The sequence below is a fragment of the Achromobacter sp. UMC46 genome, assembly GCF_014170335.1.
GTDB lineage: Bacteria > Pseudomonadota > Gammaproteobacteria > Burkholderiales > Burkholderiaceae_B > Achromobacter.
On sequence record NZ_LZZS01000014.1, the window covers coordinates 57672 to 113688 of the forward strand.

A 56017-nucleotide genomic window follows, 5' to 3' on the forward strand; every position below is an offset into this window, starting at 1 on the left:
GCGCAGCTGGAAGGCATTGCGCAGCGCGCCCGCGCCAACGGCGTGGACGACCTGCAATACATATCCGGCGAAGACGCGATGCGCCTGGAGCCCGCGCTGCAATGCACGGCCGCGCTGGTGTCGCCGTCGACCGGCATCGTGGACAGCCACGCGCTGATGCTGTCGTTCCAGGGCGACGCCGAAAACGCCGGCGCCCAATGCGTGTTCCATACGCCGCTGGTATCCGGCCGCGTCCGCCCCGAAGGCGGGTTCGACCTGCAATTCGGCGGCGATGAAGCCATGACCCTGACCTGCAACGTACTGATCAATTCAGCGGGCTTGCAGGCGCCGGCGCTGGCCCGCCGCATCGACGGCGTGCCGCCCGCCAGCATCCCCACCGATTACCTGTGCAAGGGCAGCTATTTCACGCTGTCCGGCCGCGCCCCGTTCTCGCGCCTGATCTACCCCGTGCCGCAACACGCCGGCCTGGGCGTGCACCTGACGCTGGACATGGGCGGCCAGGCCAAATTCGGCCCCGACACCGAATGGGTCGGCACGGAAGACTACACCCTGGACCCGGCCCGCGCCGAGGTGTTCTACGAAGCGGTGCGCAGCTACTGGCCCGCGTTGCCCGACGACGCCCTGGCCCCCGGCTACACCGGCATCCGCCCCAAGATCTCGGGCCCGCACGAACCCGCGGCCGACTTCGTCATCGCCGGCCCCGCCGTGCATGGCGTGCCCGGCCTGGTCAACCTGTTCGGCATCGAATCCCCCGGGCTGACCTCCAGCCTGGCCCTGGCGGAAGAAACTCTGGCGCGCCTGGCCGCCTGATTCCGCCCTCATCCCCTTTCCTTACCTCGGCCTCATTCCGCACCATGCAGCACAACGACTACATTCTGACCCTGTCCTGCCCCGACCGCACCGGCATCGTCTACCGCGTCAGCGGCCTGTTGTTCGAATTGGGTTGCAACATCCTGGATTCGCAGCAGTTCGGCGATGAGGAAACGGGCCAGTTCTTCCTGCGCGTGCACTTCGACCTGCCCGCCGCCGTGGCCGCCGACGACCTGCGCGCCCGCCTGGACGCCATGTCCGGCGAATACGGCATGGACCTGAAGCTGCACGACGCGCGCCGCAAGGAGCGCCTGCTGATCATGGTCAGCAAGCAGGGCCATTGCCTGAATGACCTGCTGTTCCGCGTGCATAGCGGGCATCTGCACGCCGAAGTGGCCGCGATCGTGTCGAACCACAACGACTACGCCAGCCTGGCTGCGTCCTACGGCATCCCGTTCCACCACCTGCCCGTCACCGCGGACACCAAGGCGGAACAGGAAAAGCAGGTGCTGGAAATCGTCGACCAGTCGAACACCGACCTGGTGGTGCTGGCCCGCTACATGCAGATCCTGTCGGCGGACATGTGCCGCGCGCTGAACGGCCGCGCCATCAACATCCACCACAGCTTCCTGCCCAGCTTCAAGGGCGCCCGCCCGTATCACCAGGCGCATGCGCGCGGCGTGAAGATCATCGGCGCGACCGCCCACTACGTGACGTCCGACCTGGACGAAGGCCCGATCATCGACCAGGACATCGAACGCGTGGACCACACGATGACCGCCCAGGACCTGACCCAGGTCGGCAGCGACATCGAATCCCTGGTGCTGTCGCGCGCCGTGCGCAGCCACGTCGAACACCGCATCCTGCTGAACCGCAACAAGACCGTCGTGTTCCGCTGATCCTCAGCCTGCGGCGGCGGGCGGATACTGGCGCGCCACCAGCGCCATCGCCTTCTGCTGCAGCGGCGAGCGCGCCTGCGCCGGCCAGATCACCTGGCTGACGGAACGCGCTTCGTGCGTAAAGCCGATAAAGCGCGTGCCCGCCAGGCCGCTGCGCGACAGGCAGGCCGGCACGATCGATACCCCCAGGCCTTGCGACACCAGCGACGCCACGCTCAGCCAGTGGCGCACTTCGTGCCGGATCACCGGCATGAATCCCGACGCCACGCACATCGACAGCACCGTTTCGTAATAGCTGGGCGACGCCGCTCGGGCGAAAAACACGAAATCGTCGCCCGCCAGATCCGCCAGCTGCAACGACGCGCGGTCCGCAAGCGGATGCGAGTCCGGCAGGCATACGACAAAGGGCTCGGCCATCAGGTCGCGCACGTGGACCTCGTCGGGCACCGGGTTGGCGTGGATGAAGCCCAGGTCCTGCTCGCCGTGCCGGACGGCCTCGATCTGCTCATGGGAATTCAGTTCGGTCAGCACATGCTCCACATCCGGCAGCTCGGCCCGCATGGCGTTCAGCAGCGCGGGCAGCCCGCGATACAGCATCGACCCCACGAAACCGATGCGTAGCCTGCCCCGCAGGCCCGCGTCTACCCGCTGCACCAGCGTGCGCACCTCTTCGGCCTGGCGCAGCAGGGTCAGGGCCTCGCGGTACAGCACCTGGCCAGCATCGGTCAGCTCGACATGGCGGCTGGTGCGGGCCAGCAGACGCGCCCCCACGTTGTCTTCCAGCTGGCGGATGGCGTAGCTGAGCGGCGGCTGCGAAATGTGCAGACGCGTGGCGGCGCGGCTGAAATGGCGCTCTTCGGCCACGGCGATGAAATAGCGCAACAGGCGCGGGTCCAGGTCCAAGTCTGCCTCCCGATCTATATTTTTTATGGATTGTTCTACACGAAAACGGTATTTGCATAGATTAATCGACCCGCGCAACATCGGCCATCTCCCCCTCGTTTTGCGCAGGATGCCGCCATGGATACCCCAAAGACCGCCCCGACCGCCGCCCCCGCCGTCACGCCCGTTCCGGATTCCCGCGGCCTGAACCTCTTCAACGCCGACCCCTACGCGGCCGCGCTCAGCCAGCGCTACCTGCCGCCCGCGCTGCACGCGCACCTGCTGCCCCATCTGGAGCGGCTGGGCGGACTGGCCGGCGGCGTCATGGACGAGCTGGCGTCCACGGCGGACAAGCATCCCCCTACCCTGTCCGTGCGCAGCCGCGCCGGCACCGACGAATCCCGCGTCGACAAGCACCCGGCCTATGTCGAACTGGAACGCCTGGCCTACAGCGAATTCGGCCTGGCCGCGCTGTCGCACCGCGGCGGCGTGCTGGGCTGGCCCGAGCCCATGCCGGCCGCCGCCAAGTACGCGTTGAGCCATCTGTTCGTGCAGGCGGAATTCGGCCTGTGCTGCCCGGTCAGCATGACGGACTCGCTGGCGCGCACGCTGCGCAAGTTCGGCGACCCGGCGCTGGTCGAACGCGTGCTGCCGCAGGTCACCTCCCAGGATTTCGACACGTTGCGCCAGGGCGCCATGTTCATGACCGAACAAGGCGCGGGCTCGGACGTCAGCGCCACCGAGGTCATAGCCGAGGCCCAGGGCGACGGCACCTGGCGCATCCACGGCGACAAATGGTTCTGCTCGAACCCCGACGCCGGCTTTGCGATGGTGCTGGCGCGCAGCGAACCGCAACCGGGCTTGAAGGGCGTGTCGCTCTTCCTGCTGCCGCGCGACCTGGACGACGGCAGCCACAACCACTACCGCATCCTCCGGCTGAAGGACAAGCTGGGCACGCGTTCGATGGCCAGCGGCGAAATCCGCCTGGAAGGCGCCGTCGCCTGGCTGGTGGGCGAACGCGGCCGCGGCTTCAAGCACATGGCCGACATGATCAACAACTCGCGCCTGTCCAACGGCATGCGCGCGGCCGGCCTGATGCGCCGCGCGGTCACCGAGGCCATCTACGTGTCGCAGCATCGCCGCGCCTTCGGCAAGCGCCTGATCGACATGCCGCTGATGCAGCGCCAACTGGTCAAGATGACGGTATGGGCCGAACAGGCCCGCAGCGTCATGTTCCAGACCGCCCGCGCGCTGGCCGACGCGGACCACGGCGCGGCCGATCCCGCGCTGGCCCGCATCCTGACGCCGCTGATCAAGTTCCGCGCCTGCCGCGATGCGCGCAAGGTCACGGGCGATGCGATGGAAGTGCGCGGCGGCTGCGGCTATATCGAAGAATGGACCGAACCGCGCCTGGTGCGCGACGCCCATCTGGGTTCCATCTGGGAAGGCACCAGCAACATCGTCGCGCTGGACGTGCTGCGCGCCATCAAGAAAGAACATTCACTGCCCGCGTTGCGCGCCCACGTCGACCGCCTGCTGGCCGACGGCGCGCCCTGCCCGCCCGCGCTCGCCGTGCAGCAGGCCCAGGCGCTGGACAAGACCTTCGCGCTGGCCGAACACGCCGCCCAGGGCGACCATGCCGAACTGGCCCGCCAGGCCGCATCGCTGCTGTACCACGCGGTGTCGATGGCCGCACTGCGCTGGGAAGCCACCGGTGCCGGCCTGGAAAGCCGCGCGCAACTGGCCGACCAGGTGCTGCTGCACCGCCTGGCGCCGCAAGACCCCTACGCCATTCCCCCCAACGAAAGCGCGGCCTGCCAGGCCATCCTGCAATACGCGCTGTAAACCGACGCCGGCGGCACAGCCGGCGCGTCCCCCAGGAGACCCCACCATGAAACGCCTTCTTGCCCCCCTGATGCTGGCGGCGGCCGCCACGGTTCCGTCCGCGCCCGTACTGGCCGCGGACGCCTTCCCCGCGGCCCGCCCCATCACCCTGATCGTGCCCTTCCCGCCGGGGGGCCCCACCGACGCCATGGCGCGCCGGCTGGCCGAAAAGCTGCGCGAGCCCCTGAAGCAGAACGTCATCGTCGAAAACCGTAGCGGCGCGGGCGGCAACATCGGATCGGAATACGTGGCCTCGGCCAAGCCCGACGGCTACACCCTGCTGTTCGGCACCTCCGGCCCGCTGGCCATCAATGTCAGCCTGTACAAGAAGCAGGGCTACAACCCCGAGACCAGTTTCGCGCCCATCATCCGCCTGGGCCACCTGCCCAACATCCTGGTCGTGAACCCGTCGGTGCCCGCCACCAACGCGCAGGAACTCATCGCCTACGCCAAGAAGAACCCGGACAAGCTCAGCTACGCCTCGTCCGGCAACGGCGCGTCCTCGCACCTGGCCGGCATCCTGTTCAACAAGATGGCCGGCACCCAGATCATGCACATCCCCTACAAGGGCACGGGACCGGCGCTGAACGATCTGCTGGGCGGCCAGGTGTCGATGTCGTTCACCGACATCCTGACCGCGCTGCCCTACATCAAGGCCGGCAAGCTGCGCGCCATCGGCCTGGCCAGCGCCCAGCGCTCCGAAGCCCTGCCCGACCTGCCCACCTTGTCCGAGCAGGGGCTCCAAGGGTATGACGTCAGCGTCTTCTTCGGCATCGTTGCCCCCAAAGGCACGCCCGCCGACGTGGTGAACACGCTGAATCAGGCGTTCAAGACCGCCCTGTCGGACCCCGGCATCAAGCAGACCCTGCATTCGCAGGGCATCGTCGAAGCGCAGGACCAGACGCCGCAAGGCCTGGCCGCCTTCATCACCACCGAAGTCCCCAAGTGGCGCGAACTCATCACCAGCGCCAACGTTTCCATCGACTGAAGCTGACTCTCCATGGCCCCCACCCTACCGAATGCCGGCGCGCTTGCCGGTTGCAAGGTGATCGACCTGTCCCGCGTGCTGGGCGGTCCCTATTGCACGCAGATCCTGGCCGACCACGGCGCCGACGTGCTGAAGATCGAACCGCCCGGCGGCGACGAGACCCGGGGCTGGGGCCCGCCCTTCCTGGGCGACACGGCGTCGTACTTCATCGGCGTAAACCGCAACAAGGAAGGCATGACGCTGGACTTGTCGCAAGCGGCCGGGCAAGAACTGCTGCGCCACTTGCTGGCCGACGCCGACGTGCTGGTCGAGAACTTCAAGCCCGGCACGCTGGAAAAGTGGGGCTTGGGCTTCGAGTCCCTGAGCCAGGCCTTCCCCAAGCTGATCCATTGCCGCGTCAGCGGCTTCGGATCGGATGGCCCGCTGGGCGGGTTGCCCGGCTACGACGCCTGCGCGCAAGCCATGTGCGGCCTGATGAGCGTGAACGGCGACGCGGACGGCGAAGCCACCCGCGTCGGCCTGCCGGTCGTGGACATGGTGACCGGCCTGAACGCGGCGGTGGCTGTCCTGCTGGCCTTGAACGAGCGCAGTCGCAGCGGCCTGGGCCAGTTCCTGGACATCACGTTGTACGACTGCGCGCTGTCGCTGCTGCATCCGCATGCGGCCAACTATTTCTATAGCGGCAACGTGCCCCGGCGCAGCGGCAACGCGCACCCGAACATCGCGCCCTACGAAACGCTGCCTACCGCCAGTGGCCCGATCTTCCTGGCCGTGGGCAACAACCGGCAATTCGCGCTGCTTGCGCGAACGCTGGGCGCGCCTGGCCTGGCGGCTGACCCGCGCTATGCCGCCAACGCCGACCGCCTGCAGCATCGCCAGGCCCTGCGCGACGAACTGTCCGCGTTGCTGGCGGGGCAGGATGCGGCCGCACTGGCCGACCGCCTGTTGCGCGCCGGCGTGCCGGCCGCCGCCGTGCAAACGGTGGATCAAGCGCTGGCGCATCCGCACACGCGCCACCGCGGCATGGTGCTGGAACAAGGCGAATACCAGGGCGTGGGGTCGCCGATCAAGCTGTCGCGCACGCCCGCGACGCTACGCAAGCTGCCGCCCGCGCTGGCGCCCGCCGCCACGAAGGAATAGGCGGCGCGCGATCAAAAAGGCCCGACTCATGCCGGGCCTTTTTTTTCGTCCGGATGCGCCTTTCCTCAACACTTTGATCAGGCTTTCACAGCATTCCAACAACTAAGACATTTCGTTGCACGCTTGTTGCATCGCCGGCCCACCGCTGGCCGTAGACTTTTCGGGTCGCCTCGCGTTGCCGGGCAGCGCCTCCCCAAATTCAAAGAAAGAGGAGAAGGACCATGGCCACGAATGAAACGAAAGACCACGCCCCGCTCAAGCGGGTGATGGGTCCCAAACTGTTGTTGCTGTTCATCGTCGGCGACATCCTGGGCACAGGCGTCTATGCGCTGACCGGACAGGTGGCCGCCGAAGTCGGCGGCGCGGCCTGGCTGCCTTTCCTCGTGGCGTTCGCGGTGGCCTTGCTGACCGCGCTGTCCTATCTGGAACTGGTTACCAAGTATCCGAAGGCCGCCGGCGCGGCGCTCTATGTGCACAAGGCGTTCGGCGTGCACTTCCTGACTTTCATCGTCTGCTTCACCGTCATGTGCTCGGGCCTGACGTCCGCCGCCACGGCCTCGCAAGCCTTCGCCGCCAACCTGTTCGCGGCCTTCGGCATCGAGACGGACAAGGTCTGGATCACGGCCGGCGCGCTGGGCTTCATGGTGCTGGTAATGCTGGTGAACCTGCGCGGCGCGGCCGAAAGCGTCAAGGCCAACGTGGTGCTGACCCTGATCGAACTGTCGGGCCTGCTGATGGTGATCCTGCTGGGCTTCTACGCCATCGCCGGCGGACAGGCGGATTTTTCGCGTGTGATCGCATTCGACACGCCGGAAGACAAGAGCGTGTTCCTGGCGGTGACTTCCGCCACGGCGCTGGCCTTCTTCGCGATGGTCGGCTTCGAGGACTCCGTCAACATGGCCGAAGAAACCCATGAGCCCAGCCGCATCTTCCCCAAGGTGATGCTGACGGGCCTGGGCGTCACCGCCGTGATCTACGTGCTGGTGTCCATCTGCGCGGTGGCGCTGGTGCCGGTGGGCGAACTGGCCAAGAGTTCGACGCCGCTGGTGCTGGTGGTCAAGCGCGCCGCCCCCGGCCTGCCGGTCGAATACATCATGCCCGTCATCTCGATGTTCGCCGTGGCGAATTCCGCGCTGATCAACATGATGATGGCCAGCCGCCTGCTCTACGGCATGTCGCGCCAAGGCGTGCTGCCGGCCTTCCTGGCGCACGTGCACCGCAAGAACCAGACGCCGTGGACGGCCATCCTGTTCACGACCGTGCTGGCGCTGGGGCTGATCGTGCTGGTGGCGCTGGCGGATTCGGAAGCCATCCGTGCGCTGGGCGGCACTACCGCGCTGCTGCTGCTGGGGGTGTTCGCCTTCGTCAACGTCGCCGTGCTGGTCCTGCGCCGCGACACGGTCAAGCACGAGCACTTCCGCATCAACCGCATCATCCCGTGGCTGGGCGCGGCGGCCTGCCTGTTCCTGGTCACGCCGCTGACGGGGCGCGACGTCATCCAGTATCAGGTGGCGGGCTGGCTGCTGCTGCTGGGCGTGGTGATGTGGGGCGTGACGTACCTGGCGCACCGCAAGGAGGCGCGCATGGAACTGGACCCGTCCACGCTCGATTAGCCGCAAGCGCCGCCTGGCCCGCGCCCGGCCTCATCCCCCCGCGGCCAGCCCCTCGCGCCGCGGGTCCGCGCCGCCTTGCAGGCCATTGCCGTCAATGACGATGCCGTGGATGCCGCTGGGGAATTCGGTGATGCGCACCGGGTGCCCCATGCGCTCCAGGGCGGGCGCCAGCGCTTCCAGCGCGGTGCCCTTTTCAAGCTCGGTTTCCTTGTTGCGGCTGCCCATGTTCGGCAAGGCGATGGCGGTCTGGATATCCAGCCCCCAATCCAGCACGCCCACGATCGTCTTGGCCACGTAGTTGATGATGGCGCTGCCGCCGGGCGAACCCACCAGCATGACGGGTTTGCCGTCGCGCAGCACGATGATCGGCGCCATCGCGCTGCGGGGACGCTTGCCCGGCTCGATGCGGTTGGCGACCAGGCGGCCTTCGGGGTCTTTGAACGACGACGAGAAGTCCGTCATCTCGTTGTTCAGCAAGAAGCCGCGCACGAAGATCTTGCTGCCGAACTCGCTTTCGATCGTGGTCGTCATGGACAGCGCATTGCCTTGGGCGTCCACCGCCACCAGATGGCTGGTGGACGGCAGTTCCAGCGCGTTGTCCCGGCCCAGCGACAACAACTTCCCTTCCGGGTCTCCCGGGAGCGCCACCTTCATGCTGCGGTCCGGCTGGATCAACGCGCCGCGCGCGCGCAGATAGGCGGGGTCCAGCATGGCGCGCACCGGCACGTGCACGAAGTCCGGATCCGCCACATAGAAGTCGCGGTCGGCGAATGCCAGGCGGCCGGCCTCGGAGAAATAATGCACGGACTCCACCGAGCCCGGCGCGAAGCGCGACATCGGGAATTGCTCAAGTTCGCCCAGCATCTGGAACACGGCGATGGGGCCGCTGCTGGGCGGCGCCATGCCGCACAGCTGATAGCCGCGATACGCGCCGCACACCGGGTCGCGCGTCTTGGCGCGGTAGTTGGCCAGGTCCGCCAGGCTCAGATCACCGGGCGTGGCGTGCCCGTGCACGGCGGCTACGATGTCGCGGGCGATATCGCCCTGGTAGAACGCGTCGGCGCCCTGCCGGGCCACCGCGCGCAGCGTGCCGGCGAACTCGGGGTTCTTCAGCACATGGCCCACCGGCCAGGGCGAGCCGTCGGGCGCGTAGAAATAGGCGGCGGCGGCCGCCTGCTTGGGCAGGGCCTTGTTGCCGGCCAGCAGCGCGTGCAAGCGCGGCGATACGGCGAACCCCGTTTCGGCCAGCCGAATCGCGGGCTGAAACAGGTCGGCCCACGGCAGCACGCCCGCGTTCTTGTGCGCCAGCTCCAGGCCGCGCAACAGACCCGGCACGCCCACCGACATGCCGTTGTTGACGGCCTGCGCGAACGGCAGCGGCTTGCCCTGAGCATCCAGGAAGCGGTCCGGCCGCGCAGCCGCGGGCGCCGTCTCGCGGCTGTCGAACGTCTGGATGCGGCCCGCCTTGGCCGAATACAGCACCATGAACGCGCCGCCGCCGATGCCGGAGGATTGCGGCTCCACCAGGTTCAGCACCAGCTGCGTGGCGATGGCGGCGTCGACCACGCTGCCGCCCCGGCGCAGCATCTCCTGGCCGGCCTGCGTCGCCAGCGGATTGGCCGAGACCATCATGTAGTGCGGCGCGCGCACCAGTTCGCGCGCCTGCGTACCGCTGGCGGCTTCGGGATTCCGGTCTTCGACCGCCTGCGGCGCGCGGGCCCAGGCGGCGGGCATGCCGGACAAAGCCGCCGTCATGGCGGCGGCTAGCAGGACGGCGGCGGCGTGGCGGCAAGCGCGCATGATCTGGCTCCGGAATAGCGCCGGCGTGCCGGCAGGCGTCCATCATAGTCAAGGCACCCGCCGCTGTCGCGCCGGCCGACCGGGATGCCCGGCTGGCGCCTTCCGACTTAGAATCGCGGTTCCGGAGCCTTATCCCCATCGTGCCATGCGCCTGCGCCACATCGAGATTTTCGAAGCGATCCGCCGTACCGGTTCCCTGACCGAAGCCGCCGCCACGCTGCATATCTCGCAACCCGCCGCCAGCAAGCTGCTGGCGCACGCCGAGGCCCAACTGGGCTTCAAGCTGTTCGAGCGCGTCAAGGGCCGGCTGGTCGCCACGCGCGAGGCCGATATCCTGACGCCCGAAGTTGCGCGCTTGAATCAGGACTTGAACAGCGTGCGCCGGCTGGCCGCCAGCCTGCGCGACCGGCCCCACGGCCACTTGCGCCTGGGTTGCGCGCCCGCGCTGGGCCTGGGGCTGCTGCCGGCGGTGGTGCGCGGCAGCCGCGACGCGCAACCCGGCATCACCTTCGACATCCATACCCATCACAGCGCCGAACTCGTGCAAGGCCTGCTGACACGCGAACTGGACCTTGCCGTCACCTTCGACACCAACGACTATCCCGGCCTGACGCGCATGGGGCTGGGCCATACCGAACTGGTGCACCTGAGCCGCACGCCTGCCTCCGGCCCGATCCGGTTGCCGGAACTGGCAACCCCGGCGGGCGGCACGCTGATCGTGCTGGACGCCAGCGACGCTTCGGGCGCGCTGCTGCAGATGGCGCTGGACGCGCAGGGCCTGGACCCGCAAGTCGCCATCCAGGTGCAGACGCATTACGTGGCCTGCGCGCTGGTGGACGCGGGTTGCGGCGACGCCATCGTCGACGCCATCACCGCGCAGGCGATGCTGCGGCCCGGCATGCACCTGCGCCGCCTTGAACCCGCGCTGCGCGTGCCGATCAGCATCATGGTGCGCAACCAGGACCCCTTGTCGTCCCTGCACCGCGACCTGATCGAACGCTTGCGCGCCGCCTGCGCCGAACGCATCGCCACGCTGGACGCGTCCGCCTGACAGGCAGGGGCGCCGCGCCAAAAAAAACGGACGTCCGAAGACGTCCGTTTTGCCGTGCAGACCGGGGCCGGCCCAGGGCCGCCCCGCGCCGCATCAGTCCAGCTTGATGTTCTGCTTCTTCACGACGTCTTGAGCCCAGTCGAACTGCTCTTTGATTTCTTTCGCGAACTCTTCCGGCGTGTTGCCCGACGGCGCCGAGCCTTGATCGTCCAGCGCCTTGATGACCTTCGGGTCCTTCAGGGCCACGACGGCGGCGTCACGCAGCTTGTTCACGACTTCCATCGGCGTGCCCTTGGGCGCCAGCAGGCCGTACCAGACCGGCTGGTTCAGCACCGGGAAACCGGCTTGCTTGAACGTCGGCACGCCCTTGACGGCAGCGATTTCATCGGGCCACGCGATGGCCATGGCGCGCAGCTTGCCCGCCTGGATCTGCGGCATCGACGACGGCAGGTTGTCGAACAGGATTTCGATCTGGCCGCCGACGGCATCCGCCACGGCCGGGCCCGAACCCTTGTACGGCACGTGCACGATGTCGGTGCCCGTGGCCATCTTGAACGATTCGCCCATCAAGTGCAGCACGCCGCACGTGCCCGAGCTGCCGTAGGAGTACTTGCCCGGATTCTTCTTCAGCTCTTCGACGAAGCCCTTGAAGTCCTTGGCCGGGAACTTCGGATTCACCGCGACCACGTTGGCCGTGTTGGCGAAGTTGGTGACCGGCTGGAAGTCCTTGATCGGATCGTACGGCAGGTCCTTCGGGCGGCATGCCGGGTTCACGGCCATCGTCGAGACGGTGGCGATGGACAGCGTGTAGCCGTCGGCATCCGCGCGCGCGGCTTCCGACGCGCCGATGGCGCCGCCTGCGCCGCCCTTGTTTTCCACAACCATCGGCTGGCCGAGTTCCTGGCTCATGCGCTGCGTCACCAGACGCGCGATGATGTCGGTCGAGCCGCCCGGTGCGAACGGGACGATCACGCGGATCGGCTTGCTGGGGTACTTGTCGGCGGCGTGCGCGACAGAAACGCCAAGCGTGCCGGCGGCGCCGGTTGCCAAGGCGATAGCCACGGCCAGGGAGCGAACTTTATTCATAGGTGTGTTTCCTCCAAGATTGCGAGCCCGTATGTGAACGGACCGTTGTGTGATGTGTCCGCCTGTAGGCGGACCAGCAGTTAACGGTGGGGGCGCATTGCTCGTGTGCTGCGTGTTTCGCCGCGCTGCTTTTATGGATTGCTTGTGGCACACGCGCCCGCCAGAATGACGGAGAATAGCAGCAAATGCTTACACACGCATAGCGTGCCGATCCCCGGCCTACGCCCTGAAAAAACGCCCTTGTCCATGTCGGTCGCCCTTCTGGTTTTCCCTGATTTTTTGCTGGTCGCGCTAGGTTGGGCGCTACGTCACAAACTGGGTTTTTCACGCGAGTTCTTCGCGGGCACCGAACGCCTCGTCTACTTCGTGCTGTTCCCCGCCCTGCTGTTCCAATCCATCTTGCGCACCCCCATCACGGCGGGCAACGCAGCCCTGCTGCTGCAGGCCACCGCGGCGGTCGTGGCGGCCGGCGTGGCGCTGGCCTGGCTGGCGGGCCTGGTGCTGCGGCCCTCGTCGCTGGGGCTGGCCTCGTCCGCGCAGTGCGGCTACCGCTTCAACACGTATATCGGCCTGGCGCTGTCGGCCAGCCTGGCGGGGTCGCAGGGCCAGACGGTGATGGCGCTGATCATCGGCTTTGCCGTGCCCATGGCCAACGTCGCGGCGGTCTACGGGCTGGCGCGCCACAACGGCGGCAACCTGCTGCGCGAGCTGGCGCGCAATCCGCTGGTCGTGTCCACGCTGCTGGGCCTGGCCTGCAACCTGGCGGGGCTGCACCTGCCCGGCCCGGTCGATACGGTGCTGGCGCGGCTGGGCGCAGCCGCCATCGCGCTGGGCATCCTCTGCGTGGGCGCCAGCCTGGCCTGGGAAGGCGGCAAGGGCTATGGCGCGCTGATCGCGTGGATGCTGGGCGTCAAGCTCGTAGCGCTGCCCGCCGTGGCGCTGCTGGTGGCGCACCTGCTGGGCCTGGCGCCGCTGGAAGCGCGGATGCTGCTGCTGTTCGCCGCCCTGCCCACCGCGTCCGCCGCCTACGTACTGGCGATGCGCATGGGCGGCGACGGCCGCATGGTGGCGGTGCTGATCTCGCTGGGCACGCTGTTCTCGGCCGCCACGATCCCGATGTGGCTGCTGCTTTCCGGACACGCCTGATCCGGCGACCTTCCGCGCCGATAAAAAATGGCCGCCCATCGGGCGGCCATTTTCATTTCGGCGCGGCCGCTTACGACGGCTTGTGCGCGTTGGTCATGGCGCCCGGCACCACCCATTCGGCGAACTGCGCCTCGGTCACATAGCCCAGCGCCAGCGCCGATTCCTTCAGCGACAGCCCTTCCTTATGCGCCTTCTTGGCGATCTGCGCGGCCTTGTCATAGCCGATGTGCGGATTCAGCGCCGTCACCAGCATCAGCGAACGGTCAACGAGTTCCGCGATGCGCTCGTGATTGGGTTCGATGCCGGCTGCGCAATGCGCATTGAAGCTGGCCATGCCGTCGGTCAGCAGGCGCACGGATTGCAGGAAATTGTGGATCACCAGCGGCTTGAACACGTTCAGTTCGAAGTTTCCGCTGGCCCCGCCGATGTTGATGGCCACGTCGTTGCCCAGCACTTGCGCGGCCAGCATCGTGATGGCTTCGCACTGCGTCGGGTTGACCTTGCCCGGCATGATCGAGCTGCCCGGTTCGTTCTCAGGGATGCTGATCTCGCCCAGGCCCGAACGCGGGCCGCTGGACAGCCAGCGCACGTCGTTGGCGATCTTCATCAGGCCGGCGGCCAGCGCCTTCAAGGCGCCGTGCGCGAACAGCAGCGCTTCGTGGGACGCCAAGGCCTGGAACTTGTTGGGGGCCGACACGAAGGCCGTGCCGGTGGCATGCGCCAGGTCGGCGGATACCTTGACGCTGAACTGCGGGTGCGCGTTCAGGCCGGTGCCGACCGCGGTGCCGCCGATGGCCAACTGGTGCAGGCCGGCAAGCGTGGCGCGGATCTGCTGTTCGGCCAGGTCCAGCTGCGCGACGTAGCCCGAGAGTTCCTGGCCCAGCGTCAGCGGCGTCGCGTCCTGCAAGTGGGTGCGGCCGATCTTCACGATGTCGTAGAACTCGGCGCTCTTGGCCGCGAGGGTCGCACGCAGCGCCTTCAGCGACGGCAGCAGGTGGTGCTCGACCTCGACGGCGGCAGCCACGTGCATGGCGGTCGGGAACGTGTCGTTGGACGATTGGCCGCGGTTGACGTGGTCGTTCGGGTGCACCTTGCGCGCTTCGCCGCGCACGCCGCCCAGCAGCTCCGAGGCGCGGTTGGCCAGCACCTCGTTCATGTTCATGTTGCTTTGCGTGCCCGACCCGGTCTGCCAGACGGACAGCGGGAATTCGTTGGGCCATTTGCCGGCGATGACTTCGTCGGCGGCGCGCATGATGCCGTCGGCGATCTTCGGATCCAGCTCACCCAGTTCGGCGTTGACCTTGGCGGCCGCGCGCTTCAATCGCGCCATCGCATTGACCAGGGGAACAGGCATCTTCTCGGTGGAAATCGCGAAAAAATGCAGCGAACGTTGCGTTTGGGCGCCCCAGAGGTGATCCTCGGGGACTTCGATGGGCCCAAACGTGTCTTTTTCGATGCGGGTCTTCATGGCGCTTACAACTCCGTGGCGGCGTCAGTCGCGCCCGGCGGCACCCGCCAGGCGCAACATATTGAGAATAGCAATCACTTAATAGGTTAGCAGAAACCCGCATTCCTATAATTGCTGAAATCCGTGTTCCCTCCACCGTTTTTTACCACTCGCCCAGCGCCATGTCCGCCCCTCTTTGCAGCCTGACCTTGCACCTGCCCGACGAAGCCGCCACGGAATCGCTGGCGCGGCAGCTCGCCCCCTTGGTTTCCGGGGGCAAAACCGGCCCGGCAGGCGCTTGCATCCACCTTCAAGGAGACCTCGGGGCAGGAAAAACGGCCTTCACCAGGGCATTGTTGCGGGAATGCGGCATCACAGGCCGAATCAAAAGTCCTAGCTACGCGCTGCTTGAATCCTATAAAGTTTCTAACTTATACTTCTATCATCTTGATTTTTATAGATTTAGTGATTCGCGCGAATGGTTGGACGCAGGATTCCGGGATTTACTGCGTGACGATGCGGTCGTTTTGATCGAATGGCCGGAGCGGGCGGAGGGTCTTTTGCCCCCGCCCGACCTGCTGATTTCCCTCGCTTATGCCGGCGAGGGACGCGACGCCACCCTGACCGCGAACACCGCTCGAGGACAAACATGGTTGAACGCGATTGTCCCCCCGCCCAAGACGGCGCCCTTCCCTCGGCAGGCGCCACCCGGCGCCGCCTGATCAGCGTCGCTGCCACGCTGCTCGTCCTGCCGGTGCTGCCGCGCCTGGCGCACGCTGCGACGATCCTGGCCGTCCGTACCTGGCCGGCCGACGAATACACCCGGGTCACGCTTGAGCTCGACAGCGAGCTCAAGGCCGAACAGTTCACGCTTGAAAACCCCCACCGCCTGGTGGTGGATATTGAGGGACTGACCATCAGCGCGGCCCTGAACGACCTGGTTTCCAAGGTCCGGCCCGACGACCCCTACATCCAGAGCCTGCGCGTGGCGCAGAACCGCCCGAACGTCGTGCGGCTGGTGTTCGACCTGAAGCAGCCCGTGGCGCCCCAGGTGTTCACGCTGAAACCCGTGGCGGACTACCAATACCGCCTGGTGCTGGACTTGTACCCGAAGGTCGCCCAGGACCCGCTGGTGGCGATCCTGAACAAAAGCGGCGCCGACGCGGATGATCCGCTGGCGCGCATCCTGGAAGACATCCAGCGCAATCCGGCCACCCGCGCCGATCCGCCCGAACCGCCCCGCGTGAAAGGCCAGCAGCCGGCCCCGCCGCTGCCCACGGCGCCCAAGTCGCCCCCCGCCACCGCCGGCCGCGGCAAACAGCGCATGGTCACCATCGCGCTGGATCCTGGCCACGGCGGCGAAGACCCGGGCGCCATCGGCAGCAGCGGACTGCGCGAAAAAGACGTGGTGCTGCGCATCGCCCGGCGCCTGAAAGCGCTGATCGACAGCCAGCCCTACATGCGCGCCTACCTGACGCGCGACGACGACTACTTCGTGCCGCTGCATGTGCGCGTGCAGAAGGCGCGCCGCGTCCACGCGGACCTGTTCATCTCGATCCACGCGGACGCCTGGGTCAAGCCGTCGGCCAACGGCTCGTCGGTGTTCGCGCTGTCGCAGCGCGGCGCCACCAGCGCGCAGGCGCGCTGGATGGCCGACAAGGAAAACGCGGCCGACCTGATCGGCGGCGTCAACCTGGGCAGCCACGACCGCCAGGTAGCCAAGGTGCTGCTGGACCTGTCCACCACCGCGCAGATCAATGATTCGCTGAAGGTCGGCAACGCCTTCCTGGACGAAATCAAGAAGATCAACCGCCTGCACAAGAACAGCGTCGAACAGGCCGGCTTCGCGGTGCTGAAGGCGCCGGACATCCCGTCCGTGCTGGTCGAGACCGCGTTCATCAGCAATCCCCAGGAAGAGGCCCTGCTGCGCAGCAACGCGCACCAGGACAAGCTGGCGCAAGCCATGATGACCGGCATCCAGCGCTACTTCACCGCCAACCCGCCGCTGGCGCGGCTCGACGTCAGCTGAGCGCCGGCGTAAAAAAGGGGCGATGCGCGTACCCGCGCATCGCCCCTTTTTCTTGCCCGCGCGCCTATGCGCTCAGGCGCGGCGCGACTTGATCAGTTTGAACACGCCCGCGCCTATCACGGGCACGATCGCCGCGGCCAGGCCCAGCAGCACGATGGTGTTCAGGTGTTCGCGCACCAGCGGGATGTTGCCGAAGAAATAGCCGGCTGCGACCAGGCTGATGACCCACAGCAGCGCGCCCAGGACGTTGAACAGCTGGAAGCGCGACATCGACATGTCGGCCACGCCGGCCACGAAGGGCGCGAAGGTCCGCACGACGGGGATGAAGCGCGACATGACGATGGTCTTGCCCCCGTGCTTTTCATAGAACGCGTGCGTGCGCATCAGCGCGCCCCGGTCCAGGAAGCGCAGGTTCATCGAAAACACGCGCGGCCCGATGTAGCGGCCTATCATGTAGTTCAGCGTATTGCCGGAAATCGCCGCGACGATCAGCAGCACCGCCATCATGACCGGATCGATATGCCCGGTGGCGCCGAACGCGCCGGCGATGAACAACAGCGAATCGCCGGGCAGGAAAGGCAGGACGACCAGCCCCGTCTCCGCGAAGACGATCAAGAACAGCACCAGGTACACCCACACGCCGTATTGCGCGACCCAGACGCCCAGCGTCTTGTCGATGTGGAGCACCATATTGAAGAATTCAAGCATTCAGCAGCCCGGAAGTCATAAGAGGGTTAGACCCCAGCGACTATAGCCGACCAGGCCATGGCGCTAAAATCATCCACACAGCCTCACCAGACCTTTAGCCTAATGACTGAACGCCGTTCCATCCTTGCGCTTCCCGACCTGCTCATCAGCCAGATCGCCGCCGGCGAGGTGATCGAGCGCCCCGCCTCCGTCCTCAAGGAAATCCTTGAGAACGCGATCGACGCGGGCGGCCGCGCCATCGAAGTGCGCCTGGAAGGCGGCGGCATCCGCCGAATCGCCGTCACGGACGACGGCGGCGGCATTCCCCCCGACGAATTGCCGCTGGCCCTGGCGCGCCACGCCACCAGCAAGATCCGGTCGCTGAACGAACTGGAATCCGTGGCATCGATGGGATTCCGCGGTGAAGCGCTGGCCTCGATCGCCTCGGTGGCCCAGGTCACGATCATTTCCCGCACCCGCGACGGTGAGCACGCCTGGCAGATTGACGCCGGCAGCATGCAGGTCAGCCCCGCCTCGGGCCCGCCGGGCACCACCGTGGACGTGCGCCAGCTGTTCGACGCGGTGCCGGCCCGGCGCAAGTTCCTGCGCTCCGAGGCCACGGAATTCGGCCACTGCGTCGACGCGATGGAACGCATCGCGCTGGCGCACCCGCAGATCGCGTTCCGCCTGTTCCACCACGACCGCGCACAACGCCAATGGCTGCCGGCCGAGCCGCCGCAGCGCATCCGCGACGTGCTGGGCGCCGAATTCGCCGAGCACGGCCTGCTGCTGTCGCACGCGGTCGGCACGGTCAGCCTGGCCGGCATGATCACCCGCCCGACGGCCGCGCGCGCCCGCGCCGACCGCCAGTACCTGTACGTAAACGGCCGCTATGTGCGCGACCGCACCGTCAGCCATGCGCTGCGCGCCGCCTACGCGGATGTGCTGCATGGCGACCGCCAGCCGGCCTACGTGCTGTTCCTGGACATCGACCCCGCCGCCGTGGACGTGAACGTGCACCCGGCCAAACACGAAGTCCGGTTCCGCGACAGCGGCGCCGTGCACCGCTTCGTGTCGCACGCGGTCGGCCAGACCTTGGCGCAGACGGGTGGATCGTCGGCAGTCGCGCCCGCCGCGCAAGGCGACACGGACGACGGCGGTTTCGAGACCGTCGCGCAGGCCGCCGCGCCCCCCGCTTCCTCCGCCGCCGCCCCGTCCACGGGCAACGCGCACGACGCGCCCGCCGCCGTCCCCGCACGCCAGGCGGAGACGCCCCGGCCAGGCTATTCCGGCGGCAATGCCGGCAGCAACGCGACCTATGGCCTGCGCCCGTCGCCGGCCCCGCAGCGCGCGCATACCCAGGTGCCGTTCCGCCTGCACGCCGAACCCGCCGGCATTCCGGCGGCCGACTGGCAATCGCTGTATCGCCCGCTGACCGACGACACGGCCGCCAAGGTCACGCCCGTGCGCGAGCCCAGCCCCGTAGCCGGCATGCCGGCCGGCGAAGAGCATCCGCTGGGCATGGCGCTTGCGCAGTTGCACGGCATCTACATCCTGGCGCAGAACCGCCGCGGCATGGTGCTGGTGGACATGCACGCCGCCCATGAACGCGTCGTGTACGAACAGCTGAAACAGGCGCTGGACGCGCGCAGCCTGCCCCGCCAGGACCTGCTGGTGCCGGTGGTGTTCCACGCCCAGGAGAAGGACGTGGCCATCGTCGAGGAATTCGAGACCCAACTGGCCGACCTGGGCTTCGAGATGCGCCCGTCGGGCCCCACGTCGATCGCCGTGCGCTCCGTGCCGGCCATCCTGGCGCGTGGCGACATCGAGACCCTGGCCCGCGCCGTGCTGCGCGACCTGGGCGCCGTGGGCGTGTCGCGCCTGCTGACGGAGCAACGCAACGAACTGCTGTCCACCATGGCCTGCCACGGCTCCGTGCGCGCCAACCGCAAGCTGACCATCGAAGAGATGAACGGCCTGCTGCGCCAGATGGAATCGACCGAAAGGGCCGATCAATGCAACCACGGCCGCCCGACCTGGGTGCAGTGGTCGGTGTCGGACCTGGACAAGCTCTTTTTGCGCGGACAATAAGTTTGCCGTCTTCCTCCTCCCCCGATACGCCGCTGGTGATCTGCCTGGCCGGCCCCACCGCGGCCGGCAAGAGCGCCTCCACGCTGGCGCTGGCCGAGCGCTGGCCGATGGAAATCGTCAACGTCGATTCGGCCACGATCTACCGCGGCCTGGACATCGGCACGGCCAAGCCGTCGCCCGAAGAACAGGCCCGCGTGCCGCAGCACCTGCTGGACATCCTGGACCCGGCGCAGTCGTACTCGGCCGCCGAATTCCGCGCCGACGCGCTGCGCCTGATCGGCGAGATCCGGGCGCGCGGCCGCATCCCGCTGCTGGCCGGCGGCACCATGATGTATTACAAGGCCCTGCGCGACGGCCTGGACGACCTGCCCCAGGCCGATCCCGCCCTGCGCGCCGAGCTCGAAGCCCGCGCGGCCCGGCAGGGCTGGGCCGCGCTGCATGCGGAGCTTGCGGTGCTGGACCCCATCACGGCCGCCCGCCTGGCGCCCAACGACAGCCAGCGCATTCAGCGCGCGCTGGAAATCTGCCAGTTGACGGGCCAGCCCATGTCGGCGCTGCTGCAGCGCGGGCAGCGCAAGCCCGACGACGACGCCAACCAGTACCTGACCATCAGCCTGGAGCCCTCCGACCGCGCCGCCTTGCATGCGCGCATCGAACAGCGCTTTGACGCGATGCTGGCCCGCGGGCTGCTGGACGAGGTCCGTGGCTTGCGCGCCCGGCCCGACCTGCATCCTGGCCTGCCTTCCGTGCGTTGCGTGGGCTACCGGCAGATGTGGGCGCATCTGGACGGCGAGATCGACCTGGATACCGCCCGCGAACAAGGCATCGCGGCCACGCGCCAGCTGGCCAAGCGCCAGATCACGTGGCTGCGGGCCCAGCCCGAGCGCGTCATCGTGGATTGCCTGACCGCGGACGCCGTCCCGCAGACGATCGACGCCGTGGCGATGGCCTTGGCCGGAAAGCCCTAGCCGTCCCGCCACAACGGGAACGGCCGAAAAAAACCCGCCGATGGCGGGTTTTCTTTTGACTACGGGCGCTTACACCACGAAGGTCTGCGCCATGCCTTCCGTCTGCTCGACGATTTCGCCGATCTTGTTGACGGTTTCGCCTTGTTCACGCAGCGTCGCGGCGATGGCGTCGGCCTGAGCCGCGTCCACCACCAGCACCATGCCGATGCCGCAGTTGAAGACGCGGTGCATTTCGGTGTCTTCCACGCCGCCTTGCTCTTGCAGCCACTGGAACAGCTTGGGCATTTCCCAGCCGTCGCGGTGCAGCTTGGCCGACAGGCCGGGCTGCAGGATGCGCGGCACGTTGTCCAGCAGGCCGCCGCCGGTGATGTGGGCCAGGCCCTTGATGCGGGTGCCGTGCTTGGCCAATGCGGCCAGCACTTGCTTGACGTAGATGCGCGTGGGCGCCATCACGACGTCGACCAGCGGCTGGCCGTGGAAGTCGTCGGTGGGCTTGGCGTTGGCGCGTTCCAGGATCTTGCGCACCAGCGAATAGCCGTTGGAATGCGCGCCGCTGGACGCCAGGCCCAGCACCACGTCGCCCGGCTTGATGGACTTGCCGTCGATGATCGCGGACTTTTCCACCGCGCCCACCGCGAAACCGGCCAGGTCGTATTCGCCGTCCGGGTACATGCCCGGCATTTCAGCGGTTTCGCCGCCGATCAACGCGCAACCCGACAATTCGCAGCCCTTGGCAATGCCGCCCACCACCGACGCCGCCGTGTCCACCGAAAGCTTGCCGCAGGCGAAATAGTCCAGGAAGAACAGGGGCTCGGCGCCCTGGACCAGGATATCGTTGACGCTCATGGCGACGAGGTCGATGCCGACCGTGTCGTGGCGGTTCCACTCGAACGCCAGGCGCAGCTTGGTGCCCACGCCGTCGGTGCCCGACACCAGCACGGGCTCGTTGTACTTCTTCGGCACTTCAAACAGCGCGCCAAAGCCGCCGATACCGGCCAGCACCCCGGGGCGCATGGTGCGCGCGGCGAGGGGTTTGATACGGTCGACCAGGGCGTCGCCCGCGTCGATGTCGACACCGGCATCGCGGTAGGTCAAGGGGGCTTTAGGTTGATTCGTCATGAGAAATGCCGTGGGGTATGTAACAATTGCTGGGAATTTGGTCGAATGCCCTGCATTTTACGTTGTTGCGGGCCTGAGCAGGGTTCACGCCGGCCGGGCTCGGCGATTGCGGCGGAAGCCGGCCGGGCCGGCTGACGGGCAAAAATGGCGCAAACCCAAGCCAGACAAAGCGCTTCGGCGCGACACCATCCACCCAGGTGGTTTAAAGTGTTGGGTTGGCCGGTATGGATTTTGCCAGTTTCTGGCGGGTTAATCTTGCGCCGGCCCGTTGTATCACCGTTTTTTGGCTTTTCCGGCAACACCGGCATGTCCTCGCGACGCTGCAAGCCTGATCGATAACTCTCATGAACCGCCAGCTGCTGCTCGACGTTCTTCCCGCGCCAGCGCCATCGCTGAACAACTATATCGCCGGCCCCAACGGGGAAGCGCTGGCAGCCGTGCGCGCGCTCGATCCGGGCCGTGCCCTGTATATCTGGGGCGCCGCGGGCTGCGGCCGCACCCATCTGCTGCGCGCGCTGACCGCACGCCCCGACGCCGTCTTCGTCGATCCCGCCAAAGGCGAGATGATGCTGCGCCGCCTGGCCGAAGCCGATTCCAAGTCGCCCATGCCCAAGTTCGTGGCGGTGGACGACGTGCACCGCATGGACGACAGCCGCCAGGCCGCCCTGTTTGCGCTGTACAACCGCTGGCGCGAATCCGCCGCCACGGGCCGCGCGTTTGCACTGGCCCTGGCCGGCGACCGCGCCCCGCTGTCGATGCCGCTGCGCGAAGACCTCCGCACCCGCCTGGGCTGGGACCTGGTGTTCCGCCTGGACCCGCTGTCGGACGCCGACAAGCTGGCCGCGCTGTCCGCCCAGGCCGCCGAGCGCGGCATGCATCTGGCGCCCGACATCATCAACTGGATGTTGATCCACCACGAACGCGACATTCGCAAACTGGCCGCGCTGCTCGACGCGCTGGACCGCTATTCCCTGGCCACCGGCCGCCCCATCACCCTGCCCCTGCTGCGGGCCATGCTCGCAGACCCTGATTCGCAACGCACATGACCACCCGACGTCTCGCCCTGTTCGACCTGGATCACACCCTGCTGCCGCTGGATAGCGACTACCAGTGGGCCGACTATCTGGCACGCACGGGCCGCGCGGGGGACCCCGACATCGCCCGCCGCCAGAACGACGACCTGATGGACCGCTACAACCGAGGCGAACTCACCGCCGAGCAGGCCGCCGAGTTCATGCTCGGCCTGCTGGCGGCGCATTCGCCTTACGACCTGGCGGACTGGCATGAGGAATTCATGCGCGAAGTCATCCGCCCGTCCATCACCGCCGATGCCCGCGAACTGGTGCAATCCCACCTGGACGCCGGCGACCTGTGCGCCATCGTCACCGCCACCAACAGCTTCGTCACCGCCCCCATCGCGCGCGCCTTTGGCGTGCCGCACCTGGTGGCCACCGATGCCGAATACCTGCGCGGCCGCTACACCGGCCGGATCCTGGGCACGCCCAGTTTCAAGGAAGGCAAAGTGGTGCGCGTGAACGATTGGCTGGCCAATATGGGCCTGGGGCTTGCGGATTTCCCCGAATCGTTTTTCTATAGCGATTCGGTCAATGATGTACCACTGCTCGAAAAGGTGACCCGTCCGATCGCCGCCAACCCCAGCCCGACCCTGCGCAATATCGCCCAGGAACGCGGCTGGCAAGTGATCGACTTGTTCGACCACATGGAAGATTCGAAGTCCTAAATGATCACTGAAACCATAAAAAAATTCGTCGGCCGCTTGTTCGCGCCGGCACCCCGGGGGCCGTTGCGCATCGAGCGCGACAAGCACGGCATCGACCGCCGTAACGTTTCGCGCCATGCCATCAAGGTCTGCGAAGTCCTGCGCCAGCACGGCTACGAAGCCTATATCGTCGGCGGCGCCGTGCGCGACCTGATCGTGGGCCTGGAGCCCAAGGACTTCGACGTGGCCACCAACGCCACGCCCGAACAGATCCGCCCGCTGTTCCGCCGCGCCCGCATCATCGGCCGCCGCTTCCAGCTGGTGCACGTGGTGTTCGGTCAGGAGATCATCGAAACCTCCACCTTCCGCGCCCCCGCCTCGGAAGACCAGGAGACCGACGAGCACGGCCGCATCCTGCGCGACAACGTGTTCGGTTCGCAGGAAGAAGATGCCAAGCGGCGCGACTTCACGATGAACGCGCTGTACTACGACCCGCACAACGAGGAAGTCATCGACTACCACAATGGCGTGGCCGACTTGAAGAAGCGCCAGGTTCGCATCATCGGCGACCCGGTCAAGCGCTACCGCGAAGACCCCGTGCGCATGCTGCGCGCGGTGCGTTTCGCCGCCAAGCTCAACGGCACGATCGACCCGGCCACGCGCCAGCCCATCAGCACCATGGCCGAGCTCATCGAAAACGTGCCGGCCTCGCGCCTGTTCGACGAAATGCTCAAGCTGCTGACCTGCGGCCACGCGATGGACTGCCTGCGCCAGCTGCGCGCGGACGGCCTGCACAACGGCCTCTTGCCGTTGCTGGACGTGGTATTGGAACAGCCCGGCGGCGAACACTTCGTCGAACTGGCGCTGGAACGCACCGATGCCCGCGTGCGCGCCGGCAAGACCATCAGCCCCAGCTTCCTGTTCGCCGCCCTGCTGTGGCAGCAGGTGGACGTGCGCTGGAAGCAGCTGCGCGCGCAAGGCGAACACACCATCCCCGCGTTGTCGCAAGCCGCCGATTCCGTGCTGGACGAGCAGACCGAGAAACTGGCCATCCAGCGCCGCTTCTCGTCCGACATGCGCGAGATCTGGTTCATGCAGCCGCGTTTCGAACGCCGCATGGGCAAGACCATCTTCCGCATGATCGAACAGCCGCGCTTCCGCGCCGCGTGCGACTTCCTGCAGCTGCGCGCCGCCGCCGGCGAGTTCGACAGCGTGCTGGCGCAATGGTGGATGGACCTGGCCAACGCCGACGACGTCACCCGCGCCGACATGATCGAAGAAGTCTCGCGCCTGCCGCGCGAAGCCGGCGACGGCGGTGGTGGTGGCGGCTTTGGCGCCCCGCCGGCCTCGACGTCCCCGCGCAAGCGCCGCCGTCCGCGCCGCTCGGCGCCGCGCGGCCCCGCCAGCGCTGAATAACACCGTGCCGCCCGCCATGGTCCGCGCCTATATCGGCCTGGGCGCCAACCTGGGCGACAGCGCGGCCACCTTGCGCCGCGTGCTGGCCGAACTGCAAGCCATCGACGGCATCGCCGCGGTGACCGCATCGCCGTTCTACCGCAGCGCGCCGGTGGATGCCACCGGCCCTGATTTCGTGAACGCCGTGGCGGCGCTGGACACTGTCCTGCCGCCACTGGCCTTGCTGGATGCGCTGCAAGCGCTGGAAAACCGCCACGGCCGCCTGCGCCCCTACAAGAACGCCCCGCGCACGCTGGACCTGGACCTGCTGGCGTATGGCGATACGCAACTGGATCACGAACGGCTGATCCTGCCGCACCCCCGCATGCACCTGCGCGCCTTCGTATTGCTGCCGCTGCGTGACCTGGCGCCGGACATGACGGTGCAGGGCAAGCCGATCGGCGAATGGATCGACGCGATCCCCGATCAGCCCATCGAGCGGATCGCCGGCTAGCGCGGCCAGCCGCCGTGGTTCAGCCCTCAGTGCTTAGCCCTTGGCGTTCGGCTATCAGCCCTTGGCCGCGAACGCCATCATCGCCCGTTCCACGTCTTCGACTTTCGGCAGCCCGGCTTCGTTGCCCAGGTGCTGGATCTTGTGCGCGGACGCCGCCCGCGCAAACGTGAAATGCTCGGCCCAGGGCTGCTCCGGGCGGTTCAGGTAGGACCACACGTAGGCGCCATGGAACACGTCGCCCGCTCCCGAGGTATCCACGATGCGGTTGCCCGGCACGTCCAGCGACGGCAGCGTGTCGACGCGACCCGTCTCGTCGTACCAGAGCATGCCGCGCTCGCCCATCGTGACCGCGCCGATGCGGCAGCCCCGCGCCTTCAGCAGATCCAGCAGACCATGCGGCGTCAGGCCCAGCTGTTCGCACATGCGCTCCGCGCAGACGGCGACGTCGATATGGCGCAATAGCTCGTCGGTGTTCTCGCGCACCCCGCCGCCGTCCAGCGACGTCAGCACGCCCGCCTGCCGGCAGGCCCGCGCGTAGTGCAGCGCGGCGTCGGGCTGATGCCCGTCCAGATGCAACGCGCGATAGCCGCCGATGTCCAGCCGGGGGAATTCGTTCAGGTAGTCCACGTCGCGCGCGCGCACAATGGCGCGCTTGCCGTGGTTGGGCATGATGAAGGACAACGACGAGCGGCGCACATGGCGCGCATGCAGCGTCACGCCGTGCGCCGCAGCCATGTCCGTGTACATGTGCCCCAGCCAGTCGGGCGCCAGCGAGCAGATCAGGTCGGGCGGCGATCCCAGGCGCGCGCATGCGAACGCGGCCGTGACGGCGTTGCCGCCGAAGGACACCGCGTAGTCCCGCGCCACGCTCTTGTCGTCGCCCGTGGGCCATTCGTCGGCCAGCACGGTGACGTCGATGTAAGTGTGTCCGATGAAGAGCGCGTCGCTCATGGTGCAGCCTGTGATGAAGGAAAGAGACCCCGAGGATAGGCGATCTGCCCCGCCTATGCGCCCTGCTCTCCGGCTTGCGCCAGCACGATCCGGGCGCGCGCGATGACCGGCGCATCGACCATCTTGCCGTCCAGCATGAAGGTGCCCGCCGCGGTATCGCGGTGCGCGGCGACGACACGGCGCGCCCAGTCCAGTTCTTCTCGCGCGGGCACGAAGGCCGCGTGGATCACCGGCACCTGCGTGGGATGGATGCAAAGCATGCCGCCGAACCCCATTTGCTGGGCGCGGCCGGCCGCGTGCGCCAGCCCCGCCTGATTCTGGACGCCGGGGAACACGCCGTCGAGAGCGGGCGCAAGCCCGGCCGACCGGGTATGCAGCAGCACCTGCACCCGCGCATGGTCCAGCACGGTTTCCGCCCCGGGCGTGTCGGGCGTGAGGCCCATGTCCAGCCCGTAGTCCAGGCTGCCGAAGGCCAGCCGCGCCACCCCCGGGGTGGCCGCCACCTCGGCCGCGTTCAGCAGGCCGCGGGCGGTTTCGATGATGGGGATGACGGGCAGGCCCGTCTGGGCCACATGCCGCACCTGCGCCAGGTTTTCGGCCTTGGGCAGCAGGATGCCGGCCACGCCGGGCTGGCCCCGGCAGGCTTTCAAGTCGTCGTCGTGCCAGGACGTGGACGCGTCGTTGATGCGCACCCACAGGCGTGTCTGGCGATGCGTCCCCAGGAAGTCGCACAGGGATTCGCGGGCGGACGCCTTGGCCAGATGCTCGACCGCGTCTTCCAGGTCGACGATGACGGCGTCCGCGCCGGCGGCCAGCGCTTTGGGAATGCGCTCGGCGCGCGAAGCGGGCACGAACAGGGCGCTACGAACGACGGGATGCGTCACACGACCTCCGAGGCATGGAACTGCGCCACCTGATCCGGCGCGTATCCCAATGATGCTAGCACCGCATCCGTATTTTGGCCTACCGAAGGCACCGCGGCCATGCGCGGCGCAAAGGCGTTGCTGCTGGCCGGCGGCAGCAGCGCCGGCAGCGTGCCGGCGGGGCTGTCCACCTGGCTCCAGCGGGCGCGCGCCTGCAGTTGGGGGTGCGCCCAGACGCCCGCCATGTCGTTCACGCGGGCGTTGGCGATCTGCGCGTCCTCGAGACGCTGCGTGACCTGCGCGACGGACAGGTCGGAGAACGCCGCCACGATCAAGTCGCGCAAGGCGTCGCGGTTGGCGGTGCGCTGCGAATTCGACAGAAAGCGCGGGTCTTCGGCCAGGTCGGCCTGGCGCAGCACCTGGGCGCAGAACACGCGCCATTCGCGCTCGTTCTGCAAGCCCAGCATGATGGTGGACCCGTCGCCCACCGGGAACGGCCCGTAGGGGTAGATCGAGGCATGCGCGGCGCCGGCGCGCACGGGCGGTGCGGCGCCTTCGAACGCGTAATACATCGGAAAGCCCATCCACTCGACCATGCTTTCCAGCATGGACACGTCAAGCCGGCTGCCCAGCCCGGTTCGCTGGCGCAGCAGCAGGGCGTTCAGGATGGCGGAATAGGCGTACATGCCCGCGGCGATGTCGGCGATCGAACACCCCGCCTTGACGGGATCGTCCTTGGTGCCCGTGACCGACAGGAATCCGCTTTCGCTCTGGATCAGCAGGTCGTAGGCCTTCTTGTCCTGGTAGGGGCCGCCTTCGCCATAGCCCGAGATGTCGCACACGATCAGGCGCGGGTATTTCTTGTGCAGGGCGTCGAACGACAGCCCCAGCCGCGCGGCCGCGCCGGGCGCCAGGTTCTGCACCAGCACGTCCGCCGATTCCAGCAGGCGGTCCATGATGCCGCCGGCTTCGTCGCGCTTCAGGTCCAGCGTCAGGCTTTCCTTGGAGCGGTTGGTCCAGACGAAATGCGAGGACAGGCCGCGCACGCGTTCGTCGTAGCCCCGGGCGAAGTCGCCGCTGCCGGGGCGTTCTATCTTGATGACGCGCGCGCCCATGTCCGCCAGCTGGCGGGTGCAGAATGGCGCGGCGATGGCGTGTTCAAGGCTGACGACGGTGATGCCGTCCAAGGGGCGGGTGGCCTGCGTGCTCATTCGGTAAACCTCAGTTCGGCTTGGTGGGCCAGCGTGCCGTCCTGCTCGGCCCAAAGCTGGGCCAAGCCCGGCTCGGTCAAGCGGCCGGCCACGTGGAAGGGCGCGGGCGAAATCAGCGGACGCAGCCCGCGGTACGACAGGTGCGTCAGACGCGCCTTGGGATGGGCGCGGGAGAAGGCGGCCACCATCTCGGTAGCGATCAGCGGGCCATGCACGACCAGCCCGGGATAGCCTTCGGTGCCGGTCACGTACGGGTGGTCGTAATGGATGCGGTGGCCGTTGAAGGTCACCGCGGAATAGCGGAACAGCAGCACGGAGGTCGGATCGACGGTGTCGCGCCATTGCGCCTGGGGCGCGGGCTCGCTGCCCACGAGCTTCGGCGGCGACGGCTGGCGGTAGACGATGTCCTGCTCTTCCTGGATGACGATCTGGCCCGCCTGGTGGTATTCGTGGCGCACGGTCACGAACAGCAGCGCGCCGGTGCGGCCCGTCTTCTCTTTGACATCGGCGACGGTCGACACCCGCTCGGCCGGCACGCCGACCTTCAGCGGCTGGAGGAATTCCACCCGGCCGCCCGCCCACATGCGGTTGCGGTCCTGGGCCGGCGGCAGGAATCCGCCGCGCGACGGGTGCCCATCCGTCCCCAATCCGTCCATGCCCACCGTGCTGATGAAGAACGCCCATTGCCACAGGGGCGGCAGGGCGTCGCCCTGGCCCGGCGCCGCGCCGCCCAGCGTGGCCGCGATGCGCGCGGCATGGCCGGGGTCCATCGCGTCCGCCTTGCGTTCGCCGCTGCCGATCCAGCCTGCCGGATCTGTAGAAGTCATGCCGATATCCTTTGGTGGGGTTTTCTCAAGCTCAAGCATGCCCGCAAGCCGTCCCCGTTGTGAATTCGTTTTTCCTCAAGGCGGGGTTTGCGGCGCCTGAATCGACCGCCCATGCCCAGCCCCGACGCCGCGCGCCGTAATATATGCCCCATGCACTTCGACCTTGCCGACCTACGCCTGTTCATCCACATCGCGGAATCCCCCAGCCTGACCCAGGCGGCCAAACGGGCGCACTTGTCCCTGGCCGCAGTCAGCGTGCGGATCAAAGCGCTGGAGAACCAGCTCAACACCCGATTGCTGTACCGCGACAGCCGCGGCGTGGAAATCACGCCCGCCGGCCAGAAGCTGCTGCAGCACGCCCGCGTCATCATGCGGCAGGTAGACCACCTGAAACATGACTTCCAGGAGCAGTCCGACGGCGACGCCGGCCATATCCGGATCTTCGCCAACACCACGGCGGTCACCGAATTCATGCCGGACATCCTGGCGCAGTTCCTGTCGGGCCATCCGGGGGTCACGGTGGACCTGCAAGAACGCCTGACGCGCGACATCGTGCGCGGCGTGCTGGACGGCACGACCGACCTGGGCATCGTGGCGGGTCCGGTGGACGCGCCAGAACTGCAGACGATCCACTTCAGCACCGACCGCCTGGTGCTGGTGGTGCCCAACGGCCATCCCTTGCAGGACCAGGAAAAGGTCAAGCTGGTGGACGCCGTGCGCTATCCGTTCATCACCATGCACGAAGGTTCCACGCTGGTCGCCTTCCTGCGCGACCAGCTGGAGCGCGGCGGCCAGCGCCTGCCGCAACGCATCCAGCTCTACAGCTTCGATTCGATCTGCCGCATGGTGCAGGCCGGCGTCGGCATCGGCGTCATCCCCGATTCCGCCGCCCGCCGCTACGGCGCCGACACCAAGCTGCGCGTGGTGGAGCTGGACGAACCGTGGGTGGTCCGGGAACGCAAGCTGCTGGTGCGCGACATCGACGCCCTGCCCGGCTGCGCGCGCGAGCTCATCGAACAGATCCAGGTGCCACGGGCGCCTTGACGCCCGCGTCGCCTGCCTGCGAGGTCACGTGCCGGTGAACGCCGGCGGCCGCTTTTCAGCGAACGCGCGCATGCCTTCCAGGTAGTCGTCGGTGTAGCCCAGTTCACGCTGGTAGCGGCATTCCAGGTCGAACTGCTGCGCCAGCGTGTTGCCGCTGGACGCATGCAGCGCCGCCTTGGTCGCCGCATAGGCCCGCGTGGGCCCTGCCGCCAAGGTCGCCGTGACGTCCGACAGCGTGGCCGCCAGCGCATCGTCCGGCACCATGCGCCAGATCAAACCCCAGGATTCCGCCTGCCGGGCGCTGACTGCTTCGCCGAACAGCGCCGCCCCCATGGCGCGTGCCGAACCCACCAGCCGCGGCAGAAACCACGTGCCGCCCGCGTCGGGCAGCAGGCCGATCTTGCTGAACGCCTGGATGAAGCGCGCGGACTCCACCGCGAACACCACGTCGCACGCCAGCACCAGGCTGGCGCCCGCACCGGCCGCCACGCCGTTCATCACGCACACCACCGGCACGGGCAAGGCGCGCAGGCGAGTGATCAGCGGCCGGTAGCATTTCTCAAGGATCTGGCTCAGGTCGCGGCGCGAGCCGTCGTCGGCGGGCTTGCGCTCGGAGAGGTCCTGGCCGGCGCAAAAACCGCGGCCGGCCCCGGTGATGACCAGGCCGCGCAGGCCCGGATCGGCCTCCATGGCGTCCAGCGCGCGCGCCAGCTCGGCGTGCATGACTTCGGTGAAGCTGTTGAGCCGGTCGGGGCGGTTGAGCGTGATGACGCCCACGCCCTGCTCCAGCGTGAATCGGATCTGGGTATATTCGCCGTCCGCCGGCGGAGAGGATGCCGCTGCGCTCATGCCAGTTCCTCCAGTACGGCCAGTTGCTCGGCCGTGTCGCCCAGCAGCTGGTCCACGGCCGTCAGCCGCTTGAAATAGTCGCCCACGTCCAGTTCGTCCGTCATGCCCATGCCGCCGTGCAGTTGCACCGCCATCTGCGCCACCTGGCGCCCGGCGCGCGCGGCTTCCAGCTTGGCCGAGGCGATCATGCGGCGGCGCTGCGCGGCATCCGGCTCGGTCAAGGCGGCGACCGCCACATAGGCCATCGACAAGGCCAGTTCCTTGGCCACCAGCATTTCGGCCAGCCGGTGCTGCAAGGCCTGGAACGACGCCAGCGGCTGCCCGAACTGCTTGCGCGTCTTCAGGTAGTCGACCGTGATCTCCAGCAAGCGCTCCATGGCGCCCGCGGCATGCGCGCACAGCGCCGCCGTGCCCCATTGCAAGGCCTGCGCCAGCGCCTCGTCCGCCGCCGGCCCTTCGGCCAGCAGGGCGTCGGCAGGCAAGCCCACCGCGTCCAGGTCCAGCCGGGCGCATCGCGCGCCGTCCAGTGTAGGGGTGTCGGTGACGCGCACGCCGGCCGAATCGAACGGCACCGCCAGCAGCAGGGTCTGCCCATCGGCGCCCTGTGCGCTGACGAGCCATGCCGACGCTGCGGCGCCATGCCACACCAGATGCTTCGCGCCGTCCAGGCGCCAGCCTTCCGCCGTCTTGGCGGCACGGCACGCCTGCGGGTCGGTGTCGTAGCGGCGGCCGGGCTCCTGGTAGGCCACGCTGACGATGGCCTCGCCCGATGCGATGGCGGGCAGCCAGCGGCCGCGCACGGCGTCACCGCAGGCGTCCAGCAGCGCCGCGCCCATGACCGCGCTGGGGATGACGGGTTCGGACACCAGCCCGCGGCCCAGCTCCACATGCACCGGCAGCAGGCTGGCGGGCACTTCGCCGAATCCGCCGAAGTCCTGTGAAATCGTCAGGCCCAATACGCCCAGTTCGGCCAGCGCGCCCCAGGCCTTGGGGTCCAGCTTGCCGCTCGCCTGGCGGGCGCGGCGCTGGGGGTAGGTCCATGCCTGGTCGACCAGGCGGCGCAGGCTGTCGGCCAGCATGCGCTGTTCTTCGGTGTAGATGAAATCCATGCGTGTCTTCCTGTCGGATTGCGCGTGGCCGGGCCTACAGGCCCAGCACCAGGCGGGCGATGATGCCCTTCTGCACTTCGGTCGTGCCGCCATAGATGGAGGTCTTGCGCATATCGGCGTAGCCCGCGCCCGACGCGGCGGCCATCTCGGGGCCTGGGCCCTGGAAATCGCTGTCGGCCTCAAGCCAGTCGGGGTCGTAGGGCCAGGCGTCCGGCCCGGCCACTTCCATCTGCAGCATGGCCAGGTCCTGCTGGATCTCGGACCCGCGGATCTTCAGCACGGAGGCCTCGGGGCCCGGCGTGCCGTCGTTGCTGGCGGCCACGCGCAGCAGCAGCATCTCCAGCGCCATGATGTCGACTTCGATCCGCGAAATGCGGTCGCGGATGCGGCTGTCCGCCAGCAGCGGCTTGCCGTGCGACTGCGTACGCGCGGCCATCTGCTTCAGGATGCCCAGTTCACGGTGGCAATGGCCCAGCCCGGCGATGCCGGTGCGCTCGTGGCCCAGCAGGTACTTGGCGTAGGTCCAGCCCTGGTTCTCTTCGCCCACCAGGTTGGCGACGGGCACGCGCACGTTCTCCAGCCAGACTTCGTTCACGTCGTGGCCGCCGTCCAGCGTACGGATGGGGCGCACGGTCACGCCCGGGGCGCGCATGTCCAGCAACAGCATCGATATGCCGCGCTGCGCGCGCGCGTCGGGGTCCGTGCGCACCAGGCAGAACATCCAGTCCGCATATTGCGCCAGCGTAGTCCAGGTCTTCTGGCCGTTGACGACATACTCGTCGCCATCCCGCACGGCGCGGGTCTTGAGCGAGGCCAGGTCGGACCCGGAGCCGGGTTCGGAATAGCCCTGGCACCACCAGTCCTCCACGCGCGGCATGCGCGGCAACAGGCGCGCCTGCTGTTCGGCGCTGCCGTACTTCATCAGCACCGGTCCGATCATGGACAGGCCGAAAGGCAGCAGGCGCGGGGCGCCTGCCTTGAAGCATTCCACTTCGAAGATCAGGCGCTGCAAGGCGTTCCAGCCGGTGCCGCCGTGCTCGACGGGCCAGTTGGGCGCGCCCCAGCCGTGGTCGGCCAGGATGTTGTGCCAGCGCACGTAGTCCTCGCGATCCAGCCGCTGATGCCGCAACACCTTGTCGCGGATATCCGCCGGCAGGTTGGCGGCGGCGAACGTGCGCACCTCGTCGCGGAATTCGCGCTCTTCTGGCGTCCAGGTCAGGTTCATGGTCTACCTCCTTTGCCCGGTATCTAGCCACGGCCCGGGCGCACCGGCAATCTGCCTCTTCTGAAGGCCGGCTTCGCGCAGGATGTAGGGCACCGCCCCACTACAGGCGCGCAAAAGGCCTGCTTCAGCAATGAAGAATGGCCGAACCCGGCGCCAGTGCCGACACTAGCAGCCGTCATCCACTGGAATCCCATCGCACCATGACTGTTTCCGATCACAAGGAAGGCGTGTCGCAGGGCGTCGAGGCGCAGTACCGCCAGGCGCTCGATCAGGGCCGCTTTCTTATCCAGCATTGCGCCGGTTGCGACCGCGCGGTGTTCTATCCCCGAATGATCTGTCCGCATTGCGGCGCCGACAAGCTGGCCTGGGCCGAGCCCGACGGGCGCGGCACCGTCTATTCCTCCACCGTGGTGCGGCGCAAACCCGAGGCGGGCGGCGACTACAACGTGGCGCTGGTCGACCTGCAGGAAGGCGTCAGGCTGATGAGCCGCGTAGAAGGCGTGGCCCCTGCCGACGTGCATATCGGCATGGCGGTGCGCGCCCGCGTGACGCAGCAGGACGGCCACGGCCTCGTGGTCTTCGTACCCAACAAGGAGGCGCCATGACGCTGAACGATTTGCGCGGCGCCGTCGCCGTGGCGGGCGTGGGCCACGCGGGCCTGGGACAGGCCGCGGGCTATACCGAAATGGAAATCCTGGTGCAGGCGGCGCAGCGCGCCGTGACCGACGCCGGCCTGACGATGCGCGACATCGACGGCATCTGCACGGCCAGCGTCGCGGCGCCGATGTGGGCCATGCCGGTGATCGAACACCTGGGCATCCGCCCGACTTTCATCGACAGCACCATGCTGGGCGGCTCCAGTTTCGTGGCGCACCTGATGCCCGCCCTGCATGCGCTGGCCTCCGGCCAATGCAACGCGGTGCTGGTCTGCTACGGCAGCACGCAGCGCACATCCACCCTGAGCCGGGCTGAAATCGGCCGGGTCCGCAAGCAGTTCGACCCCCAGCCCTACGAAACGCCGTACGACCCGCTAAGCCCGTTGTCGTCCTACGCGCTGGCGGCCGCGCGCCATATGCACCAGTACGGCACGCGCCGCGAACACCTGGCGCAAGTGGCGCTGGCGGCCAACCAGTGGGCGCAGCTGAACCCCGAGGCGCAACTGCGCGAACCGGCCACGCTGGACCAGATCCTGTCGGCCCGCATGATTTCCGACCCCTTGAGCGTGCGCGATTGCTGCCTGGTCACGGACGGCGCGGGCGCCTATGTGCTGGTGCGGGCCGACCGGGCGCGCGACCTGCCGCGCCCGCCCGTCTACGTGCTGGGCAACGCCACCGCGGTGTGGAACCGGCAGATCTCGTCCATGGAAGACCTGACCGTGACGGCCGCGGCCGAGTCGGGCAAGCGCGCTTTCGACATGGCGGGGGTGGCGCCGAAAGACATCGACGTGGTCGAACTCTACGACGCGTTCACCATCAACACCCTGCTCTTCCTGGAAGACCTGGGCTTCTGCGCCAAGGGCGAAAGCAAGGACTTCATCGCGGACGGCGCCATCGCGCCAGGCGGCAGGCTGCCGGTGAACACCAATGGCGGCGGCTTGTGCTGCGTGCATCCCGGCATGTACGGCGTCTTCATCATGATCGAAGCCGTCCGGCAGTTGCGCGGCGAATGCGGCGCGCGCCAGGTCGGCGACGCGCAACTGGCGCTAGTGCATGGCAACGGCGGCACGCTGTCCAGCCAATCCACCGCAATCCTGGGCACCCAGGCCACCCTTTGACCCCCAACGGCAACACCGATGCCCCAAGCTGAACCCATCACCCGCATCCACGAAGTCCTGGCGCTGCAAGCGCGCCAGCGGCCCGACGCCGTCTGCCTGTACGAGGAAGGCGGCGGCACGCTGACCTATGCCCAGCTGTGGCAACGCGTGCAGGCCGTGGCCGGCTGGCTGCGCGGCCAGGGCGCGCAACCCGGCCACCGGGTGCTGATGGTGGGGGAAAACTGCGCGGCAATGATCGCGGCGCTGTTCGGATGCGGGCTGGCGGGCGCCTGGCCGGTCGGCGTGAACGCCCGGCTGTCCGCGCGTGAAGTCGACAACATCCGCCAGCACGCGCAGCCCGAACTGCTGCTCTACACCACGGGCATCTCGTCCGCGGCGGCCGCGCACGCCGCGGACGCCGGCGCCACGGACGCCGACCCGGCCGTCTGGGGCCCTGGCGTGCAAGCCCTGCGCGCGGCCGTCCCCACGCAAGCCGAGACCGGCGAGCTGGCCGCGGAAGTGGCCACCGTGATCTATACGTCCGGCACCACCGGCGCGCCCAAAGGCGTGATGGTGCCGCATCGCGGATTGCTGCATTTCGCCCGCGTGTCGGCGGCCTCGCGCCGGCTGACCCCGCACGACATCGGCTATGCGGCGCTGCCCATGTCGCACATCTTCGGCGTCGCCACGGTGCTGATGGCCACCGTGCATGCCGGCGCCAGCCTGGTGCTGCGCAGCCGCTTCGACGCCGAAGACGCCTTCAAGGCACTGGCGCATCCGGGCGTCAGCATCCTGCAGGGCGTGCCCACCATGTTCAGCCGGATGATGGCGGTGGCGCCGCCGCGCGCGGACCTGCGCGCCCCCGCGTTGCGCTACCTCTACACCGGTGGCGCCGCACTGGACCCCACGCTCAAGCGCGACGCCGAACGCTACTTCGGCATGCCGATGCACCATGGCTACGGCATCACGGAGTACGCGGGATCGATGTTCATCACGCGTATCGACGCGCCGCGCGACGACTGCTCGGCGGGCTATGCGGTGGACGGCGTCGACCTGCGCATCGGCAGCCCCGACGGCACCACGCCCGCGCCGGGCGAACGCGGCAACATCCTGATCCGCGGCCCCGGCGTCATGCTGGGCTACTACCGCAGCCCCGAACAGACGGCGCAGGCGCTCTTGTCCGGCGGCTGGCTCAACACCGGCGACATCGGCTATATCGACGACAGCGGCGCGCTGTTCATCGCCGGCCGATCCAAGGACCTGATCATCCGGTCCGGCTTCAACGTGTACCCCATCGAAGTCGAATCGGTGATCAACGCCTTCCCCGGCGTGCGGCTGTCCGCCGTGGTGGGCCGCGACACCGCCGACCACAACGAAGAGGTCATCGCCTTCGTCGAGCCCCTGCCCGGCGCCACGATCGACACCAACATGCTGATGCTGCATCTGCGCGCCCAACTGGCGCCCTACAAGCGGCCCGCAAGAATCATCCCCATCGAGACCATTCCCACGACCGTCAGCGGAAAAATCCTGAAGCAGCCGCTGAAAGAAAGGCTGGCGTAAGCGCGGACCCGCTGTTCCGCTCCACGACCCGCCGCTTATACACAAGGAGACAACAGCGTGAACATCAAGACCCTGTTCGCCGCGGCCACCGCCGTGGCGGCGCTTGCCACGGCGGCTTCCGCCCATGCGGACGCCTACCCCGAACGCCCCATCCGCCTGCTGGTGGGCTACGCCCCTGGCGGCCCCGTCGACACCACGGCCCGCGTCTTCGCCAAATACCTGGGCGACAAGCTGGGCCAGACCGTCGTGGTGGAGAACCGCGCCGGCGCCAGCGGCATGATCGCGTCCGACGCCACCGCCAAGGCCGCGCCCGACGGCTACATGCTGGGCTTTGCCGCCAGCCCCACGTTGACCATGTCGCCGCTGGTCCAACGCAGCACGCTGTTCGATCCGCGCCGCGACTTCTCGCTGATCGGGCTGGTGGTCGACTACGCCAACGTGCTGCTGATCGGCCCGCAGATCCCCGCCAAGAACGTCGGCGAACTGGTCGGCTACGCCCGCGCGCACCCCGACGCGGTGTCGTTCGGATCCGCCGGCATCGGAGCCTCCAACCACCTGTCGGCCGAACTGCTGAAAAAGCAGGCCGACGCCTCCATGCTGCACGTGCCGTACCGCGGCAACTCGCCGGCCATGATGGACGTGATCAGCGGCAAGGTGACCTTCATGTTCGACATCACCAGCACCGCCATCCCCTTCATCAAGAGCGGCAAGGCCCGCGCGCTGGCCGTCACGTCCAAGACCCGCAATCCGGAACTGCCCGACGTGCCCACGATGATCGAAGCCGGCATGAAGGACTACGAAGTCGTCGGGTGGTATGCGCTGGTCGGCCCCAAGAAGCTGCCCGACGCCGTCTCGGCCCGCCTGACCCGCGCGCTGGACGAGGTCTCCAAAGACCCCGCTTTCCGCCAGGCCATGACCGAAGGCGGCTACACCATCAACGCCGGCGACGCGAAGGCGTTGCAATCCCGTATCGACCGCGAGTACGCCTTGTGGTCGGACGTCATCCAAAGCGCCAACATCCAGGCGAACTGACCCCCTCCGGAGCCCCACGATGCATCCTCCGCTTGCGCTACACGCCCAGACCCGCTTGCCGATCATCGGCGCCCCCATGTTCCTGGTCTCCGGGCCGGAACTGGTGGTGGCGCAATGCGCGGCGGGGATCATCGGCACGTTCCCTTCGTTGAACGCCCGTCCGCAGGAACAGTTGCACGACTGGATCACCCGCATCGAAGAAGGCCTGGCCGCCAAGCGCCGGGCCGACCCCGCCGCCCGTGTCGCGCCGTATGGCGTGAACCTGATCGTCCACCCCAGCAATCCGCGCTGGCAGGGCGACCTGGCCATCTGCGCCGAACGGCGCGTGCCGCTCATCATCACGTCGCTGCATGCGCCGGAAGCGGTGGTGCAGGCCGTGCACCCTTACGGCGGGCTGGTCTATCACGACGTCACCAACGTGCGCCACGCCAAGCGCGCGCTGGAGGCCGGCGTCGACGGCCTGATTCTGGTGGCGGCCGGCGCCGGCGGCCATGCCGGCCAGATCAACCCCATCGCGCTGGTCAACGAGATCCGCGCGTTCTATGACGGCCCGCTGGCGCTGTCGGGCTGCATCAGCCACGGCAAGGACATCCTCGCGGCGCAGATCCTGGGCTGCGACTTCGCCTACATGGGCACGCGCTTCATCGCCACGCAGGAATCGCTGGCGGGTGAAGCCTATCGCGAAATGGTGCTGCAGGCGCAGGCGGCAGACGTCACCTACACCCCGTACTTCTCGGGCGTGCCGGCCAACTACCTGTCCGCCAGCATCCAGGCGGCGGGGCTGGACCCTTCCGCGCTGGCCAGGCACGAAGATGTGCCGCCCGCCAACATGGACAAGAACTCCCGGCCCAAGGCCTGGAAAGATGTCTGGAGCGCCGGCCAGGGCGTGGGCGCCGCGCAGGAGATCCTGCCGATCGCGACCTTGGTGGACCAGTTGGAAGCGGAATACCGCAGCGCCCGCAACGCCTTGCTGGCCGCCTGAAACGCAAGACGGGCGGGCGGGCCTGTCACCAGGTCCCAGGCCCGCCCGTGTCGATCAAGCCACGCATCCCCGCCCTATTCCAGCTTGATGTTGGCGGTCTTGATCAGGTCGCGCCACTTCACGATCTCGTCTTTGACGAACGCGCCGAATTGCTCAGGCGTGCCGGGCTTGGGCTCGGCCCCTGCGGCGATCATGCCTTTGGCCGTGGCGGGGTCCGACAGCACTTTCACCATGTCGGCGTTCATGCGCTTCACGATGTCGGGCGGCGTGCCCTTGGGCGCCATCACGCCGCTCCACGAATAGGCTTCGTAGCCCGGCAGGCCGGATTCGGCGATGGTCGGCACCTCTGGCAGCATGCTGGAGCGCGTGGGGTTGCCCACGCCCAGCGCACGCACTTTTCCGCCCTTCAGATGCGGCACGGCCGACGGGCCGTCCGCGAACATCACCTGCACCTGTCCGCCCAGCAGGTCCTGCATGGCGGGCGCGCTGCCACGGTACGGAATGTGCTGGATCCGCACGCCGGCCATCGCATTGAAGAGTTCGCCCGCCAGATGCGTGCCGCCGCCGGTGCCCGACGAGCTGAACGACAGCTTGCCCGGGTTCTCCTTGGCGTAGGCGATCAGTTCGCTGACCGTATTCACGGGCAGCGACGCGTTCACCACCAGCACGATGGGAAAGACCGCCGCCATGCCCACCGGCACGAAGTCGCGGGTGATGTCGTAGCTGAGGTTGTCGCGCAGGCTGGGCAGCACCGCGTGATGGATGGACGCGAAGAAGAAGTTGTAGCCATCGGGCTCGGCCTTGGCCGCGAATTGCGCGCCGACGATGCCGCCCGCGCCCGACTTGTTGTCCACCACCGTCGGCACCGACCACAACTGGCCCAGCGGCTGCGTGGTGAAGCGCGCGGTGGTGTCCACCGGACCGCCCGCGGGAAAGGGCACGATGAAGGTCACGGCATGGCCCGGCCACGTGGCGGCGCGGGCGGTAATGGGAAATAAGGCGGGCACGACGGCGGCGGCGCACGCGGCGCCCAGCCCCGCGACGACGCGGCGGCGTTGAAGATCGGTCACTGCAGTCTCCTGAGTCTTGGTGTTATTCACGGTCAAGCTTCAAGAACTGCTGCCCGCCGCTCTTATTTATTATTTTCCGGGCGCGCGGAATCGCCGCTACACATTTTCAAAAGCCCCTCTTTCGCGCCGCGCCGTTGTTCGCTCACCGGACAGGATCTTCCCTACAACGATGCGCGGATACGACATCCGGCGCAGGCCGAAGGGAGGAAGGCAAATTCAGACCGAGTCCGACGCGCGACTGCCCCTATTGGCCGCGCGCGGCGCGTTGCACGTGTTCGATGAAGCACTCGGCGAAGCTGGGCAGGTCGCGGCCGCGCTGTCGGCACAGCAGGCGATCGCGCAGCGCCCAGGCGTCTTCCAGCTTCAGCACGTGCAGCGCGTCGGGGCGGCTATAGCGCGCCGCGCAGGCCCGCGGCACGACGGCGATGCCCGCGCCCGCCTCCACCATGCGGCACACCGCTTCGAAGCTGCCCACGTGCACACGCTGGCAAATGCGCTTGCCCAGGCCGCTGGCGATGTCTTCCAGGAAGGTCTGGATGGCGCTGTCCGGATGAATCCCAACGAACTGGTAGGCGTCGACCAGATCGACGAAATGCGCCGATTTGGAGGCCGCCAGCGGGTGGTCCAGCGAGGTCACCACGGTGAGTTCGTCGCGGAACAAGGGCGTGACGTCCAGCCCCGCCACATCGATGTTGCCGGCTACCAGGCCCAGGTCTCCGGCGCCCGCGCGGATCGCGATGACGATGTCCCCGGATATCTTCTCTTCAAGCTCGACGTCCACGTCAGGGTTTTCCGCAAGGAACGTGGACAGCGCGTCTGCCAGGAACGAATTCGTGGCGGTGGTGTTGGCCAGCAGCCTCAAGCGTCCCTTCAAGCCGCTGGCGTAAGGCTGCAAGTCGGCGTTCAGGCATTCCAGTTGCCGGAAGACGGCGTTGGCGTGTTTCAGCAGCACCTCGCCCGCCGGCGTCAGCGCGACGCCGGTCGCCAGGCGCACCAGCAGGCGCGCCTTGAAGGCTTCTTCCATGTGCTTGACCCGCGCGCTCGCCGCCGGCAGGGACAGGAACGTGCGTTCCGCAGCCCGGGTCAGATTGAGTGTTTCCCCTACGTTCAGAAACAAACGCAGGTCAGTCAAATCATGTCTCATGTTCCACCACGCAGAAGGGGGGCATTTCTAATTTTGAATTCTTCGAATGCCAGGGCGAATCTACCATGTGCTAATCCCGCGAACCAACCCGGTTGATGCGGAACTGTTTTCCACAGGCGGCGCATGCGCCGCAGCACAGGAGTCACAGGCAATGAGCGGCATGGTTTCCGGAAAGGTAGTGGTCGTCACGGGTGCGGGCGGCGGCATTGGGCGCAGCATCGCGCTGGCGATGGCGCAGGCGGGCGCGAAAGTGGTCGTGAACGACATCGGCGTATCGCTGACCGGTGAAGGCGGCGCGCAAGGCCCGGCGCAGGCGGTCGTGAAAGAGATCGTCTCGGCAGGCGGCCAGGCCGTCGCCAACACCGACAGCGTGGCCGCTTACGACAGCGCAAGCCGCGTGGTGCAGACCGCGATCGACGCGTTCGGCCGCATCGACGCGGTGATCAACAACGCGGGCAATCTGCGCGACCGCGTTTTCCACAAGATGAGCGAAGAGGAATGGCGCCAGGTGATCGACGTGCACCTGAACGGCTCGTTCTTCATGAGCCGCGCGGCAGCGCCCTATTTCCGCGAACAGGAGTCCGGCGCTTTCGTGCACATGACGTCCACGTCGGGCCTGATCGGCAACTTCGGCCAGGCGAACTACGCGGCCGCCAAGCTCGGCATCGTCGCCCTGTCCAAATCCATCGCGCTGGACATGGCGCGCTACCACGTGCGTTCGAACTGCATCGCGCCGTTCGCCTGGAGCCGCATGACCAGCTCCATCCCTGCGGAAACAGACGAAGAGAAGGCCCGCGTCGAAAAGCTGAAGAAGATGGAAGCCGGCAAGGTCGCGCCGATGGCCGTCTACCTGGCCAGCGACGCGGCCAGTGAAATCACCGCGCAGATCTTCGCGGTGCGCGCCAACGAGATCATGCTGATGAGCCAGCCGCGCCCGCTGCGCACGGTGCACCACAGCGAAGGCTGGACGCCGGAACGCATCGCCGACATCGCCGTGCCCGCCATGCGCAAGCACTTCTACGCCTTGGAGCGCTCACCCGACGTCATCGACTGGGACCCCATCTGAGACCGCCATGCCCCTGGATTACGCGACCGTGAAGAACTGGCGCTTTGACGATGTGCGTCAGCGCTACGAACAGAAAGACACCATGCTGTATGCGCTGGGCATCGGCCTGGGCCAGGACCCCGAAGACGCCGGCCAATTGCGCTACGTGTACGAAAAGGAATTGCAGGCATTCCCCACGATGGCCGTGGTGCTGGGCTATCCCGGCTTCTGGGTGCAGGACCCTCGCGCCGGCATCGACTGGGTGAAGGTGGTGCATGGCGAACAGCGCCTGACGGTGCATGCGCCGTTGCCCACGTCGGGCGTCGTCGTCGGCAAAAGCCGCAACACGCATGTGATCGACAAGGGCGCGGACAAGGGCGCCATCGTCATCACCGAACGCACGCTGCACGACGAAAGCGGCGCCTGCCTGGCCACCTTGCGCCAAAGCACCTTCTGCCGCGGCGATGGCGGCTTCGGCCAGGGCGACGACAGCCCCGAGGCCCTGCCCGCCGTGCCGGGCGGCAAGCCTGACCTGCAATGCGAGCTGCGCGTGCCGCCCAGCGCCGCCCTGCTGTACCGCTTGAACGCCGACCGCAATCCGCTGCATGCCGATCCCGAGGTCGCGCATCAGGCGGGGTATCCCCGGCCCATCCTGCACGGCCTGTGCTCGTACGGCGTGGCCGCGCACGCCATCGTGAAAAGCTGCTGCGGCTACGACGCGTCGCGGCTGACCAGCCTGAACACGCGCTTCTCGGCGCCGGTGTATCCCGGCGAAACACTGCAATGCGACATGTGGCGCATGCCGGACGGGCAAATCCGCTTCCAGGTGCGGTCGCGCGAACGCGATCTTGTCGTCATGAGCCACGGCACCGCGACGGTGCAATCATGACGCGCCCGCCCGCGCTAGACGGCATCCGCGTGCTGGATTTGTCGCGCATTCTGGCCGGCCCCTGGTGCACGCAGAACCTGGCCGACCTGGGCGCCGACGTCATCAAGATCGAACGCCCGCATGTCGGCGATGACACGCGCGCCTGGGGTCCGCCGTACCTGAAGGACGGCGACGGCCAGGACACGACCGAGTCCGCCTACTACCTCAGCGCCAACCGCAACAAGCGTTCGGTCGAAGCCGACATGGCCACGCCCGAGGGCGCGGCGCTGATCCGCGAACTGGCGGCAGCCAGCGATATCCTGGTGGAGAACTTCAAGGTGGGCGGCCTGGCCAAGTACGGCCTGGACTACGACAGCCTGAAGGCCGTCAACCCGCGCCTGATCTACTGCTCGGTCACCGGCTTCGGCCAGGACGGCCCCTTCGCGCAGCGCCCCGGCTACGACTTCATGATCCAGGGCATGGGCGGGCTGATGAGCATCACCGGCGAACGCGACGACCTGCCCGGCGGCGGCCCGCAGAAGGCCGGCGTGGCGGTGACGGACATCGTCACCGGCATGTACGCCACCGTCGCGATCCTGGCGGCCTTGCAGGAACGCCACCGCAGCGGCCTGGGGCAGCATCTGGACATCGCCCTGCTGGACAGCCACGTGGCGCTGCTGGCCAACCAGAACTCCAACTACTTCAATTCGGGCGTGGCGCCCACGCGCGCCGGCAACGCGCATCAAAACGTGGTGCCGTATCAGGTGTTCGCCGCCAGCGACGGCCACCTGATCGTGGCCACCGGCAACGAATCGCAGTACCGCGCGTATTGCCGCGCCATCGGCGTGCCCGAGCTGGGCGACGACCCGCGCTTCGCCACCAACCGGCTGCGCGTCACCAACCGCGAAGTGCTGATCGCCATGTTGACGGCGATCATGCTGGAAGGCCGGCGCGACGATTGGATCGCCAAGCTGGAAGCGGTGGGCGTGCCCTGCGGCCCCATCAACAACATCGCGCAGGCATTCGCGCATCCGCAGGCGCAGGCAAGGCAGTTGCGCCGGGACCTGCCGCATCCGTCCGGCGGCATGGCGCCGGTCACCGCCAGCCCGCTGCGGTTTTCGGCGTCGCCCGTCGTCTATCGCCGCGCGCCGCCGCTACTGGGCGAACACACCGAGGAAGTGCTGCGCGACGTGCTGGGCAAATCGGACGACGCCATCGCGGCGTTCAAGGCGGCCACCGCGAAGACGCCTTAGGACGGCAGGCGCGCTTACGCCACGGCGACGGGGATCTTGCCGATCTTGGCCTGCCATTCCTTGGGGCCCGTCGTGTGGACCGAGGTGCCCTGGGCGTCCACCGCCACGGTCACCGGCATGTCCTTCACGTCGAACTCATAGATGGCTTCCATGCCCAGGTCGGCAAAGCCCAGCACCTTGGCGCCGCGGATGGCTTTGGACACCAGGTAGGCCGCGCCGCCCACGGCCATCAGGTAGGCCGAGCCGTGCTTCTTGATGGCTTCGATGGCGACCGGGCCGCGTTCCGACTTGCCGATCATGGAAATCAGGCCGGTCTTCTCCAGCATCATGTCGGTGAACTTGTCCATGCGCGTGGCGGTCGTGGGGCCGGCGGGGCCGACCACTTCGTCGCCCACCGGATCCACCGGGCCCACGTAATAGATCACGCGGTTGGTGAAGTCCACCGGCAGCGATTCGCCACGGGCCAGCATGTCCTGGATGCGCTTGTGCGCGGCATCGCGGCCGGTCAGCATCTTGCCCGACAGCAGCAGGGTCTGGCCCGGCTTCCAGCTGGCGACCTCTTCCTTCGTCAGCGTGTTCAGGTCCACTTGCTTGGACTTGTTGTAGTCCGGCGCCCAGTGCACTTCCGGCCATTCCGACAACGACGGCGGATCCAGGCGCGCGGGGCCCGAGCCGTCCAGCTCGAAGTGCGCGTGGCGCGTGGCGGCGCAGTTCGGGATCATCGCGACGGGCTTGGAGGCCGCGTGCGTCGGGAAGGTGCTGATCTTGACGTCCAGCACGGTCGTCAGGCCGCCCAGGCCCTGCGCGCCGATGCCCAGCGCGTTGACCTTTTCATACAGCTCGATGCGCAACTCTTCCAGCTTGTTCTGCGGGCCGCGGGCCAGCAGTTCGTACATGTCGATGTCTTCCATCAACGACTGCTTGGCCATCAGCATGGCTTTTTCGGCGGTACCGCCGACGCCGATGCCCAGCATGCCGGGGGGGCACCAGCCGGCGCCCATCGTCGGGACCGTCTTCAGCACCCAGTCCACCAGCGAATCGCTGGGGTTCAGCATGGCGAACTTGGTCTTATTTTCCGAACCGCCGCCCTTGGAAGCGATTTGCACGTCGACCTTGTCGCCCTGGACAAGTTCGACGTGCAGGATACAGGGCGTGTTGTCGCGCGTGTTCTTGCGCGCAAACAGGGGGTCGTCCAGCACCGAGGCGCGCAGGGGATTGTCCGGATTCAGGTAGCCGCGGCGCACGCCTTCATCACAGAGCTCCTGCAGGGTGCGCTTGGTGTCAAAGCGCACGCTCATGCCGATCTTCAGGAAGACGTTGACGATGCCGGTGTCCTGGCACAGCGGGCGCTTGCCTTCGGCGCACATGCGCGAATTGGTCAGGATCTGCGCCATCGCGTCGCGCGCGGCGGGGCTTTCCTCGCGTTCGTAGGCGCGCGCCAGGTGGCGGATGTAATCCACGGGATGGTAGTAGCTGATGAACTGGATGCCATCGGCTATCGACTGGATGAGGTCTTCTTCTTTAATGATGACGGACATGGCGATTTACGGGTCTAGATGGAAAACTTGAAAACGCGGCTGGCGGGTGAAACCAACCACAAGGGAGAATAGATCGTTGTTGCTGCGCGGCCGCCTTTCAAGGCGGCCGGGGATACGCTTTATTTACCTTGCCAGACCGGCTTGCGCTTCTCGGCGAAAGCGGTCGCGCCTTCTTTGGCGTCGGCGGACGAGAAAATGTGGGCGATCAGCGGGCGCTGGCGGTCGAACATGCCTTCCTGCTCCCAGTCACCCGATTGCGACACGATGCTCTTGGCGGTCTGCACGGCCAGCGGGCCGTTTTCGACAATGGCGCGCGCCAGTTCCAGCGCGCCGGCCAGGGCGCCGCCCGGTTCGGTCAGGCGGTTGACCAGGCCGAACGAGTAGGCGCGCTCGGCGCTGAGCATCTCACCGGTCAGGATCACTTCCATGGCGATGTGGTACGGCAGGCGGCGCGGCAGGCGCAGCATGCCACCGGCGCCGGCCACCAGGCCGCGCTTGACTTCGGGCAGGCCGAACTTGGCGTTGCTGGCGGCCACGATCAGGTCCGAGGCCAGGGCCATTTCGCAGCCGCCGGCCAACGCATAGCCTTCCACGGCGGCGATCAGCGGCTTCTTCGGCGGGCGTTCGTTCAGGCCAGCGAAACCACGGCCTTCCACGTAGGGCCGCTGCCCGGATTTGGCAAACGCCTTCAAGTCCATGCCCGACGAGAACGTGCCGCCGCCACCGGTCAGGATGCCGATACGGACATCGTCGCGGCTGTCCAGCTGGTCCAGCGCGGCGGCCATGGCCTGCGCGGTTTCCAGGTTGATGGCGTTCTTGGCTTCGGGGCGGTTGATCGTGATGATCTGGATGCCGTCAGTGACTTCCACCGTGATCAGGTCTGACATTGGGACTGCTCCTTCCGGGAATTCTCGGAATCGGGTTCCGGGTTTTATATAAGACTTGGGACGTAACCTGGAATCATACGACCATTGGTTTCCAGGCGCAGCCGGGGCCTCCCGGAGCGTCCGCCAGCGGCACACTTCGCGCCCCGGCCGGATGACCGGGAAGCATAGATGTAACCGCCCACCCGGCATTCGGGAACAGGACCGGCCCGGGCCAGTTAAAATGCCCGGTTTCCCACGCCCAAGGCAAGCCTTGCCCGGCGAGTCGAATTCCAAGAATCCTATGCTCACCTTTCAGCAAATCATCCTTACGCTCCAGGAATACTGGGACAAGCAGGGTTGCGCCCTGCTGCAACCCTACGACATGGAAGTCGGCGCCGGCACCTCGCACACGGCCACATTCCTGCGCGCGATCGGCCCGGAGCCGTGGCGCGCCGCCTATGTGCAGCCGTCGCGCCGCCCCAAGGATGGCCGCTATGGCGAAAACCCCAACCGCCTGCAGCACTACTACCAGTATCAGGTCGTGCTGAAGCCGGCGCCCCCGGAAATCCTGGATCTGTACATCGGCTCGCTGAAGGCGCTGGGCATCGACCCGACGCAGCACGACATCCGCTTCGTCGAAGACGACTGGGAAAATCCGACGCTGGGCGCCTGGGGCCTGGGCTGGGAAGTCTGGCTGAACGGCATGGAAGTCACGCAGTTCACCTACTTCCAGCAAGTGGGCGGCCTGGACTGCACGCCGACCACGGGTGAAATCACCTACGGCCTGGAGCGCCTGGCCATGTACCTGCAGGACGTGCAAAGCGTGTACGACCTGGTCTGGACGGAAGGCGCCAACGGCAACCGCGTGCTGTACCGCGACGTGTTCCACCAGAACGAGGTGGAGCAGTCCACCTACAACTTCGAGCACTCGTCGGCCGACATGCTGTTCGCGCACTTCAACGATTACGAAACCGAAGCCAAACGCCTGATGGACGTGCCGCTGGCGCTGCCGGCCTACGAGGCCGCGCTGAAAGCCGCGCACACGTTCAACATGCTGGACGCCCGTGGCGCGATCAGCGTCACCGAGCGCGCCGCCTACATCGGCCGCATCCGCAACCTGTCGCGCGCCGTCGCCCAGGCTTACTACGAATCCCGCGAACGACTGGGCTTTCCCATGCTGGGCCGCAACCAGGCCGCCGGGGAGGCTGCATAAATGACGACGAACATCCGCCCGCTGCTGGTCGAACTGCTGACCGAAGAACTCCCGCCCAAAGCCCTGCAAAAGCTGGGGCAGGCCTACGCCGAAGGCGTGCGCGCCACGCTGGAGCGCCACGGCCTGCTGGCCGACGGCTGCGCCGTGACCGCGTATTCCACGCCGCGCCGCCTGGCCGTGCACCTGTCCGCCGTGCTGGCGCAGGCGCCCGACCAGCCCTACGCCGAAAAGCTGATGCCCGTGAAGATCGGCCTGACCGCGGACGGCGCGGCCACCCCCGCGCTGCAGAAGAAGCTGGCGGCCAAGGGCTTGGAGAACATCGATCTGGCCACGCTGGACCGCGAATCCGACGGCAAGCAGGACTACCTGGTCGCGCGCGGCACCGCCGCCGGCGCCCATCTGGCCACGGGCTTGCAGGAAGGCATCGACACGGCACTGAACAGCCTGCCGATCCCCAAGGTCATGCGCTACCAATTGGCCGATGGCGTCACCACCGTCAAGTTCGTGCGCCCGGCGCACGGCCTGGTCGCCCTGTTCGGCGCCGACGTGGTGCCGGTGTCCGTGCTGGGCTTGACGGCCGGCCGCGACACTCTGGGCCACCGCTTCATGAGCAGCGGCCCGGTGTCGTTCGCCGACGCCGATTCCTACGCCGCCACGCTGGCTGAAAAGGGCCGCGTCGTGGCGTCCTTCGAAGGCCGCCGCGACGAGATCCAGCGCCAGTTGCTGGACCACGCCGGCCGCCTGTCGGCCACGCTGGGCGACGACCCGGAAGTGGCCGCGCTGCTGGATGAAGTGACGGCGCTGGTCGAACACCCCACCGTCTACGTGGGCCAGTTCGAAGAGCAGTTCCTGCAAGTGCCGCAGGAATGCCTGATCCTGACCATGCGCTTGAACCAGAAGTACTTCCCGCTGTTCGACCCGGCCACCGGCCGCCTGACGCACCGCTTCCTGATCGTGAGCAACATGCAAACGGACAACCCGGTGAACATCGTCGAAGGCAACCAGCGCGTGGTGCGCCCGCGCCTGGCCGATGCGCAGTTCTTCTTCCAAACCGACCGCAAGACGCCGCTGGCCGCGCGCGTCGAGCAATTGGGTTCCATCGTTTATCACAACAAGCTGGGCACCCAGCTTGAGCGCGTCGAGCGTGTGCGCGCCATCGCCCGCGGCGTGGCCGGCCAACTGGGCGGCGACATATCGGCCGCCGACCGCGCCGCCATGCTGGCCAAGGCCGACCTGGGTTCGAACATGGTGGGCGAATTCCCGGAACTGCAAGGCATCATGGGTGCGTACTACGCGGCCGGCGACGGCGAGCCCGACAGCGTCGTGCAAGCGCTGCGCAACCAGTACCGCAACCGCTACGACTCGCCCGTCACCCGGGACACGCTGACCGCCGCCACGCTGTTCATCGCCGAACGCGTGGAAACGCTGGTCGGCATCTGGGCCATCGGCCTGGCGCCCACGGGCGAACGCGACCCCTTCGGCCTGCGCCGCGCCGCGCTGGGCCTGATCAGCGCGTTCGAACAACTGGCCGCCGGCGGCTGGCTGAAGATCAGCGAAGAGGGCCCGCTGTCCCTGGACGGCCTGCTGGACCTGGCCGCGGGCACGTTCCCGGCCGGCAAGATCCCGGCCGAGACGCTGGCCGAAGTCCGCACCTTCATCTACGAGCGCTACCGCAACCAGCTGATCAACGAATTCGACCGCAATGCGGTGGAAGCCGTCATCGCGCTGACGCCGCCGCTGCATCAAGTGGCCGAACGCGTGCGCGCCGCCGCCGCCTTTGCGCAGTTGCCTGAAGCCGCCAGCCTGGCCGCCGCCAACAAGCGCATCGGCAACCTGCTGAAAAAGGCCGAAGGCGAGATCGGCGCGGTGAACGCCGCCGCGCTGGTGGAACCCGCGGAAAAGGCCCTGGCCGCCGCGGTCGCCACCCTGCGCCCGCAGGCCGAAGCCCAGCTTGCCGCCGGCGACTTCGCCGGCAGCCTCTCCACGCTGGCCCAGGCCCGCGAACCGGTGGACGCTTTCTTTGCCGACGTCATGGTCATGGCCGAAGACCCGGCCGTGCGCGCCAACCGGCTGGCCCTGCTGGGCCAGCTGCATGGCCTGATGAACCAGGTGGCCGACATTTCCAGGCTGGCACAGTGAAACTGATCATCCTCGACCGCGACGGCGTCATCAATCAGGACAGCGATGCGTTCGTCAAGAATCCCGACGAATGGATCGCGCTGCCGGGCAGCCTGCAGGCGATCGCCCGGCTGACGCAGGCGGATTGGAAAGTGGTGGTCGCCACCAACCAGTCGGGCCTTGCGCGCGGCCTGTTCGACATGGACACGCTGACCGCCATCCATACCAAGATGCGGCGCGAGCTGGCCGCCGTGGGCGGCAGCATCGACGCCGTTTTCCTGTGCCCGCACGGTCCGGATGACCATTGCACCTGCCGCAAGCCGCGCCCCGGCATGTTCGAGCAGATCGGCCTCCGCTACGACATCGACCTGGCCAGCGTGCCGGCCGTGGGCGATTCGCTGCGCGACCTGCAGGCCTCGTCCTCGGTCGGCTGCTCGCCCTGGCTGGTGCAGACCGGCAACGGCAAGAAGACCCTGGCAAAGGGCGGTTTGCCCGACAACACGCGCGTATGCGAAGACCTGTCGGCCGTGGCCGACGCCCTGCTTCAGGACAATTGATTCGATGGCCCGGCTACGCTCGCTGCTGTACTTCCTGTTCCTGGCCGTCACGGTCATCCCCTACGCCTTCGCCTGCGTCCTGTGGGCGCCGCTGCCCCTGCACTGGCGCTACAAGCTGACCGTGGGCTGGCCGCGCCTGGCGGTCTGGGGCGCCAAAGTCTTCTGCGGCATCCGCTGGCAGGTCAAGGGCTGGGAAAACCTGCCCGACGGCCCCGCCGTGATCCTGTCCAAGCACCAGTCGGCCTGGGAAACGCTGTTCTTCCCGGCCCACATGCCGCGCGAGGTCTGTTTCGTCTACAAGAAAGAACTGCACATGGTGCCGTTCTTCGGCTGGGGCCTGGCGTTGCTGCGCATGATCGCCATCGACCGCGCGAAGGGCCGCGACGCCTTCGACCAGGTGGTCAAGCAAGGCCAGACCCGAATGGACGAAGGCCGCTGGCCGCTGCTGTTCCCCGAAGGCACGCGCGTGCCGCCGGGCAAAACGGCACGGTTCAAGATGGGCGGCGCGCTGCTTGCCTCGCGCACGGGCGCGGTCGTCATACCCGTGGCGCATAACGCCGGGGAGTGCTGGCGGCGCAACGCTTTCGTCAAATATCCCGGCATGGTCACCCTATCGATCGGTCCCGCGATAGAATCCAAAGGACTCTCCCCCGAAGAACTGAACCGAAAGGTCCAGGACTGGATCGAAGGGGAAATGCGGCGTCTCAACCCCGAAAGGTATGTCTAGCACTGATCAGCTCGAACTCCTGTTCGACGTGCAAGAAGACGACGCGCCCCAGGGCGCGTCGCCGCTGATCGCCACGCCGAAGCCGCCGGCCGCGCCTCGGCCGTCCGCACCGCGCGCCGCGCCGCCGCAGCCGGTCACTCCGAAGACGTTGTTCCCCGATGCGCAACCCGGCCCCGCGGGCGAGCCCCTGCTGACGCTGTCGCCCAACGCGTCGTCCCGCGTCCCCACGCCCTGCCCCGACCCGCTGCCTCCCGGCGCGCGCTGGCGCGAAGTCCCCACCGACCACCAGCCCATCGGCTTCGTGCTGCTGCGCTCGCGCCGCCGCAGCATCGGGTTCGTGATCACCGACGACGGCCTGCGCGTCACCGCGCCCAGCTGGGTGACGCTGGCGCAGATCGACGACGCGGTGCGTGAAAAAGCGCGCTGGATCCTCGCCAAGCTGCGCGAATGGCATGCCCGCAAGCAGCAATTGGCCATGGCGCATACACGCTGGCAGCCGGGCGGCGAACTGCCGTACCTGGGCAAGCGCATCCTGATCGGCGTGGGCGGCGACAGCCGCCAGGCCCGTTTGTCCGGCGATGCGGAAGCGCCGCAGGACGGCGACACCCTGTGGCTCGCCCTGCCTTCCACGGCCGAACAAAGCCGCATCCGCGATTCGGCGCAGGCCTGGCTGCAGCAGCGGGCCGGTGCCTGGTTCGGCGCGCGGCTGGCGCATTTCCTGCAGATCAGCGGCCTGAAGATCCGCCGCTGGCGCCTGTCGTCCGCCGCCACGCGCTGGGGCTCCTGCACCAGCGACGGCAACATCATGCTGAACTGGCGGCTGATCCATTTCGCGCCCGCCATCATCGATTACGTCATCGCGCACGAGCTTGCGCACCTGCGCGAGATGAACCACAGTCAGGACTTCTGGCATGAAGTGGGGCAGATCCTGCCTGACTTCGAAGACGCCAAGAACATCCTGCGGCGCCACGACCCCGCTTCCCTTCCACAGTTCTAGAAGCCCCTCTGGAGAGACAAGATGCTTCTGCTCATTCCCGGCCCGGTCACGACCGACGCGCGGGTGAAGGCCGCCATGGCGCAGGATTACGCGCCCTGGGACAACGATTTCCGCGAAACCTACCGGCAGGTCTGCGCGGGCGTGCTGCGCGTGGCGCAGGCATCGCCCGATACGCACGCCGCGCTGGCGCTGCCCGGCTGCGGGCACTTCGCGGTGGAAGCCGCTATCCGCACCTTCGTGCCGCCCGGCGGTCGCCTGCTGGCGCCGTCCACCGGCGCCTACGCGTCCCGCCTGCAGAAACTGGCGGGCGATGCGGGCCGGGTCGCCGTGCCCCTGGCCGTGGGCGCGGCCGAACGCGTGGACCCGGTGGCCGTCGCGGCGGCCCTGGAACGGGATCCCACGCTGACGCACCTGGCGCTGGTCTACAGTGAAACCGGCAGCGGCATCTGCCATGACGTGCCCGAACTGGCGCGCATCGCCCATGCGATGGGCCGCCGCGTCATCATCGACGCCGTGTCCGCCTTCGGCGCGCTGCCATTGGACCTGTCCGCCCTGCCCGCGGTGGACGCCGTGGTGCTGACCGCCAACAAATGCCTGGAAGGGCTGCCGGGCGCCGCCTTCGTGGTGGCCCGCGTCGACCGCCTGGAGGCCACGCGCGGCAACGCCGGCAGCTGGTCGCTGGACCTGGCCGACATTTATCAGCACACGCTGGCTCCCAACGCCGGCCCCCGTTTCACGCCGCCGGCGCCCACGCTGGCTGCGCTGGCCGTGGCCCTGGAACTGTTTCAACAGGAAGGCCGCGAGGCCCGCCTCGCGCGCTACACGGCCAACATGCACACGCTATATGATGGCGTGATCGAACTGGGCCTGGCGCCCCACCTGCCGCGCGACCTGCAGGGCCCCATCGTCGTCAATGTCTGCGCACCAGACGCCCCGACGTGGAACCTGCAGCTGTTCGTCGACGCGCTCAAGGCGCGCGGCTACGTGCTCAGCAATTTCAGCAACACCGAACAACCCACGTTCCGGGTCGGCTGCATCGGCGCTTTCGGCGCCGGACAAATGCGGCTTGCGGTCGACGCCATGGGCGGCGCACTGCGCGACATCGGCATCACCCGGGAAAGCGCCGGCGCCCCGCTGCGCTTCCCGCAACCCCTCATCGCTTAAGGAAAATATCCATGCGTATGCTCCACACCATGCTGCGAGTCGGCAACCTCGACCAATCCATCGATTTCTACACCAACGTGCTCGGCATGCGCGTCCTGCGCCGCAACGACTATCCGGAAGGCAAGTTCACGCTGGCCTTCGTGGGCTATCAGGACGAAAGCGAAGGCGCGGTCATTGAACTGACCCACAACTGGGACACCGAAAAGTACGACTTGGGCAACGGCTACGGCCACATCGCGCTTGAAGTCGACAACGCCTACGAAGCCTGTGACAAGGTCAAGGAACGCGGCGGCAAGGTCACCCGCGAAGCCGGCCCCATGAAGCACGGCAAGACGGTCATCGCTTTCGTGGAAGATCCTGACGGCTACAAGATCGAGTTCATCCAGAAAAAGGGACGGCAAGACTGATTCGGGACGCCCGCCATGATCCATCCCATCCTGAAAATGGGCGACCCGCGCCTGTTGCGCGTGGCCTCGCCTGTTGATCGTTTCGACACGCCTGAACTGCACGCCCTGATCGACGACATGTTCGAGACCATGGCGGCCGCGCAAGGCGTGGGCTTGGCCGCGCCGCAGATCGGCGTGGACTTGCAGCTGGTGATCTTCGGGTTCGACCGCAACGAGCGCTATCCGGATGCGCCTCCCGTGCCGCAAACCATCCTGTGCAATCCGGTCATCACGCCGCTGTCGGACGAGATGGAAGACGGCTGGGAAGGCTGCCTGTCGGTGCCAGGCCTGCGCGGGCAGGTGCCGCGCTACCGCCACATCCGCTACAGCGGCCGCGACCCCTATGGCCAGTTGATCGAGCGCGAAGCCGAAGGCTTCCACGCCCGCGTGGTGCAGCACGAGTGCGACCACTTGATCGGCCGCCTCTATCCGTCGCGCATCCAGGATTTCTCGAAGTTCGGCTTCACCGAAATCCTGTTCCCGGGCATGGACCCGAACGCCGACGACTAGACGCCCGGGTTCGGGTTCGCCGCAGCGGCCGCATCCGATGCGTTCGCCGCCTGCGGCGACAATTCCGCCGGCGCGAAATCATCCACCTGCAGGACCTTCGACACCAGCGCCTCCGCCGCTTCCAGCTGCGTGGCCTGGGAGTCGGTGATCGCACCGCGCAGATGCGCTTCGCGCCAGTCGCGCACGCCCGATTGGCGCAGCCGGTCGCGGATCGGCTGCACGGCGTCCACCAGCGCAAACGCGCGGGTCAGATCGGCCAACGGGTCGCCGCCCGCCCGGCCCGCCCCAAGCAGCACGCCCGCCGGCGGCGCATTGCCAGGTTCCCGATGCAGGTCGGCCGCCAGCCGCACGTGCGTGGGCGACGGTTTCAGCAACAGCTCCGCGCACTCGCGCGTCAAGGCGTCGTCCGGCCCCTTGGCCAGACGCAGTGGCAGGATGGCCGCGCGCAGCCCCCACGCCAGCATGCGTCCCGGCAAATTGCGCATTACCTGGTCCAGGCTCTTTTCGATGCTGGCATAGCCTTGCTCCATGCACCAATGCACCAGCGGCAGGTCGTCGTGCTTGCGCCCTTCGTCCTCCCAACGCTTCAACACCGCCGACAGCAGATAGAGCTCGGACAGGATGTCGCCCAGCCGTGCCGAGATCATTTCGCGCCGCTTCAGCCCGCCGCCCAATTGCGCCAGGGTGGCGTCAGCCAGCAGCGCGAACCCTGAGGCATAGCGCCCCAGCCGCCGGTAGTGACCGGCCGTCGGGCCCGACACCGGCGAAGGCGCCAGGACCGCACCCGTCCATGCGCGGCCGATCGCGCGCAGCGTGTTCTTGCCTGCGTGGCGCAAATGCCGCCAGAACACGTCGTGGAAGACCTCGATGCCGCGCTCTTCGTCCGGATTGGCCAGCGCCAGCATTTCCGGCATCAAATAGGGATGGGCCCGAATGGCGCCCTGGCCGAAGATGATCAGGTTGCGCGTCAGGATGTTGGCGCCTTCGACCGTGATGGCGATCGGCACCGCGCGGTACAGCCCGCCCAAGTAATTGCCGGGCCCGTCCATCACGGCGCGCCCCGCGTGCACGTCCATCGCGGCGTTCACCGAACCGCGCATGCGCTCGGTCGCGTGGTATTTCATGATGCCCGACACGACGGCCGGCTTCACGTCTTGATTCAAGGCGGCGCAAGTCAGGCGCCGGGCCGCTTCCACCATGTAGGCGTTGCCCGCCAGCTGAGCCAGCTGTTCCTGCACGCCTTCGAACTTGCCGACGGGGATGCCGAACTGCTCGCGCACCCGCGCATACATGCCCGTGGTGTGCGCGCACATGACGGCGGCGGCGGCCGACAGCGACGGCAGCGAAATGCCGCGCCCTGCCGCCAACGCGCTCATCAGCATCTTCCAGCCCTGGCCCGCGCGCGCCTCGCCGCCGATCAGCGCGTCCAGCGGCACGAATACGTCGCGGCCCGTGTTGGGGCCGTTCTGGAACACCTGCATGGCGGGCAGGTGGCGCCGTCCGATCTCCACGCCAGGCGCCTCGGTGGGCACCAGCGCCACCGAAATGCCGATGTCCGCAGCGCCGCCCAGGATGCCGTCGGGGTCGGACATCTTGAATGCCAGGCCCAGCACCGTGGCGACGGGCCCCAGCGTGATGTAGCGCTTATGCCAGTTCAGCCGGATGCCGATCAGTTCGCGGCCGTCCACCACCTGGCGGCAGACAATGCCCGTGTCCACCATCGACGCGGCGTCCGAGCCCGCCTCGGGGCTGGTGAGGCCGAAGCACGGCACTTCACGGCCGTCGGCCAGGCGCGGCAGCCAGTAGTCGCGCTGCGCGGGCGTGCC

General features: G+C 67.7%; 51 protein-coding genes (2 of these 51 only partly in view). 33 read left to right on the plus strand and 18 right to left on the minus strand.

Translation table 11 applies throughout. The annotated features are described in order from the left end of the window. Together A9973_RS13575 and purU are read left to right on the plus strand one after the other, a co-directional pair. Nucleotides 1-810: the 3' portion of an NAD(P)/FAD-dependent oxidoreductase gene (locus tag A9973_RS13575; RefSeq protein WP_183014287.1), read on the plus strand. 300 nt of this gene lie to the left of the window's left edge; 810 of the gene's 1110 nt are visible here — the last part of the coding sequence; its start codon lies off the left edge, out of view; the stop codon is at nucleotides 808-810. 44 nt (nucleotides 811-854) lie between these two features. Continuing rightward, a complete protein-coding gene (gene purU / locus A9973_RS13580) occupies nucleotides 855-1709 on the plus strand; it encodes a formyltetrahydrofolate deformylase (protein ID WP_183014288.1) in 855 nt (284 codons plus the stop codon). 3 nt (nucleotides 1710-1712) lie between these two features. Here purU and A9973_RS13585 read toward each other — a convergent pair whose 3' ends face one another. Beyond that, nucleotides 1713-2612, minus strand: a complete 900-nt coding sequence (locus A9973_RS13585; RefSeq protein WP_183014289.1) for a LysR family transcriptional regulator — start codon at nucleotides 2610-2612, stop codon at nucleotides 1713-1715. A 117-nt stretch (nucleotides 2613-2729) separates the two neighbouring features. Between A9973_RS13585 and A9973_RS13590 the strand changes: the two genes are divergently transcribed. The 4 genes from A9973_RS13590 to A9973_RS13605 all read left to right on the plus strand — a co-directional run bounded on the left by A9973_RS13590 (nucleotide 2730) and on the right by A9973_RS13605 (nucleotide 8216). Further along, nucleotides 2730-4436, plus strand: a complete 1707-nt coding sequence (locus A9973_RS13590; RefSeq protein WP_183014290.1) for an acyl-CoA dehydrogenase family protein — start codon at nucleotides 2730-2732, stop codon at nucleotides 4434-4436. Nucleotides 4437-4482: 46 nt separating this feature from the next. Next, a complete protein-coding gene (locus A9973_RS13595; protein WP_183014291.1) occupies nucleotides 4483-5463 on the plus strand; it encodes a tripartite tricarboxylate transporter substrate binding protein in 981 nt (326 codons plus the stop codon). Nucleotides 5464-5475: 12 nt separating this feature from the next. Next, the gene (locus A9973_RS13600) at nucleotides 5476-6603 is read left to right on the plus strand and encodes a CaiB/BaiF CoA-transferase family protein (protein ID WP_183014292.1); all 1128 of its coding nucleotides are present in this window, start codon (nucleotides 5476-5478) and stop codon (nucleotides 6601-6603) included. Nucleotides 6604-6824: 221 nt separating this feature from the next. Further along, nucleotides 6825-8216, plus strand: a complete 1392-nt coding sequence (locus A9973_RS13605) for an APC family permease (protein WP_183014293.1) — start codon at nucleotides 6825-6827, stop codon at nucleotides 8214-8216. A gap of 30 nt (nucleotides 8217-8246) precedes the next feature. On the opposite strand, the gene ggt is transcribed toward A9973_RS13605, so the two are convergent. After that, entirely contained in the window at nucleotides 8247-10016 is a 1770-nt protein-coding gene (gene ggt / locus A9973_RS13610) for a gamma-glutamyltransferase (RefSeq protein ID WP_183014294.1), read from the minus strand. A gap of 145 nt (nucleotides 10017-10161) precedes the next feature. Here ggt and A9973_RS13615 point away from each other — a divergent pair, with 145 nt between their 5' ends. Next, a complete protein-coding gene (locus tag A9973_RS13615; protein ID WP_183014295.1) occupies nucleotides 10162-11067 on the plus strand; it encodes a LysR family transcriptional regulator in 906 nt (301 codons plus the stop codon). Nucleotides 11068-11160: 93 nt separating this feature from the next. Here A9973_RS13615 and A9973_RS13620 read toward each other — a convergent pair whose 3' ends face one another. Continuing rightward, the gene (locus tag A9973_RS13620) at nucleotides 11161-12153 is read right to left on the minus strand and encodes a tripartite tricarboxylate transporter substrate binding protein BugE (protein ID WP_105555418.1); all 993 of its coding nucleotides are present in this window, start codon (nucleotides 12151-12153) and stop codon (nucleotides 11161-11163) included. Between the two features lie 246 nt (nucleotides 12154-12399). Here A9973_RS13620 and A9973_RS13625 point away from each other — a divergent pair, with 246 nt between their 5' ends. Continuing rightward, complete coding sequence (locus tag A9973_RS13625) at nucleotides 12400-13299, plus strand: AEC family transporter (RefSeq protein WP_183014296.1); 900 nt, start codon at nucleotides 12400-12402, stop codon at nucleotides 13297-13299. Between the two features lie 70 nt (nucleotides 13300-13369). On the opposite strand, the gene fumC is transcribed toward A9973_RS13625, so the two are convergent. Then, on the minus strand, nucleotides 13370-14767 hold the full coding sequence (fumC, locus tag A9973_RS13630; RefSeq protein ID WP_183014297.1) for a class II fumarate hydratase: 1398 nt from the start codon (nucleotides 14765-14767) through the stop codon (nucleotides 13370-13372). A gap of 161 nt (nucleotides 14768-14928) precedes the next feature. Here fumC and tsaE point away from each other — a divergent pair, with 161 nt between their 5' ends. Together tsaE and A9973_RS13640 are read left to right on the plus strand one after the other, a co-directional pair. Continuing rightward, the gene (gene tsaE, locus A9973_RS13635) at nucleotides 14929-15468 is read left to right on the plus strand and encodes a tRNA (adenosine(37)-N6)-threonylcarbamoyltransferase complex ATPase subunit type 1 TsaE (protein ID WP_006226373.1); all 540 of its coding nucleotides are present in this window, start codon (nucleotides 14929-14931) and stop codon (nucleotides 15466-15468) included. Then, a complete protein-coding gene (locus tag A9973_RS13640; RefSeq protein ID WP_183014298.1) occupies nucleotides 15396-16775 on the plus strand; it encodes an N-acetylmuramoyl-L-alanine amidase in 1380 nt (459 codons plus the stop codon). The genes tsaE and A9973_RS13640 overlap by 73 nt, the downstream gene beginning before the upstream one ends. Nucleotides 16776-16847: 72 nt before the next feature. On the opposite strand, the gene A9973_RS13645 is transcribed toward A9973_RS13640, so the two are convergent. Beyond that, on the minus strand, nucleotides 16848-17483 hold the full coding sequence (locus A9973_RS13645) for a VTT domain-containing protein (RefSeq protein WP_183014299.1): 636 nt from the start codon (nucleotides 17481-17483) through the stop codon (nucleotides 16848-16850). Between the two features lie 102 nt (nucleotides 17484-17585). Between A9973_RS13645 and mutL the strand changes: the two genes are divergently transcribed. Next, entirely contained in the window at nucleotides 17586-19553 is a 1968-nt protein-coding gene (gene mutL / locus A9973_RS13650) for a DNA mismatch repair endonuclease MutL (RefSeq protein ID WP_183014300.1), read from the plus strand. A 2-nt stretch (nucleotides 19554-19555) separates the two neighbouring features. After that, complete coding sequence (gene miaA / locus A9973_RS13655; protein ID WP_183014301.1) at nucleotides 19556-20521, plus strand: tRNA (adenosine(37)-N6)-dimethylallyltransferase MiaA; 966 nt, start codon at nucleotides 19556-19558, stop codon at nucleotides 20519-20521. Nucleotides 20522-20590: 69 nt separating this feature from the next. On the opposite strand, the gene purM is transcribed toward miaA, so the two are convergent. Continuing rightward, the gene (gene purM / locus A9973_RS13660; RefSeq protein WP_183014302.1) at nucleotides 20591-21640 is read right to left on the minus strand and encodes a phosphoribosylformylglycinamidine cyclo-ligase; all 1050 of its coding nucleotides are present in this window, start codon (nucleotides 21638-21640) and stop codon (nucleotides 20591-20593) included. A 344-nt stretch (nucleotides 21641-21984) separates the two neighbouring features. Here purM and hda point away from each other — a divergent pair, with 344 nt between their 5' ends. Genes hda through A9973_RS13680 form a run of 4 tightly spaced genes read left to right on the plus strand, consistent with a single transcriptional unit; the run spans nucleotide 21985 to nucleotide 25269 of the window. Then, entirely contained in the window at nucleotides 21985-22686 is a 702-nt protein-coding gene (hda, locus tag A9973_RS13665) for a DnaA regulatory inactivator Hda (protein WP_183014303.1), read from the plus strand. Continuing rightward, nucleotides 22683-23381 (plus strand): HAD family phosphatase, encoded by a 699-nt coding sequence (locus tag A9973_RS13670; RefSeq protein ID WP_183014304.1) that lies wholly within the window; start codon nucleotides 22683-22685, stop codon nucleotides 23379-23381. Before hda ends, A9973_RS13670 begins: the two co-directional genes overlap by 4 nt. Beyond that, a complete protein-coding gene (gene pcnB, locus A9973_RS13675) occupies nucleotides 23382-24776 on the plus strand; it encodes a polynucleotide adenylyltransferase PcnB (RefSeq protein WP_183014305.1) in 1395 nt (464 codons plus the stop codon). 16 nt (nucleotides 24777-24792) lie between these two features. Further along, nucleotides 24793-25269 carry a 2-amino-4-hydroxy-6-hydroxymethyldihydropteridine diphosphokinase gene (locus tag A9973_RS13680; protein WP_183014400.1) on the plus strand — a complete coding sequence of 159 codons (477 nt, stop codon included), beginning with the start codon at nucleotides 24793-24795 and terminating at the stop codon, nucleotides 25267-25269. 54 nt (nucleotides 25270-25323) lie between these two features. On the opposite strand, the gene A9973_RS13685 is transcribed toward A9973_RS13680, so the two are convergent. Genes A9973_RS13685 through A9973_RS13700 form a run of 4 tightly spaced genes read right to left on the minus strand, consistent with a single transcriptional unit; the run spans nucleotide 25324 to nucleotide 29121 of the window. Then, on the minus strand, nucleotides 25324-26220 hold the full coding sequence (locus tag A9973_RS13685; RefSeq protein WP_183014306.1) for a sugar kinase: 897 nt from the start codon (nucleotides 26218-26220) through the stop codon (nucleotides 25324-25326). 53 nt (nucleotides 26221-26273) lie between these two features. Continuing rightward, entirely contained in the window at nucleotides 26274-27104 is an 831-nt protein-coding gene (locus A9973_RS13690; protein ID WP_183014307.1) for a CoA ester lyase, read from the minus strand. After that, nucleotides 27101-28294 (minus strand): CaiB/BaiF CoA-transferase family protein, encoded by a 1194-nt coding sequence (locus A9973_RS13695; RefSeq protein ID WP_105555431.1) that lies wholly within the window; start codon nucleotides 28292-28294, stop codon nucleotides 27101-27103. Before A9973_RS13695 ends, A9973_RS13690 begins: the two co-directional genes overlap by 4 nt. Further along, nucleotides 28291-29121 carry a MaoC family dehydratase N-terminal domain-containing protein gene (locus tag A9973_RS13700; protein WP_183014308.1) on the minus strand — a complete coding sequence of 277 codons (831 nt, stop codon included), beginning with the start codon at nucleotides 29119-29121 and terminating at the stop codon, nucleotides 28291-28293. The genes A9973_RS13695 and A9973_RS13700 overlap by 4 nt, the downstream gene beginning before the upstream one ends. A 150-nt stretch (nucleotides 29122-29271) precedes the next feature. Here A9973_RS13700 and A9973_RS13705 point away from each other — a divergent pair, with 150 nt between their 5' ends. Then, nucleotides 29272-30165 carry a LysR family transcriptional regulator gene (locus A9973_RS13705; RefSeq protein WP_105555433.1) on the plus strand — a complete coding sequence of 298 codons (894 nt, stop codon included), beginning with the start codon at nucleotides 29272-29274 and terminating at the stop codon, nucleotides 30163-30165. A 24-nt stretch (nucleotides 30166-30189) separates the two neighbouring features. On the opposite strand, the gene paaG is transcribed toward A9973_RS13705, so the two are convergent. From paaG to A9973_RS13720, 3 genes are read right to left on the minus strand one after another with little or no spacing between them, the layout of a single operon-like run. Continuing rightward, a complete protein-coding gene (gene paaG, locus A9973_RS13710; protein WP_183014309.1) occupies nucleotides 30190-31014 on the minus strand; it encodes a 2-(1,2-epoxy-1,2-dihydrophenyl)acetyl-CoA isomerase PaaG in 825 nt (274 codons plus the stop codon). Then, complete coding sequence (locus A9973_RS13715) at nucleotides 31011-32123, minus strand: acyl-CoA dehydrogenase family protein (protein ID WP_183014310.1); 1113 nt, start codon at nucleotides 32121-32123, stop codon at nucleotides 31011-31013. Before A9973_RS13715 ends, paaG begins: the two co-directional genes overlap by 4 nt. Nucleotides 32124-32157: 34 nt before the next feature. Further along, nucleotides 32158-33348, minus strand: a complete 1191-nt coding sequence (locus A9973_RS13720) for an acyl-CoA dehydrogenase family protein (RefSeq protein WP_183014311.1) — start codon at nucleotides 33346-33348, stop codon at nucleotides 32158-32160. Nucleotides 33349-33548: 200 nt separating this feature from the next. Between A9973_RS13720 and A9973_RS13725 the strand changes: the two genes are divergently transcribed. From A9973_RS13725 to A9973_RS13745, 5 genes are read left to right on the plus strand one after another with little or no spacing between them, the layout of a single operon-like run. Continuing rightward, nucleotides 33549-33953: a Zn-ribbon domain-containing OB-fold protein gene (locus tag A9973_RS13725; protein ID WP_183014312.1), complete on the plus strand. Its 405-nt coding sequence runs from the start codon at nucleotides 33549-33551 to the stop codon at nucleotides 33951-33953. Further along, nucleotides 33950-35122: a thiolase gene (locus tag A9973_RS13730; protein WP_183014313.1), complete on the plus strand. Its 1173-nt coding sequence runs from the start codon at nucleotides 33950-33952 to the stop codon at nucleotides 35120-35122. The genes A9973_RS13725 and A9973_RS13730 overlap by 4 nt, the downstream gene beginning before the upstream one ends. Before the next feature lie 18 nt (nucleotides 35123-35140). Then, on the plus strand, nucleotides 35141-36661 hold the full coding sequence (locus A9973_RS13735; RefSeq protein WP_183014314.1) for a class I adenylate-forming enzyme family protein: 1521 nt from the start codon (nucleotides 35141-35143) through the stop codon (nucleotides 36659-36661). Between the two features lie 57 nt (nucleotides 36662-36718). Beyond that, nucleotides 36719-37693: a tripartite tricarboxylate transporter substrate binding protein gene (locus A9973_RS13740; protein ID WP_183014315.1), complete on the plus strand. Its 975-nt coding sequence runs from the start codon at nucleotides 36719-36721 to the stop codon at nucleotides 37691-37693. Nucleotides 37694-37712: 19 nt separating this feature from the next. Further along, nucleotides 37713-38675: a nitronate monooxygenase family protein gene (locus tag A9973_RS13745; RefSeq protein WP_183014316.1), complete on the plus strand. Its 963-nt coding sequence runs from the start codon at nucleotides 37713-37715 to the stop codon at nucleotides 38673-38675. A gap of 74 nt (nucleotides 38676-38749) precedes the next feature. Here A9973_RS13745 and A9973_RS13750 read toward each other — a convergent pair whose 3' ends face one another. Both A9973_RS13750 and A9973_RS13755 read right to left on the minus strand, forming a co-directional pair. Continuing rightward, the gene (locus A9973_RS13750) at nucleotides 38750-39745 is read right to left on the minus strand and encodes a tripartite tricarboxylate transporter substrate binding protein (protein WP_183014317.1); all 996 of its coding nucleotides are present in this window, start codon (nucleotides 39743-39745) and stop codon (nucleotides 38750-38752) included. A 244-nt stretch (nucleotides 39746-39989) separates the two neighbouring features. Then, nucleotides 39990-40889 carry a LysR substrate-binding domain-containing protein gene (locus tag A9973_RS13755; RefSeq protein ID WP_183014318.1) on the minus strand — a complete coding sequence of 300 codons (900 nt, stop codon included), beginning with the start codon at nucleotides 40887-40889 and terminating at the stop codon, nucleotides 39990-39992. A 151-nt stretch (nucleotides 40890-41040) separates the two neighbouring features. Between A9973_RS13755 and A9973_RS13760 the strand changes: the two genes are divergently transcribed. Genes A9973_RS13760 through A9973_RS13770 form a run of 3 tightly spaced genes read left to right on the plus strand, consistent with a single transcriptional unit; the run spans nucleotide 41041 to nucleotide 44055 of the window. Continuing rightward, complete coding sequence (locus A9973_RS13760; protein WP_183014319.1) at nucleotides 41041-41955, plus strand: SDR family NAD(P)-dependent oxidoreductase; 915 nt, start codon at nucleotides 41041-41043, stop codon at nucleotides 41953-41955. A 7-nt stretch (nucleotides 41956-41962) separates the two neighbouring features. Further along, a complete protein-coding gene (locus tag A9973_RS13765; protein ID WP_183014320.1) occupies nucleotides 41963-42823 on the plus strand; it encodes a MaoC/PaaZ C-terminal domain-containing protein in 861 nt (286 codons plus the stop codon). Continuing rightward, a complete protein-coding gene (locus A9973_RS13770) occupies nucleotides 42820-44055 on the plus strand; it encodes a CaiB/BaiF CoA-transferase family protein (protein ID WP_183014321.1) in 1236 nt (411 codons plus the stop codon). Before A9973_RS13765 ends, A9973_RS13770 begins: the two co-directional genes overlap by 4 nt. Nucleotides 44056-44069: 14 nt before the next feature. Here the strand turns inward: A9973_RS13770 and A9973_RS13775 are convergent, their stop codons facing one another. Next, entirely contained in the window at nucleotides 44070-45593 is a 1524-nt protein-coding gene (locus A9973_RS13775; protein ID WP_183014322.1) for a fumarate hydratase, read from the minus strand. Nucleotides 45594-45712: 119 nt separating this feature from the next. Further along, on the minus strand, nucleotides 45713-46480 hold the full coding sequence (locus A9973_RS13780; RefSeq protein ID WP_183014323.1) for a crotonase/enoyl-CoA hydratase family protein: 768 nt from the start codon (nucleotides 46478-46480) through the stop codon (nucleotides 45713-45715). A 280-nt stretch (nucleotides 46481-46760) separates the two neighbouring features. On the opposite strand from A9973_RS13780, the gene glyQ reads away from it, so the two are divergent. From glyQ to def, 8 genes are read left to right on the plus strand one after another with little or no spacing between them, the layout of a single operon-like run. Next, complete coding sequence (glyQ, locus tag A9973_RS13785) at nucleotides 46761-47672, plus strand: glycine--tRNA ligase subunit alpha (RefSeq protein ID WP_183014324.1); 912 nt, start codon at nucleotides 46761-46763, stop codon at nucleotides 47670-47672. Further along, complete coding sequence (glyS, locus tag A9973_RS13790; protein ID WP_183014325.1) at nucleotides 47673-49811, plus strand: glycine--tRNA ligase subunit beta; 2139 nt, start codon at nucleotides 47673-47675, stop codon at nucleotides 49809-49811. It abuts the gene before it with no gap. Further along, nucleotides 49808-50347 (plus strand): D-glycero-beta-D-manno-heptose 1,7-bisphosphate 7-phosphatase, encoded by a 540-nt coding sequence (gmhB, locus tag A9973_RS13795; RefSeq protein ID WP_183014326.1) that lies wholly within the window; start codon nucleotides 49808-49810, stop codon nucleotides 50345-50347. Before glyS ends, gmhB begins: the two co-directional genes overlap by 4 nt. Nucleotides 50348-50351: 4 nt before the next feature. Then, entirely contained in the window at nucleotides 50352-51074 is a 723-nt protein-coding gene (locus A9973_RS13800) for a 1-acyl-sn-glycerol-3-phosphate acyltransferase (protein ID WP_183014327.1), read from the plus strand. Next, entirely contained in the window at nucleotides 51067-52071 is a 1005-nt protein-coding gene (locus A9973_RS13805) for a M48 family metallopeptidase (protein ID WP_183014328.1), read from the plus strand. The genes A9973_RS13800 and A9973_RS13805 overlap by 8 nt, the downstream gene beginning before the upstream one ends. Nucleotides 52072-52092: 21 nt before the next feature. Beyond that, on the plus strand, nucleotides 52093-53235 hold the full coding sequence (locus A9973_RS13810; RefSeq protein ID WP_183014329.1) for a 2-aminoethylphosphonate--pyruvate transaminase: 1143 nt from the start codon (nucleotides 52093-52095) through the stop codon (nucleotides 53233-53235). Nucleotides 53236-53246: 11 nt separating this feature from the next. Beyond that, nucleotides 53247-53642 (plus strand): lactoylglutathione lyase, encoded by a 396-nt coding sequence (gloA, locus tag A9973_RS13815; protein WP_169270708.1) that lies wholly within the window; start codon nucleotides 53247-53249, stop codon nucleotides 53640-53642. Between the two features lie 15 nt (nucleotides 53643-53657). Next, nucleotides 53658-54191, plus strand: coding sequence for a peptide deformylase (def, locus tag A9973_RS13820; RefSeq protein WP_183014330.1), 534 nt, complete (start codon nucleotides 53658-53660; stop codon nucleotides 54189-54191). Here the strand turns inward: def and A9973_RS13825 are convergent. Continuing rightward, nucleotides 54188-56017, minus strand: the 3' portion of a protein-coding gene (locus tag A9973_RS13825) for an acyl-CoA dehydrogenase (protein WP_183014331.1). The gene runs 477 nt beyond the window's last position; the window shows 1830 of its 2307 coding nt (coding positions 478-2307); its start codon lies off the right edge, out of view — the gene reads right to left on this strand; it ends in the stop codon at nucleotides 54188-54190. The two genes, def and A9973_RS13825, sit on opposite strands and share 4 nt — an antisense overlap.

What these genes read in the sequence shown, in the direction of transcription:
- A9973_RS13755 (WP_183014318.1), bottom strand. Translation starts at nt 40,889, where the DNA reads ATGAGACATGATTTGACTGACCTGCGTTTGTTTCTGAACGTAGGGGAA.
- A9973_RS13625 (WP_183014296.1), top strand. Translation starts at nt 12,400, where the DNA reads ATGTCGGTCGCCCTTCTGGTTTTCCCTGATTTTTTGCTGGTCGCGCTA.
- A9973_RS13730 (WP_183014313.1), top strand. Translation starts at nt 33,950, where the DNA reads ATGACGCTGAACGATTTGCGCGGCGCCGTCGCCGTGGCGGGCGTGGGC.
- tsaE (WP_006226373.1), top strand. Translation starts at nt 14,929, where the DNA reads ATGTCCGCCCCTCTTTGCAGCCTGACCTTGCACCTGCCCGACGAAGCC.
- A9973_RS13805 (WP_183014328.1), top strand. Translation starts at nt 51,067, where the DNA reads ATGTCTAGCACTGATCAGCTCGAACTCCTGTTCGACGTGCAAGAAGAC.
- A9973_RS13810 (WP_183014329.1), top strand. Translation starts at nt 52,093, where the DNA reads ATGCTTCTGCTCATTCCCGGCCCGGTCACGACCGACGCGCGGGTGAAG.
- A9973_RS13590 (WP_183014290.1), top strand. Translation starts at nt 2,730, where the DNA reads ATGGATACCCCAAAGACCGCCCCGACCGCCGCCCCCGCCGTCACGCCC.
- A9973_RS13670 (WP_183014304.1), top strand. Translation starts at nt 22,683, where the DNA reads ATGACCACCCGACGTCTCGCCCTGTTCGACCTGGATCACACCCTGCTG.
- A9973_RS13775 (WP_183014322.1), bottom strand. Translation starts at nt 45,593, where the DNA reads ATGTCCGTCATCATTAAAGAAGAAGACCTCATCCAGTCGATAGCCGAT.
- A9973_RS13695 (WP_105555431.1), bottom strand. Translation starts at nt 28,294, where the DNA reads ATGAGCACGCAGGCCACCCGCCCCTTGGACGGCATCACCGTCGTCAGC.
- A9973_RS13605 (WP_183014293.1), top strand. Translation starts at nt 6,825, where the DNA reads ATGGCCACGAATGAAACGAAAGACCACGCCCCGCTCAAGCGGGTGATG.
- A9973_RS13595 (WP_183014291.1), top strand. Translation starts at nt 4,483, where the DNA reads ATGAAACGCCTTCTTGCCCCCCTGATGCTGGCGGCGGCCGCCACGGTT.
- A9973_RS13700 (WP_183014308.1), bottom strand. Translation starts at nt 29,121, where the DNA reads ATGACTTCTACAGATCCGGCAGGCTGGATCGGCAGCGGCGAACGCAAG.
- A9973_RS13685 (WP_183014306.1), bottom strand. Translation starts at nt 26,220, where the DNA reads ATGAGCGACGCGCTCTTCATCGGACACACTTACATCGACGTCACCGTG.
- A9973_RS13800 (WP_183014327.1), top strand. Translation starts at nt 50,352, where the DNA reads ATGGCCCGGCTACGCTCGCTGCTGTACTTCCTGTTCCTGGCCGTCACG.
- glyQ (WP_183014324.1), top strand. Translation starts at nt 46,761, where the DNA reads ATGCTCACCTTTCAGCAAATCATCCTTACGCTCCAGGAATACTGGGAC.
- A9973_RS13615 (WP_183014295.1), top strand. Translation starts at nt 10,162, where the DNA reads ATGCGCCTGCGCCACATCGAGATTTTCGAAGCGATCCGCCGTACCGGT.
- A9973_RS13780 (WP_183014323.1), bottom strand. Translation starts at nt 46,480, where the DNA reads ATGTCAGACCTGATCACGGTGGAAGTCACTGACGGCATCCAGATCATC.
- A9973_RS13725 (WP_183014312.1), top strand. Translation starts at nt 33,549, where the DNA reads ATGACTGTTTCCGATCACAAGGAAGGCGTGTCGCAGGGCGTCGAGGCG.
- A9973_RS13765 (WP_183014320.1), top strand. Translation starts at nt 41,963, where the DNA reads ATGCCCCTGGATTACGCGACCGTGAAGAACTGGCGCTTTGACGATGTG.
- fumC (WP_183014297.1), bottom strand. Translation starts at nt 14,767, where the DNA reads ATGAAGACCCGCATCGAAAAAGACACGTTTGGGCCCATCGAAGTCCCC.
- A9973_RS13720 (WP_183014311.1), bottom strand. Translation starts at nt 33,348, where the DNA reads ATGAACCTGACCTGGACGCCAGAAGAGCGCGAATTCCGCGACGAGGTG.
- glyS (WP_183014325.1), top strand. Translation starts at nt 47,673, where the DNA reads ATGACGACGAACATCCGCCCGCTGCTGGTCGAACTGCTGACCGAAGAA.
- A9973_RS13640 (WP_183014298.1), top strand. Translation starts at nt 15,396, where the DNA reads ATGGTTGAACGCGATTGTCCCCCCGCCCAAGACGGCGCCCTTCCCTCG.
- purU (WP_183014288.1), top strand. Translation starts at nt 855, where the DNA reads ATGCAGCACAACGACTACATTCTGACCCTGTCCTGCCCCGACCGCACC.
- A9973_RS13680 (WP_183014400.1), top strand. Translation starts at nt 24,793, where the DNA reads ATGGTCCGCGCCTATATCGGCCTGGGCGCCAACCTGGGCGACAGCGCG.
- mutL (WP_183014300.1), top strand. Translation starts at nt 17,586, where the DNA reads ATGACTGAACGCCGTTCCATCCTTGCGCTTCCCGACCTGCTCATCAGC.
- gloA (WP_169270708.1), top strand. Translation starts at nt 53,247, where the DNA reads ATGCGTATGCTCCACACCATGCTGCGAGTCGGCAACCTCGACCAATCC.
- hda (WP_183014303.1), top strand. Translation starts at nt 21,985, where the DNA reads ATGAACCGCCAGCTGCTGCTCGACGTTCTTCCCGCGCCAGCGCCATCG.
- A9973_RS13715 (WP_183014310.1), bottom strand. Translation starts at nt 32,123, where the DNA reads ATGGATTTCATCTACACCGAAGAACAGCGCATGCTGGCCGACAGCCTG.
- A9973_RS13620 (WP_105555418.1), bottom strand. Translation starts at nt 12,153, where the DNA reads ATGAATAAAGTTCGCTCCCTGGCCGTGGCTATCGCCTTGGCAACCGGC.
- paaG (WP_183014309.1), bottom strand. Translation starts at nt 31,014, where the DNA reads ATGAGCGCAGCGGCATCCTCTCCGCCGGCGGACGGCGAATATACCCAG.
- A9973_RS13770 (WP_183014321.1), top strand. Translation starts at nt 42,820, where the DNA reads ATGACGCGCCCGCCCGCGCTAGACGGCATCCGCGTGCTGGATTTGTCG.
- ggt (WP_183014294.1), bottom strand. Translation starts at nt 10,016, where the DNA reads ATGCGCGCTTGCCGCCACGCCGCCGCCGTCCTGCTAGCCGCCGCCATG.
- A9973_RS13600 (WP_183014292.1), top strand. Translation starts at nt 5,476, where the DNA reads ATGGCCCCCACCCTACCGAATGCCGGCGCGCTTGCCGGTTGCAAGGTG.
- def (WP_183014330.1), top strand. Translation starts at nt 53,658, where the DNA reads ATGATCCATCCCATCCTGAAAATGGGCGACCCGCGCCTGTTGCGCGTG.
- purM (WP_183014302.1), bottom strand. Translation starts at nt 21,640, where the DNA reads ATGACGAATCAACCTAAAGCCCCCTTGACCTACCGCGATGCCGGTGTC.
- A9973_RS13705 (WP_105555433.1), top strand. Translation starts at nt 29,272, where the DNA reads ATGCACTTCGACCTTGCCGACCTACGCCTGTTCATCCACATCGCGGAA.
- A9973_RS13745 (WP_183014316.1), top strand. Translation starts at nt 37,713, where the DNA reads ATGCATCCTCCGCTTGCGCTACACGCCCAGACCCGCTTGCCGATCATC.
- pcnB (WP_183014305.1), top strand. Translation starts at nt 23,382, where the DNA reads ATGATCACTGAAACCATAAAAAAATTCGTCGGCCGCTTGTTCGCGCCG.
- A9973_RS13760 (WP_183014319.1), top strand. Translation starts at nt 41,041, where the DNA reads ATGAGCGGCATGGTTTCCGGAAAGGTAGTGGTCGTCACGGGTGCGGGC.
- A9973_RS13735 (WP_183014314.1), top strand. Translation starts at nt 35,141, where the DNA reads ATGCCCCAAGCTGAACCCATCACCCGCATCCACGAAGTCCTGGCGCTG.
- A9973_RS13645 (WP_183014299.1), bottom strand. Translation starts at nt 17,483, where the DNA reads ATGCTTGAATTCTTCAATATGGTGCTCCACATCGACAAGACGCTGGGC.